Source organism: Amycolatopsis tolypomycina (genome assembly GCF_900105945.1).
GTDB lineage: Bacteria > Actinomycetota > Actinomycetes > Mycobacteriales > Pseudonocardiaceae > Amycolatopsis > Amycolatopsis tolypomycina.
Map to the genome: position 1 here is coordinate 1,986,102 of NZ_FNSO01000004.1, position 57,671 is coordinate 2,043,772.

A 57,671-nucleotide genomic window follows, 5' to 3' on the forward strand; every position below is an offset into this window, starting at 1 on the left:
TCGATACGCTCACCGTGCGTGACGACTTGGGAATGGGGCGTCGCCGAAGGCGGTGAAGAGACGGAACAGGGTGGGGATCGCATGACTGTGCTTGACGACCGGACGCAGCCGCAGGACGGCTTCCACGTCGACGGTGTCGCGGTGCCGTCGGCCGACCTGCTCGACGGCGTCACGCCGCCCGCCGCCCGGTCCGTGGCGACCGCGCTGCTGGACGACGTGGCCGCGGTCTACCGCCGGGTCGTCGAGGACGACGCCGCGGTCACGCCCGCGCAGCGCGCCCGCGTCCGGATCGCCGGCGAAGCGTTCGCCGAGGCGGGCGGGGCGCCGGGCACGGCCGCCGACCTGCTCGGCCGGTTCGCGGCCCAGGTGACCGACGCCGTCGCCCGGCACCGGCCGCACCGGGTGGTCGCCGTCGTGCAGGTCGCGCACCTGCTGGTCCAGGACCTGCTCGCCGGGGTCGGCCGCCCGGCGCCCGCCGCGCCGGCGCGGGAGGCGCGGTGCGCGCTCGTCCAGCGCCTCCTCCGGCAGGAGCAGCTCACGCCGGCGCAGCTGGCCGGCCTGGAGGACGCCTACGTCGTGGTCGCGGCCCGGTTCCCGCGGGCGGTGCCGCACGACCGGCTGGCCGCGGTGCTCGACGAGCACCACGAAGACGGCCTGCTGAGCGCGCCGGGCGGCGACGGGGTCATCGTGCTCGTCCCGGACCGGCTCGAGCGGCGGATCTCCCCGCTGCTCGAGGCGCTGGCCGGCCGGTTCGACCAGTTGCCGTGGACGACGACCGTGCCCGCCACCCGGGCCGCGCTCGCCGCCGGCTGCAAGGAGGCGGTGGACGTCCTGGCACTGGCCGCGGCGACCGGCCGCCCGGCCGGGGCGTACCGCCTCGACGACGTCCTGCTGGAGTACGCGGTGCTGCGCGACCCGGTGACGTCGGCGCGGTTGCGGGGCCTGATCTCCCCGCTGGCGGGCAACGAGGTGCTCTTCGGCACCCTCGAAGCCCTGATCCGCGCCGACTTCAACCGGACGGTCGCCGCACGCGAGCTGTTCATCCACCGGTCCACTTTGGACTACCGGATCCGCCGCATCGAAGAGGTCACCGGGCAGAACCCGCTGACCGGCCGCGGCGCGTACGTCCTGGCGGCGGCGGTGGTCGTGCACGCCGTCTCCGGCTAGCCGCGGCTGCGCGCCGGCACGTCGGCGGGGTGGAAGTCGCGGGTGGCCGGGTCGTGCAGGTGGACCTGGGCGTGGCCGACGTCGAAGTACATCCCGGTCAGCCGGAGGCGGCCGGCCTGCTCGGCTTCGGCGACGAGCCGGTACTCGCGCAGGTGGTCCAGCTGCTGCAGCACGTTCTGCAGCGCCAGCCGATCGCCCTCGCGCTCGGGGATTCCGCCGGCCACCGTGACCGGAGCCGACCGGCGGGCGCTGGGCGCCGCGTGCGTCAGCCACTCGGTCAGCGGTCCGGGTGGTGGCCCGCTCGCCAGCGCGGCCATGGCCCCGCACGAGGAATGCCCGCAGACGACGATCTCGCTCACCTCCAGGACGCCCACCGCGTACTCGATCGACGCGTTCATCGACGCGTCCGCCTGCCCCGGCGGGACCAGGTTGCCGATGTTGCGGATCGTGAACAGGTCGCCCGGGCCGCTCGTCGTGATCAGGTTGGGCACGATCCGCGAATCACCGCAGGTGATGAACAGGGTGCGCGGCCGCTGGCCGTCGGCGAGGCCCGACAGCGTGTCGCGCACCAGCGGGGCGGTGCGGCGCTGGAACTCCGCCGCGCCGCGGTGGGTGGGCTGCGCGGGGAGCTCGGCGGCCTGCCAGGCCGACCACGGGGCCAGCCAGCGGGGCACGAACCCGGTGCCGGCGCGACGGCTGCGCGTCGGACGGCCTTCCTTGCCGTTGGCGAACCAGGGGTGGCCGATCTCGTCGACCGCCACCGTGCCGCCGGCGGCCTCGTGGGCGTGCTGCCAGGTCTGCAGGCTTTCGAACGCCGCGTGGTCGAGGTAGTCGACGACCAGGTCGAGCCGCACGCGCGCGCCGGCCGGGACGGTCGCCAGCACGCGGCTCAGCCGGGGCACGGACAGGAACGTGAGCACCCCTTCGACGACGACGTGCCAGACCTCACCGTCCGGCTCGGCGTGCATGCCGGACCAGAGCGTGCGGCGCAGCATCAGCACCAGCGACAGCGCGATGCCCGCCAGCACCCCGGTGAGCAGGTCGAACACCACGACCCCGGCGAGGGTGAGCAGGTACACCGGCAGGTCGCCGTGGGCCAGCACGGTCTTCAGGTGCCCGGGGTTCACCAGCTTGACCCCGACGTGGACGAGGAGACCGGCCAGCGCGGCGAGCGGGATGTCCTGGATCACCCCGGCGAGGGCCACGACGAACACCAGCACCCACACCCCGTGCAGCACGGCCGACGCCCGGCTCTTCGCGCCGGCGGCGACGTTGGTGGAGCTGCGGACGATGACCCCGGTGACCGGCAGGCCGCCGAGCGCGCCGGACACCATGTTCGCCGCGCCCTGCCCGATGAGCTCCCGGTTCAGGTCGGCGCGCGGCCCGGTGTGCAGCCGGTCCACCGCGACCGCCGACAGCAGGCTTTCCACCGACGCGATCACCGCGATGGTGAGGACCGCGACGGCGAACGCGCCCCAGCCGCCGCCGGGCAGCTGCGGGGCGAAGCGGATGTTCAGCAGGTCCGCGGGCAGTTCCACCCGCGGCAGGGTCAGCCCGGCGAGCACGGACACCCCGGTGGCGACCGTGATCGCGGCCAGCGGGCCGGGCACCCGCCGCAGCGCCTGCGGGAGTCGCGGCCACACCAGCAGGATCGCGATGACGAGCAGCCCGATCGCGGTTGCGGCGTCGTGCCGGGCGACGATCTGGGCCGGCAGCTCGGCGAGGTTCGCCGGTGCCGAGGACTGCGGCTTGCCGCCGAGGACGACGTGGACCTGCCCGAGCACGATCGTCACGCCGATCCCGGCGAGCATGCCGTGCACGATGGCGGGCGAGATGGCCAGCGCGGCGCGCGCGACCCGGGAGGCGCCGAGCAGGATCTGCACCGCGCCGGCGGCCACGGTGATCGCGCAGGTGACGGCCCAGCCGAACGTCTGGATGGTTTCGGCCATCACCACCGTCAGGCCCGCGGCGGGCCCGCTCACCTGGAGTGCGGAGCCCCCGAGGGCGCCGGCGACGATCCCGCCGACGACGGCGGCGATCAGCCCGGCGACCACCGGGGCGCCCGAAGCGAGCGCGATGCCCAGCGAAAGGGGTACGGCGACGAGGAAAACGACCAACGAGGCTGGCAGGTCGTGGCGGAGCACGGCGAGTCGTCTCATGATCACCATGCAACCGGACGAACGATTGATTTGTCTGGTTACCGCCGGGAAATCCGCATTATTCTCAACGGATTGCGCCGAAGTTTCAGCCGTGTCGGGACACGTCGGCGAAGAAACCGGGAACCGGCGTCAGCGCGTCGGCGGCGGCGAGCCGGTCGTACACGTGCTTGCCCACGGCCAGGTCCAGGACGCCCAGCCCGAACGGCGAGAACACCACCGGCCGGTCGGTGGGCGGCTCGACCGCGCCCGTCATGACGTCGAACAGCGTGCCGTGCAGGAAGTCGCGGTGCCCGGTCCGCTGCTCGGCCAGGTGGACGGAGGTGTCCGCCTTCAGGCAGTGTTCGACGTCGTCGACGATGTTGGCCGACGCGAGCACGATCTCCGGCGAGAGATCGCGCAGGGAGACGTGCAGCACGACGGGGTTGTGCGCGAACCACGCCGGGTCCGTCACGTGCGGAACACCCGCCACGGTGGCGAACACGACCAGGTCCGAAGCCCTGACCAGCGCCTCGGCGCGCTCGTGCCGGACCACCTTCGCCGCCGTGCCGGTGCGGGCGAGGTAGCCCGCGAATCCGTCCACAGAGGACGCCGAGAGGTCGTGCAGCCCGATCTCACCGAACTCCCAGCCGTTCGCGGCGAGGTAGGTGTGGATGTACCGCGCGATCAGGCCGGTGCCGAAGAAGCCGATCCGCGCGGGCCGGCCGCGGCCGCGGGTCAGCCGGTCGGCGGCCAGCGCGGCCGACGCCGCCGTCCGGGACGCGCTGACGATCGAAGCCTCCATGACCGCGAAGGGGTAGCCCGTGTCCCGGTCGTTGAGGACCAGCACGGCGGAGGCGCGCGGGATGCCCGCCCCGACGTTGCCGGGGAAACTGCCGATCCACTTGAGACCGTCCACAGCGGACTCGCCGCCGAGCGAGGCGGGCAGCGCGATGATGCGGTCGGCGGGCCGGTCGGGGAACCGGAGGAAGTACGACGGCGGGTTCACCGTGTCGCCGGCGCCGTGCGTGCGGTAGGCCCGTTCGACGACGGCGGTGACCGTCCGCTCGTCGCCGTCGAGCACCCGGCGCACCTCGGTGCCGGTGACGACGGTGAACGGCGGGATCGCAGGCGTTTCTGGCAAGGCCGGTCCCTTCTACGCGGCGGAGCGGCGGAGCTCGGCCAGGCGGTGCATGGCCGACGCGGTGGCCAGCAGGCGCAGCCCGCGGACCGTGCACGGCGAGTGTCCGGTGAGCTGGCCGATGCGCTGCAGCCGGTAGTCCACGGTGCTGCGGTGCACGATCAGCCGTTCCGCGGCCTTGCCCCGGTTGCCGTCCTCGGCCAGCAGGACCTGCAGCGTCTCCCACAGCACCGGCTGGGCCAGCAGCGGCTGGATCACCTTCAGCAGGGCGTTGGACACCACCGGTTCGTGCGCGGCGGCGAACTCGAGCAGCACGTCGTCGAGGACGTGCACCGCGGGCGCGAACTCCAGCGACGTCGCCTCGGCGAGGATGTCGTCCGCCACCGACCGGCACGCGGACACGCTGCGGTTCCCGGGCCACACCAGTGCGGCACGGGCGGTGCCGCCCAGCGCGTCCAGCACCTTGCCGGTGCGGTGGACCGCGTCCGCCTTGTCTGGCGCGGGAACCAGGACGTGCCCGCCGCCGTCGGCCAGCAGGGTCAGGGTGTCCTCGCCGGCGTGGGCGCGGAACGCCTCGTCCACCACGGCCGGGTCGAGCTCGGCGGTGGCCACCGCGACGACGGCGTAGGTCCGGTCCGCCGCCGGGGTCGCCGCGCCGCTCAGCAGCAGCTCCGCCTGCTTGCGCCGGGTCGGTTCCTCGTGGTCCGGCGCGGTCGTGCCTGCCTCGGCGAACCCGCGGGTCAGCTCGACCAGGATCCGGTTGCCGAGTTCGCTGATCCGCTGGGCCGCGAGGCAGCGGGTGCCGCTGTCGCGCAGGTCCGGCCGGTTCAGCGCCTTGTCCACCAGGTCGGCGGTGAGCTTCTGCACCGCCTCCAGCAGCCGTTCGAGGCCGCGGCCGGACTCCGCCCACGTGTGGCCGACCCGGCGGGCCGCCAGCACGTCGAGGACGAAACCGTCCGAAAGCACGTCCGAAAACAGCGGGAGCACGTGCCGCACCACGGTTTTGCGGGGCGTCTGCACGTCCGCCGCGTGGTTCGACGGCCCGGCGGCCACCGGCGAAATCGTCTTGTTCACACTCATCCGGCCTCACCCTTGTTCTCTCAGCCTGATCCCGTGACATCTTCACCAGATCGGGTGGGTACGTAGCTCAAAGTTTCCTCAGATTCGGGTTTTCCCTCGTCAGGGGGGCGGGAACGCGCGGCGCGCGGAATCCGGTTCCGCGTTGTGCGGATTCCGGGGCCGGAACCCGCGTGCCAAACTCGGCTCAGGCGCGAAAACGCTCGGATTGGACGGTGCCGTGATCTGCCTCGGAACCATGAACTTCGGGACGGCGACCGACCGCGCCGCGGCGTTCCGGCTCCTGGACGTCTTCACCGAGCGGGGCGGGCGGGCCGTCGACACGGCGAACTGCTACGCCAGCTGGGACGGCACCGGCGACGAAAGCGAGCTGACGATCGGCGCCTGGCTCCGCGCGCGGGGTGCCCGCGACCGGATCCGGCTCGCCACCAAGGTCGGGGGCCGCCCGGTCCCCGGCGGGGCGTTGATGGACTTCGAAGGGCTGGCGCCGGCGGCGGTCCGGTCCGCGGTCGAGGACAGCCTGCGCCGCCTGGGCACCGACCACGTCGACGTCTGCTTCGCCCACCTCATGGACCCGGCCGTGCCGATCGAGGACACGCTGGGCGCGTTCGAGGAGCTCGTCGAAGCGGGCAAAGTCCGGGAAATCGGGCTGAGCAACCAGGATCTCGGTTCCCTGCGGCGCGCGGGCACCCGGATCACCTGGCTCCAGCAGCGGCACAGCTACCTGCAGCCGTTCCCGGGCGCGCCGTTCGGCCCGCAGCAGCTGCTGACCCCGGAAATGGCCGCGTACGCGCGCGAAACCGGGTTGGCCGTCCAGGGGTATTCGCCGCTGTTGTCGGGGGCCTACACCCGGGCCGACCGCGCGTTCTGGCCGCACTACGACCACCCGGGCACCGAGCCGCGGCTCGCCGCGCTGCGGAAGGTGGCAGGCGACCTCGGGGTGTCGGCGAACCAGGTGGTGCTGGCCTGGATGCTCGCCGGCCGCCCCGCCGTCGAACCGGTGATCGGCGTCAGCTCCGAGGAGCAGCTCGCCGACTGCCTCGGTGCCACCGGGCTGGTCCTGGGCGATGAGCACCTGCGCTGTCTCGAAACCGCCTGAGCGAAAGGCCGGGGGACGATGACGCGGCCGGACGTGGTCCTGGGGGTCGAGATCGGGGCGGCGGTGATCACCGTCGCCGTCCTCGGCGAGGACCTGGACCTGCGGGAGACCGTCGCGTGGCCGCTGCCGCGCACGACGCACCACCCGGTCGACCCGGCGCAGGACCCGTGGCTGGTGCTGGACACGCTCGCCTCGGCGGTCCGGGAGGCGGCCGGGGTCTGCGAGGTCTTCGGCAACCGCGTGCGCGGGCTGTCGCTGACGTCCCGCCTGCCCAGCCTGCTGGCCCTGGACGCCGGGTACCTGCCGCTCACGCCGGCGCTCACCGCCACCGACGGCCGTTCGGTCGGCACCATCCGCCGGCTCGTCGCCGAACAGGGGAGTGCCCTGCACCGCCTGACCGGGGTGCCGCTGACCCCGGCGTCCCCGGTGGCCAAGCTGGCCTGGTTCGCCGGGCACGACCCCGGGCTGTTCGGGCACGCGGCGCACTGGACCGGGCTGAAGGGCTTTCTGCTGTCCCGCCTCACCGGACGGCTGGTGACCGACGTTTCGACGTCGTCGGCCGCCGGGTGGGTCGAGTCGGCCACCCTGGACTGGGCGCAGCCGGCGCTCGACGTCGCGGGCGTGCACCGCGAGCAGCTGCCGGACCTGGTGGAGGCCACCACGGTGCTGCGGCTGACGGCCGCGGCGGGCGAGCTGCTCGGCCTGCCGCCCGGCACACCGGTGGTCGTCGGCGCGTCCGGGGCGGCGACCACCCAGTTCGGCGTCGGGGCGATGGACCGCGGGTGCGCCGCGCTGTCGATGGGCGCGACGGCGGACCTGTGCGTGCTCGAGGACGGCCCGGTGGTGCCGGAGTCGGACCTGGTGTCGTGCCACGCGTTCGCCGACGGGCTGTGGATTTCGCGGGGCACGTTCAGCAACGGGGACGCGGTCGCGCGCTGGGCGGCGGAGTCCTTCGGCGGCGTTGACATCGATGTCCTGCTGGCCGAAGCCGAGCAGGTGCCGATCGGCGCGGAGGGCCTGATCGGCATCCCCCAGCCGGCCGCCGACGCGACGTCGTGGGGCAACCCGGACTTCCAGGCGGCCCTGGTCGGCCTGCGGGTCGAGCACGGCAGGGCGGCGATGACCCGCGCGATGGCGGAGGGGGTCGCCCGCGAGCTGGCCACGGTGCGCGCCGCGTTCGGGGCCATCACCCGGGTGCGCGCGGCCGGCTCGGCCCTGCGGTCACCGTTGTGGGCCTCCCTGCTGGCGGCCGCGCTCGACGTGCCATTGGAGGTCGTCGGGACGGACGAGGCCCCGGCGGTGGGCGCGGCCCTCATGGCCTGGCGCGGGCTGGGGCTCCTGGGGTGCCTGTGCGACCGCCCGGGCGTCCGCCTGCCGGCCCGCGAAGTGCTGCCGGACCCCCTCGCCGCCGCGCACTTCGCCGCCACGCGCCGGCTGGGCGAGCAGCTGACCCGCCTGCTGACCCAGCTCCGGACGGCTTCCTGACCCGCAACGGCCGGCCCGGTTACCTGGTCTGCCGCGACCAGCGGCCACGGCAGAAGGTGACCTAGCCTGCGGGATCGGCGCCGCCGCCGGGCGCGCCGGCGGCGGCGGGGAGCTCGGTCATCGTCATGGCCGGGAGGCTGACCCGGATCCAGCAGCCCGTGTCGGTGGGCAGCACGCGGATCGTGCCGTCGTGGTGGTGCACCAGCTCGGCCACGATGCTCAGGCCGAGGCCGCTGCCCGGCGTGCGCTGGGGACCCGCGCGGAAGAACGGCTCGAAGACCCGCTCGTGCAGGGCGGGGTCGATGCCGGGGCCGTCGTCGAGGATGTCGATCACGTGCTCCGTGCCCGTGGTCGACAGCCACACCTGCGCCTTGGTGCCCTTGGGCGTGTGGGCCCTGATGTTGGCGAGCAGGTTGGTCACCGTCTGGCGCAGGCGGAACGCGTCGCCGACGACCGGGTACTCGCGGCGGGGGTCGATGTCGTGCCGCAGCTCCCACTCCGGGGCGGCCGCCTGGGCGTCGTGCACCGCGTCGATGCACAGCGGGCCGAGGTCGACCGGCTCCGCTTCGGACGGGCGGCCGCGGTCGAGTTCGGCGAGCAGCAGCAGCTCGTCGATGAGCGCCGTCATCCGCTTCGTTTCGCCGCCCACGCGGCGCATCGCGGCGTGGAACTCCGCCGGCTCGTCGAGCGCGCCGAGCTGGGCCAGCTGCGCGTAGCCGGAAATCGCCGACAACGGCGTGCGCAGCTCGTGCCCGGCCGCCGCGACGAACCGGCGCAGCCGCAGCTCGGCGTCCCGGCGCCGGTCGAACGAGTCCTGCAGCCGGGACACCATCGTGTTGAACGACCGGGTGAGGCTGTGGGTCTCGTACGTCGAGCCCGCGACCTCGACGCGTTGCGACAGGTCTCCGTCGGCGATCGACCGGGCCGTGCCGACGACGGACTCCAGTGGCCGCAGCCACCTCTTGCTCAACTGGAGCAGGACGAGGGCGAGCACGGTCAGCACGAGCAGCGCGACCAGGCAGCCGGCGAACACGATCCGGCGCGCGATCTGGTCGTAGTCCTCAGTGGACACCGCGCCGACCACGTAGCTGCCGTCCGGCAGCTGCCGGGCCACCCCGAGGTACGTCGAGCCGGGCAGGGCGACGATGGCGTGGTCGGCGGCCATGGACCGCAGGAGGTCGACCGGCGGGGCGGGTACCTTGGCCGGGTGGGCGCCCCAGTACTGGTCGAGCTGCCCGGACGACGAAATGATCATGGCCGCGCACACGCCGCGCTGGGCCGGGCGCGGGGCCAGCCGGCGGGCTTCGGGCGGGATCGCGAGGTAGTCGGAGAGCCCGGTCAGGTAGTCGGTCACCTGCCGCTCCAGGCGCGACCGCATGAACGAGTGCACGCCGACGATCGTGATCACCAGCGCGGCGGCCAGCCCGATCGAAGTCGCGGCCAGTACCGTCACCAGCAGCTTGGTGCGCAGTGACCGCGGTGGCCGCTCGGCAGTCGTCACGGCGGGCCTTTCCGTCCAGGACAAGTGTGTCCAGTGTAGACGTTCGCCCGTCCGGGTGAACCACTCCGCGATGTGCGGATGTTCTTCCGCGGAACACCGAAATCGGCGCCTCGATTCATGCTTTTCGGCAAATCGGTTGCCGGTTGTTCGGAATGTCGAAAGGCGTGAATAGGCATTCCGGTGGATGTGACCTATCCCTCCGGCGGGATAGTGTCGGAGTTGTCGGGCAGGCGAGGAGCTCGCTGCTTTCCCGAACAATGGCCCCCTTCGGCAGAACGTAAGGTGAATCGAATGTCCCAGATCGAGTCCTTCGCCAACTCCGGCGGCTCGCCCGAGCCGCTGGAGGTGCTGACCCCGACGATGGCGGTCGTCTGCACGCCCGCCGTCTTCGCCGGCGCCTTCGTCGGCATCGGCGTGAACTACGCCTTCGACAAGGCGGTCGACTGGTACGTCGCGCGCCACGGCGGCGGCCACTTCGAGGCCGTCGGTGACGGTCATGTCCCGGCCGGCGAAATGTCGGGCGACGAGCTGCTGGGACTTCTCGCCGCGCGGTTCTGACCGTTCCCGGGCGGGAACGAGACGCGGGGTGAGCCCCCGTGATTTCGAGCTGATTGTCAATCATCGAACAATGTGGAGAACGCAATGAATTCGGTCGAGTCCTTCGTCAACGTCGGTGCCTCCCTCCAGCCGCTGGAGATGGTGGTCGGCGCCGCGCCGGTGTCCTGCTTCTGGGCCGCCTTCAACGGCGCGGGTGCCGCCTTCATCGCCAACTGGGCCGTGCAGAAGGGGGTCGACTACTACCGGGCCCACCACAACGGCGGCTCGTTCGCCGAGGGCGACGCCCCGGCCGCCCCGGGGCAGGCGTCCGTGCTGTCGGGCGACCAGCTCGTGGCCCTGCGCGACGGCCGGTTCTGACCGGTACCGGCACGAACCGACGGGCCCGGTGTGTGACGCCGGGCCCGTCTTCGTTCCCGGGGTTCAGGTGCTGATCAGGTAGCCGAAGTTGCGTACCGTGCGGATCAGCTCCTGGCCGAGCTTGCGCCGCAGGTAGTACACGTAGGTTTCGACGACCCCGAAGTCGCCGTGCGCGCCGTGGCCCCACACCGCGGCCAGCATGTCCGCTTTGGACACCGGCTTGCCGGGGTTCGCCATGAGGTGGCACAGCACGTCGAACTCCGTGGCCGACAGCTGGACCGGCACGCCGTCCTTCCACACCTCGCGCGTGGCGCGGTCGAGCTCGAGCCGGCCGACCTGCAGCCGCGCGCAGGACGGCGCCGGGTGCGTGCCGCGGCGCAGCAGGACCTCCACCCGGGCGACCAGTTCCTTGATGTCGAACGGCTTGGCGACGTAGTCGTCGCCGCCGAGGGTGAGCCCGTGCACCTTGTCGTCGGTGGACTGGCGGGCGCTGAGGAACATGACCGGCGCTGTGACGTCGGCGGCGCGCAGCCGCCGGTAGACCTCGAACCCGTCGAAGTCGGGCAGCATCACGTCGAGCAGCACGACGTCCGGCGCGGCGGCGGCCGCGGCCCGGAGCGCCTCCCGGCCGGTGCAGGCCGTGACGACGTCGTAGCCGAGGAACTGGAACGTGGTGAACAGGATCGCGGCGATGCTCACCTCGTCGTCGGCCACCAGCAACCGGCCGCGCGGTGCGGCGGGCATCGCCGGTTCCGGGGACCATCCGGGCATCGGGGTCACCTCTTTCGGCCGTGCTCGCGGAAACCCGCGCCGAATCGGGAGTTCATCTCCGGCCGCGGGGGTCGCACGAAACGTGAGAAGTGTTCGGGAAATTGCGCGGCGGGCAGGCCGGAAGGGCAAGCCGAATGTTGCTCATGAATTGCCGCCGGCCCGGGGTTTCGGGGCGCCCGGCCGGTCGGTCTGGGCCGCGACCGCCTGCGCGGTCAGTGCCGCGCTGAGGACGTTGATCCCGCGGACACTGCCGGGGTGCAGGCCGGTCAGCTGCTCGATGCGCTGGATGCGGTAGTCGAGCGTGCTGCGGTGGATGATGAGCCGTTCCGCGGCCTGGCTGCGGTTGCCGTCGGTCGCCACCAGCACCTTGAGCGTCTCGAGCAGGGCGGGGTGCTGCAGCAGCGGCTCGATGATCCGCACCAGGTTGTCGCTGACCGTCGGTTCGCGGGCCACCGCGAACTCGACGAGCAGGTCCGCCAGCAGGTAGACCCCGGGCTGGTGGTCGGCGGCCCTGGCGAGGGACAGCACCTTGCCCGCTTCCTGGCGGCCCCAGACGACTTCGCCGCGCGGGCGCCACGACACCGCCATCCACACCCGGCCGGGCAGCGCGGCGTGCGCGCGCCGGGCCAGCTGCGCCGCGCGGGCCTCGTCGCCGGCCGGCAGCAGCACGAAGCCGCCCGCCGGGCCGAGCGCGGTCAGCGCGCCGTCCGGGGCGACCTGGTCGAACGTGCCGGTCAGCACGGCCGTGTCGAGCGGCTCGCCGCAGTGCACGGCGACCACCGCGTAGGCCGGGGCGAGGTCGTAGTCGTCGCCGGCTTCGGTCCGGATGCCGCGGAGCAGCTCCTGCGCGCGCTGCGACCGGCCCTTGGCGAGGGTGCCGCGGTGCTTGCGCGCGGTGGTGTGGTGGGCGCCGGCGAGCAGCTCGGCGACGAGCCTGCTGCCGGCGGCCGACACCGTCCGCGGCGACGCGGCCGGGCGCGTGCCGGTCCCGGACATCACGACGTGGAGCACCCGGGAGGTCAGTTCGCTGACCATCCCGACGATCGGGGTGACGTCGGTGGTGGCGTCGGCGATCTTCGCCACGTGCGCGCGGATCCGGGTGGCCGTTTCCTCCGACCACCGGTCGTCCCCGTCCGCGGCCGAAGCCATGAGCGGGATGACGGACCGCAGCAGCGAGTGCAGGGCCGCGTCGAGCGGTTCCGGCACGTCGCGCAGGATCGGCGCGACATCCGCCCAGAGGGTGGCGGCGAGATCGGTCGTGGCAACGGGGCCCGGCTCGGGGCGCAGCGTTGTGGTCATGGCATGACCCCCGGTTCTGACCTGTGGATTCGCGGATGGGTGTGCCGAATCTAGCGGGGGCCGAACGGCGGGGTAATCAGAGCCATCGGGAAAGGTTTCAGCGATTTGCGTAAGCGCCCCGCTGCTGCAGGAAATGGATGGGCTTACGGGCAAGAAGTGTGCCCTGATTCACCGGTGTACGGGCGGTTGGTCAATTGAACCATTTCGAAGTGGGCGTGGTACAGGGGATCTGTCGGCGAACGCCGGGGCGACGGCCGCGCGGCCGTCGCCCGGCAACCGCGCGTACCGGACATTTCGTTCGGCAGTACGCGGACAGCCGTCCGGCGAACGCGGCTCCGGCGGATTCCGGCTGTTCGATTTCGTCGAAGAATGTTCCGGTGTCCGCGCAATGAACAGGCGGTGTCGAACCGATAACGTGGAGTGGATTTCGGCTCGTGAAGAAAGGCAGCAGCATGACCAGCACGTCGATCCGCGCCGAGGCGGCCGTCCGGCCCGAAGGCACCTCCGGGGCGCGGACGGCCTTCCCGGCGGTCGCGGGGCTCCCGGCCGAGCTGCGGGCGGAGGTCGTGGCCGTGCTCGAGGAACAGCCCCGGGAGACGCGGGCCGTCGTGCGCCGGCTGCTGGGTGCCACGGTCGCCGCCCTCGTTTCGGGTGACCGGCGCGCGTGGACGTCGGCCCGCGAGGCCGAGGAGACGATCCGGGCCGGCAGCGCGCTGGCCGCGGCGGGCGTGCGGCCGGACCCGCTGCTCGTGCTCGTCGGCCGGCTGACCGCATGGGCCGTCGAACGCGCGGCCGGGGCGGAGCCGGCGTCCGCCGGCCGGCTCAAGGACGTCGTGCGGGTCGGGCACGCGGTGACCCGCGGCCTGGCCGGCGGGTTCCACCGGCACGCCCGGTCGCGGGCGGCGGCTCCGCTCGACGGCGAACGGCTCGCCGCGGCCCTGCTGTCCGGGCAGCGGGTGCCGGGCGCGGCGGCCTCCTACCAGGTGCTCGCCGTGCGCTGCGGCCACGGTGTCCTCGACCGGCTGCCCGCACTGGGCGGGGTGGCGCTGACGCGGGGGTGCGCGGGCTTCCTGCTCGTGCCGGAGGCCGGCCCGGGCCGGGGCCCCGAACTCGCGGCCGGGCTGCGGGCCGCGCTCCCGGCGGCGTGGGTGGCGCCGTACTGGGCGCGGACGGCCGAGGTCCCGGCGGCCGCGGCCACCGCCGCCGACGTCGTGGCGCTGGCGGCGGGTTCGGGCGCCCCCGCCGGGGTCCACCGGCTGGAGGACTTCGCGGTCGAGTACGCGGCTCTCCGCCATCCGGCGATCGAGGCGGAGCTGCGCCGGCTGATCGAGCCGGTGCTCGCGGGGCCCGGGCTCGCCGGCACCCTGCGGGCGTTCGTCCGGGCCGACGGCAACCGCACCCGCGCGGCCGCGGAGCTGATCGTGCACCGCAGCACCCTCGACTACCGGCTGAAGCGGATCGCGCAGCTGACCGGGTACGACCCGGTGAAGCCGGCGGGCCTGCAGGTGCTGGCGATCGCGATGACGACGGCGCACGCGAGGACGGTCCGGGCGCAGTTCGCGGCCGTGCCGGACCCGCGGTGACCGGCCCGGCATGACCGGACGCCGCCGCCTGGTGGGCATCGCGGGACTGGTCGCGCTCGGCACGGTGCTCGCGGTGAACATCCTCGTCGCCGGCACGCTCGTGGCCTACCAGCAGATCCGCAACCGCGAGCTGATCGACGCGAGCCGGATGTACCAGGTCGCCCGGCTCGGGGGCGGCGAAGCGGCCCCGGACCCGGCCGGCGGCGACGACGAGGCTGTCGTCCTCCTCGTGCGGCCCGACGGGGCGGTGGCCGAGCGGCTCGGTGTCCGCGCCGCCGGGTTCCCGGTGCCCGGCCCGGCGGCGTTGCGGGTGGCCGCCGCCGACGGCGAGCACCGGTTCTTCGGCCGCTTCTACGGTGTCGTCGACCGGGTCGGCGGCGGCGCGTTCGTGATCACGGCCCGGGCGCTGGGCGGGCAGATCGCCGTCGCGGCGCGGCTGGCGGGCGTGCTGCTCGCCGTCGACGCGGCGGTGTGCGTGCTGGCCGCCGGGTTCGCGGCCGTGCTGTTCCGGCGGGCGTCGCCGCCGCCCGGACCCGGCGCGCGACCGTCCGAACCGGACGATCGGCAGCGGCGGTTCGTCTCCGACGCCGGCCACGAGCTCCGGACGCCGCTGACGGTGATCATCGGCTACGCCCAGCTGCTGCGGCTGGGGGTGCTGGCCGACCGCGCCGCCCGCGAGCACGCGCTGGGGGAGGTCGAGCGGGAGGCGCGGCGGCTGACTGCGCTGGCCGACCACCTGCTGCTGCTCGCGCGGATCGACGAAGGCCGACCCGAGCACCCCGGCCCGGTCGAGCTGGACGCGCTGTGCCGCGAGGTGGTCGAGGCGAGCCGGGCGGCCCACCCCGGGCACCCGGTGCGCTACCGCTGCGAGGGCGAGCCGCCCGTGGTGGCGGGCGCCGAGCCGTGGCTGCGGGAGGCGGTGTCGTGCCTGCTGGCCAACGTCGGCGGGCACACGCCGGCCGGGACGCGCGCGGAGGTCGTGCTGCGCACCGAGGGGACGGACGCCGTGCTCGACGTCGTCGACGACGGGCCGGGGATCGCCGAGGCGGACCGGCTGCGGGTCTTCGAGCGGTTCTTCCGCTGCGACGAGGCGCGGCAGCGGCGGCCGGGGGACCGCGGCGCCGGCCTGGGGCTCAGCATCGTGCACTCGGTGGTCACCGCCTGCGCCGGGACGGTCGTGGTCCGGCCGGGCGAGCGCGGCACGTGGATCCGCGTCCGGCTCCCCGCCGAACGCCGGGAGACTTCCGCGGACCGTACATTGAAATGAAAATCATTATCATCTAGGGTGACCGGGTGATCTCGGGAAGCGGGCACGCGGCGGGCGAACGCGCCGTCGCAGGTGCCGATCTGGACGGCCTGGCGGCCCTGGTGGACCGGCTCGACGCGGTGGCGCTGCTGGCGATCGTGTTCACGCTGGGCCGCCACGGCCTGACCGGCGCCCACGACCTCGACGAGGTCTACGCGGCCACGAAGGTCGCCCCGCGGCACCGGCGGATCGTCCGGCGCTGGCTGCGGGCACTGCTGGCCCAGGACCTCGCGACGGTCGAGGACGGCCGGTACCGGCTGCGGCGCCCGGTCACCGCCGCCGAGGTCGAGCGGGCCCGCGCCGAGCTGGACACCGCCGCGCGCGGGCTCGAGCACGGGGCGGGCCTCGCCCGGTTCTTCCAGCTCAGCGTGTCCTACCTGCCGGAGCTGCTGCGCGACGAGGTCTCCCTGCAGGCCCTGCTGTTCGCCGACGCCGACCTCGACGTCGCCGACGACGTCTACCAGCGCAACGTGGCCAGCCGGTACGCCAACGCGGCGGCCGCCGACGTCGTCGCGTCGCTGGCGCGGCCGGGGCTGCGCGTGCTGGAGATCGGCGCCGGTGTCGGGGGCACGAGCGCGGTGGTGCTGCCCGCGCTCGCGGCCCATCGGCCGGACTACCTGTTCACCGACGTCTCGCGGTTCTTCCTGTCCTCGGCGAAGGAACGCTTCGCCGCCTACGACTGGGTCCGCTACGGCCTCTTCGACGTCAACGGCGACTTCGCCGCCCAGGGCCACGCCCCGGAGTCCTTCGACGTCGTGCTCGCGGCGAACGTGCTGCACAACGCCAGGCACGCGACCGAAGCACTGGCCGGGCTGCGGAAGCTGATCGCGCCCGGCGGCGCGCTGGTCTTCGTCGACACCACCGTCGAGCACCACCAGCTGATGACGTCCATGCAGTTCCTCATGTCGCCGCCGGCCACCGACCCGGACGCGGACTTCGCCGACTTCCGCCGGGGCACCGACCGCATCTTCCCCAGCCGCGAGGAGTGGCTGGACTCCTTGCAGGCGGCGGGTTTCCGTGCCGGCTGCCTGCCGCCGCCCGGCCACCCGCTCGGCCGGATCGGGCAGTACCTGTTCGTCGGCCGTGTCTGACGGTTCCCCTTCGTTGCCAAGGAATGGTTGATGAGTGATCCCCTCGCCGTCGTCGGATTCGCCTGCCGGTACCCCGGTGCTCCCGACGCGGACGGTTTCTGGCGGCTGCTCGCCGAGGGCCGCGCGGCGCTGACCCGGTTCGGCGACGCGGACCTCGCCGCGCGCGGGGTGCCGGAGGCGTTGCGGCGCAACCCGGCCTACGTGCCGGTCGGCGGCCTGATCGACGACCAGGACCGGTTCGACCCGGCGCCGTTCGGCCTGTCCGGCGCCGAAGCCGAGCTGCTCGACCCGCAGCAGCGCGTCTTCCTGGAAACGGCGTGGCACGCGCTGGAACACGCCGGGCACGCCGGCGGCCGGGACGCCGGTGTCGTCGGCACCTTCGCCGGCGCCGCGCTCTCGGCCTACCTGGCGACGAACCTCGCGCACCGGTTCGACCCGCTCGGCGGCGCCGACCCGGCGGGCAGCCTGCAGCTGCACACCGGCAACGTCGCGGACTACCTGCCGCTGCGCACCGCGCACCGGTTCGGGTTCACCGGCCCGGCGATCGCGGTCGGCGCCACGTGCGCGACCTCGCTGGTCGCCGTGCACGTCGCCGCGCAGTCGCTGCTGGCCGGGGAGTGCGACACCGCGCTGGCCGGCGGGGTTTCGCTGCGCGTGCCGCAGGGCCGCGGCTACCTGCACGTGCCGGACGGGCCGTTCTCCGCCGACGGCGTCACGCGGCCGTACTCCGCGGCCGCCCGGGGCACCGTGTTCACCCAGGGCGCCGGCGTCGTCGTGCTGCGGCGGCTCGCGGACGCGCTGGCCTCGGGCGACCACGTGCACGCCGTGCTCCTGGGCTCCGCCGTGGCGAACGACGGCGCCCGGCGGGCCGGGTTCACCGCGCCGTCGGCGGAAGGGCAGGCCCGCGCGATCGCCGAAGCCCTTGCCGTGGCGGGTGTCGACCCCACCGAAGTGTCCTATGTGGAGGGACATGGCACGGGGACCGTGCTCGGCGACCCGATCGAGGTGCAGGCGCTGCGGCGGGTGTTCGGGCGGGCGGAAAACCCGTGGTGCGGGCTCGGCTCGGTGAAGGGCAGCATCGGGCACGCCGACTCCGCGGCCGGCGTCGCCGGGCTGATCAAGACCGTCCTGGCACTGGCCCACCGCACGCTCCCGGCGTCGCTGCACGCCACGCCGGTCAACCCCGAGCTGGGGCTCGACGGCTCGCCGTTCCGGATCGTCACCGAGACCGAGCCGTGGACCTCCGGCGGCCCGCGCCGGGCCGGGGTCAGCTCCTTCGGCATCGGCGGGACCAACTGCCACGTCGTCCTCGGCGAGGCGCCGGCACCCGTGGAGTCCACCCAGGACGAGCGCGCGCAGCTGGTCGTCGTCTCGGCGGCGACCGCCGACGCCTGCCGGGCGACCGCGTCGGCGTTGGCCGACGGGCTTTCCGGCGACCTCGCCGACGTCGCCCACACCCTCGCCGTGGGACGCAAGGAGTTCCCGGTCCGGGCCGCGGTCGCGGTCGCGCCGGGCGAGGACGTCGCGGCGGCACTGCGGGCCGCGCCGGTGACCACGCCGGGCTCGCGCGCGCCGCGGACCGTGTTCGGCTTCCCCGGCGGCGGCGCGCAATACGCGGGCATGGCCGCCGGGCTCCACCGCGACGAACCGGTGTTCGCCGAGGCGGTCGACGAGCTGGCCGCGTTCTTCCCCGCCGAGGTCCGGGCCGTGCTGCTCGACCCGGCCTGCGGCGCCGCCCGCGACCCGGGTGTCGGGCTGCCCGCGCTGTTCACCGCGTCCGTCGCGATGGCGCGGCTGCTGGACAGCTGGGGCGTGCGGCCGGACGCCGTGCTGGGCCACAGCGTCGGCGAGTACGCCGCGGCGGTCGTCGCCGGGGTGCTGACGGCCGCGGACGCCGCCCGGCTGGTCGCCGCCCGCTCCCGGCTGATGACCGGGCTCGACGGCGGCGGCATGCTGGCCGTCCCGCTCGGCGAGGCCGAGGTGCTCGCCCTGCTCGCCCGGCACCCGGGGCTGGATCTCGCCGCGGTCAACGCCGCGGACGCCTGCGCGGTGTCCGGGGCCCGCGCCGACGTCGAGCGGCTGCACGCCGAGCTGGCGGCCGACGGCGTGCGCGCGCGGTGGGTCGGCGTCGACGTCGCCGCCCACTCCCGGCTCGTCGAACCCGCCATGCCCGCGTTGCGCGCGGTGGCGGCCCGGCTTTCCCCGCGGCCCGCGGAGCTTCCGCTGATCACGACGTTGCCCGGCAGCGACCCCACCGACCCGGAGCACTGGGTGCGCCACCTGCGCGGGACCGTCCGGTTCGCCGACGCGCTCGAGACCGCGCTGGGCGAGGACGCCGTCCTCGTGCAGGTTGGGCCGGGCGGGATGCTCGCGTCGCTGGCCGCGCGCCGCGGGCCGTCGGTCACGACGTTTCCGCGTCCGGACGAAGACGGCGACGGCCGCGCCGCGGCCCTCGACGCGCTCGGCCGCCTGTGGGCCCTCGGCGCCGACGTCTCGCCGGCCGCCCCGCACCGGCCGGGCCGCCGTCGCGTGCCGCTACCGGGTTACGCGTTCCAGCGCGAGCGGTACTGGGTCGACCCGGCGCCGCGCGTGACCGACTTCGCGAGCCCCGGCGAGCCGCTGCAGCTGCCGGTCTGGCGGCAGCTGGCGCCGCTGCCCGCGGCGACGCCGAGCGTGCGGGTGGTCGGCGACGGACCGTGGGCCGACGCGGTGCGCGCCGCTTCGGGTGACGGTGAGCCGGTCGCCGTGGTGGTGGCGCCTTGGGGTGACGCCGGTGCCTCCGGCGACGAGATGCGGCGGCTCGCCGGCGTCGTCGTCGCCTACCGGGAGCTCGGTGACCTGCCGGTGCTGCAGCTGACCGTGCACGGCGAGGCCGTCACCGGCACCGAGGCCGTCGACCCGGTCGCGGCCGGGGTGCGCGGCCTGCCGCGGGTGCTCGGCCAGGAAACCGGCGTCCGGTGGCGCACCCTGGACGTCACGCCGGAGCCCGACGCGCGGGCCGTGCTCGCCGAGGTCGCGGACCTCCTCGCCGGGGAGAGCGCGCAGGAGCTGGCGCTGCGGGGCGGCCGGCGGTGGCTGCGGCAGTGGGAGCCCTGGCGGCCCGGTCCGGCGGGGTCCCTGCCGGCCGAACCCGTCGTCGTGGTGACGGGCGGGCTCGGCAACGTCGGCCGCGCGCTGGCCCGGCGGCTCCTGGACGCCGGCCCGGCGCACGTCGTGCTGGCGTCACGCACCCCGCGTCCGGTACCCGGGGTGCAGGTCGAGGCGGTCGACGTCACCGACGCGGCCGCCGTGGCCACGCTGGTGGACCGGGTGATCGAGGAGCACGGCCGGATCGACCTGCTCGTGCACGCCCCGGTCGTCGTCGAGCTGGCCACTCTGTCCGAAGTGGACGAAGAGACGGCACTGCGGTCACTGGCGCCCAAGGTCGCGGGCGTGCTGGCCCTGCGGTCGGCGGTCGAGGGCAAGCCGGTGCGGACGGTGCTGCTGATGTCTTCGGCGGCGGGCACGATCGGCGGCTTCGGCCTGGGCGCGTACGTGGCGGCGAGCCGGTTCGTGGACGGGTTCGCCCACGCGATGCACGGCTCGGCGACGAGGTGGCTCGCGGTGGACTGGGACCGCTGGCGCTTCGGCACCGAGGCCGAACGCGAATCGGCGGCGGAGCTGACGATGCGCCACGCGCTGGACAGCGCGGACGCGCTCGAGGCTCTGCTGCGCCTGGCGGCGGTGGACTCCCCGGCGCAGGTCGCGGTGTCACCGGCGGAGCTCAACAGCCGGTCGCGGGCGCTGGCCGGCCGGACGATCCGCGCGTCGGCAGGCGGGGCGGCGGTGGCGAACGCGGCCGAGCGCCTGGTGGCCCAGGTGTGGAGCGAGGCGCTCGGGCAGGAGGTGACCGGCCGCGAGGACGACTTCTTCGCACTGGGCGGCCATTCGCTGCTGGCGACGCGGGTGCTCGCCCGGTTGCGCGACGACCACGGAGTCTCGCTGCGGCTGCGTGACCTGCTGGCCCGGCCGACGGTCGCGGGACTGGCGGAACTGGTGGCCGCGGCCGGGGGCGGGGATGCGGTCGCCGAGCGGCGGGGCGAGGTCGTGCCGGTCGACGGCGGGCCGTTCCCGCTCACCCGCGTCCAGCACGCCTACTGGGTCGGCCGCTCGGCGGAATACGGGCTCGGCGAGGTCGCCTGCCACTTCTACCTCGAACACCAGGCGCCCGGCCTCGACGTCGAGCGCTACGAACGCGCCTGGAACCGCGTCATCGCCCGGCACGAGATGCTGCGCTCGGTCGTCACCGCCGACGGGGAGAACCTGGTGCTGCCGGAGGTACCGGTTTACCGCGTGCCGGTCCACGACGTCACCGAAGCCGGCCTGGCCGAGCTGCGCGAGCGGCTCTCGCGGCGAGTGGCCGACCCCGGTCGCTGGCCGCTGGTCGAGGCGCACGTCGCGCGGCTGCCCGGCGGGGACCAGCGCGTGCTGCTGTCGGTCGACGTGCTGGTGTGCGACTCCGCGAGCTACCTGATCGTCGACCGCGAACTGCGGGCGCTCTACGCCGACCCGGACGCCGAGCTGCCCACGCCGGCCACGACGTTCGCCGAGTGCGTGGCCGCCCTCGAACAGCGGCGCGGCAGTGCCGAGCACCGCCGGGCCGCGGAGTACTGGCGGGCCCGCGACCTTCCGCCGGCGCCGCCGTTGCCGGTCCGGGACACGGGCGAGCGGCCGCGGTTCGGCCGCCGCCGCGCGATCCTCGCGGCGGACCGCTGGGCGGGCCTCCGAGACCGTGCGGCGGCCGCGGGCGTCACGCCGACGGCCGTCCTGCTGGCGGCGTACTCCGACGTCCTCGCCGGGTGGGCCGGCAGCGACCACTTCTGCCTGACGCTCACCGTGTTCGACCGCCCGGCCGCCCTCGACGGGGTCGTCGGCGAGTTTTCGTCGCTGCTGCTGTTCGAAGCCGACCGGCGCGGGCTGTCCGGGTTCGCCGCCCGCGCCGCCGCCGCGCAGGCCCGGCTGTTCGACGACCTCGACCACAGCGCGTTTTCGGGCCTGGAGGTGCTGGCCGAGCAGGCCCGCCGCACCGGGCGGCAGCGGAACGTCCCGGTGGTGTTCACCGGCATGCTCGGCCTGGACCGGATGGGCGGCGAGCCGCACGACACCGAGTGGCTCGGCCCGGTGGTGCACGGCGTCAGCCAGACACCGCAGGTGTGGCTCGACCACCAGGCCTACGAGCGGCACGGCGAGCTGATCCTGCAGTGGGACGTGGCGGAGACGTCTCTGGACGCGGCCGAGGCGGACCGCGCGTTCGCCTCGTACGTGGCGTGGCTGGAGAAGCTGGCCGAGACCGACTGGGCCACGGCCGAACCGGGACCGCTACCGGCCGCCGCCCCCAGCGCCCCAATGTGGCGTTCGGTGCGTTCAACGCAACCAACGCCACATTGGGGCGCTTCGGCGGCCGAGACCGAGGCCGATCCGGTGCTGCAGGCCCTCGCCGGGATCTGGGGCGAGCTGCTCGATCTCGACCCCGCCACCATCGACCCGGAGACCTCCTTCCTCGCCGCGGGCGGCGACTCGCTGCTCGCCGTGCGGATGGCGTCCTTCATCCGGCAGCGGCTCACCGTCGTCCTCGCGCCCGCCGAGATCCGGGCCGAAGCCACGCTCGCCGAACTCGCCGCCGTCGTGCGGGTCCGCGCGGCCGACGGTCCGGCGCCCCGCGCGCTCGCCACCCGCGTCCAACGCCGTCGGGACGCGGCCGAACCGTTCGGGCTCCTCCCGCTCCAGCAGGCCTACTTCGTCGGCCAGCAGGGCGGCTGGGAGCTGTCCTACGACTCCGCGCACGTCTGCACCGACGTCGCTCTGTCCGAAGTGGACGCCGAACGCGCGCCCGCCGCGCTCGCCGACGCCCTGCGGCGCGTCACCGCCCACCAGCCGATGCTGCGGGCGCGGATCCTGCCCGACGGCACCCAGCGCCTCCAGCCGGACGCCGAGATCCGCCTCGACGTCGTCGACCTCCGCGACGGTCCCGAAGGCGAACTGCTCGCCGTCCGCGACCGGATGGGCACCCACGGGCCGGACCCGCTGACCGGGCCGGGCCTGCAGATGTGCCTCGTCCTGCTGCCCGGCCGCCGGGGACGGCTGTTCACCTCGTTCAGCCTGCTCGTCATGGACGGCTGGTCGGCCGCGGTCTTCGAACGCGAGCTGCTGACCTACGTCGCCGAGCCCAACACCGTCCTGCCGCCGCTGCTCGTCGACTTCGGCGACTACGCGACGGCGCTCGCCGAGATCCGCGCGGGCGACGAATGGGCCGCCGACCGCGACTGGTGGTGGCAGCGCCTCCACACCCTGCCCGCCGCTCCAGACGTGCCGCTGCGCACCGAACCGCGGGCCGTCTCGGCGCACCTGATGGCCGCCCGCGAAGCGCGATTGCCCGAGTGGGAAGCATTGCGCGCCGAGTGCGCCCGGCGCGAGCTGACGCCGACGGCGGTGCTGCTCGCGGCCTACGCCGTCGCGCTGGCGCAGGCCGCCGGGCAGAGCCGGTTCCTGCTCAACAGCCTGCAGGCCAACCGGCTGCCGCTGCACCCGGACGTCGACCGCACGATCGGCGCGTTCTCCTCGACCGCGCTGCTCGGCATCGACCTCGGCGACGGCGGCGCGTTCACCGGCCTGGCCCGTGGCGTGCACGGCGAGCTCGCGCGGTCGCTGGCGCACAACCTGGTCAGCGGCGTGGAGGTGGCCCGCGAACTCGCCCGGCGGCGCGGCAGCACGCGGCCGGTGGCGCCGTTCGTCTTCCAGAGCACCCTCGGCATGGCCGCCGCCGTCGGCGGGGAGCGCCCGGAGACCGCCGGGCCGCTGGGCCGCATCGACGTCTCCGACTACGTCCAGCACATCCGGACCCCGCAGGTGTACTTCGAGCTGCGGGTGTTCGAGCTGGCCGGCGAACTGGTGCTCAACGTCGCCGTGGTGGAGGACCTCTTCGGCGCCGACCTGGTGGACCGGGTGTTCCACGACGTCGTGACGCGGGTGCGCGACCTGGCCGCGGGCCGGGGCTGGGACGAGCACGTCGGCCTGTCCGGCGCTGCCGCGGTGGCCGCCGTCGAGACCCGCGGCGGCCGCGAGGGCGGCACGCCGTCGGGGGAGACCGAGCAGGCGATCGCCCGGCTCTGGACCGACCTCCTCGGACTGTCCTCAGTGGATCGATCCGACGACTTCTTCGCCCTGGGCGGGGACTCGCTGCTGGCGGTCCGGATGCTCGGCCGGCTGCCCGGCCCGGCAGTGCCGCCGCGGGAGTTCCTCACCGACCCGACCGTCGCCGGGCTGGCCCGCGTGCTGCGCGCCGACGACGCCGTCGCCGTCCCGCTCAAGCCGGGCACCGGCACGCCGCTGTTCCTGCTGCACCCTTCCGGCGGCGACGTCCTCTGCTACACCGAACTGGCGCGGCGGCTCGAGGCGCCGAACCCGGTCGTGGCGCTCACCGACCCCGGCCTGGTGGACGGCGTGGGCCCGGCGGACATCCCGGAAATGGTGCGGCGTTACCGGCGGGTCGTCCGGCGCCACCAGCCGCACGGTCCATACCTGATCGGCGGGTGGTCGATGGGCGGGACGGTGAGCCACGAGCTCGCCCGCGCGCTGCGGGCCGACGGCGAGGAAGTCGCGCTGCTGCTCATGATCGACGCCAACAGCCCGGAACGCATCGTCGCGCTCGAAGGCCTCGACGCGGAGGAAAGCGACGAGGAGACCCGGCGGCGCTACCTGCGTTCGGTCGAGTCGTTCCTCGGCTTCGACTATGGCGACGGGCTCGACGCGGACACGCTGCGGCGGCGGCTCGAGGCCGACGGGCTGACCGTCGGCGAACGGCGGTTCGCGGTGTTCGCCCGGCACCTGCGGGCCCTCGCCGGCCACCACGCCGGCCCGCTGGACGAGACCGTGCCCGTGCTGCTCCTGCGCGCGGGCGTGGTGTCCCCGCGCAACAGCCGGATCGGCATGGGCGTCGACGACTCCTTCGACGAGCCGGCGCTCGGCTGGCGGCCGTACGTCGAAGGCGAGCTGACCGTCGAGGAGGTCGGCGCCCACCACTACACGATCCTGCACGACCCCGCCGTGGCGACCGTCGCGGCCCGGATTTCCGCCGCGCTCGAGAAGACAGGACTCTGACTTGCTGCCCAACTGGCTCTACACCCAGAACCTCCTCCCGGCCGGGATTGTCGCGGACGCGGCCGACCCCGCCGTGCCGCGGGAGGAGGTGTTCGACCGCCTGCTCGGCAGCCCGCTCAACGGCGCTCCGCGGCGCGGCGGGAACTGGGAGCAGACCGGCCGCGCGCTGGCGGCGCTCGGCACCGTGTGCCCGCAGACGGCCGTCGCGTTCGCCGGCCACCTCGCCGAGCAGCACGGCGAGGCCCGCTCGGCCCCGGAGCCCTACCTCGTGCAGGCCGCGCTGCTCGCGTCGGCAGGCGTCGGGATCGCCACGACGGCGGTGCGCGCGCGGCCCGACGGCGCCGCGGCCACCGCCGTGCTCACCGCGCAGGCGGGCATCCTGCGGGTGCTGAGCATGCTCGATGCGCTCGGCCTGTCCGGAAAGGACACCGGCGGCACGATATCGGCGAGTTTCCACACGGTGGTGAGGGGTTCCGCGCGGCTGCTCGAAACGAGCGTCCCGGACACCCGCGTCGCGACCGACCACCCGGTGCTGCGCGACGAGCCGTGGCAGGAACGGGTCACCGCGTCGCTGGCCGGCGACTGGTCCGGGTTCGGGGGTGCCGCGTGAGCCGGGAGTTTTCGCGCCGGGCCGCGCTGGCGCTGACCGGCGCGTTCGCGCTGGCGGCGTGCGGGAAGCAGGCCGGGGCGCCGGCGGGCGGTGGCACCCTGCGGTACGGCACGGTCGCCGCGGGCGGCGCCACCGCGGTCACCGATCCGCACGGCACGCTGTTCAACGAGTCCGACTGGGTACGGATGGCCGCGCTCTACGACGTGCTGTGCGTGCCGGGGGAGAACGGCGCGGTGGCGCCGCGGCTGGCGACGGCGTGGAGCTCGTCGCCGGACGCCACCCGCTGGCGGTTCGAGCTGCGCACCGACGCGGTGTTCACCGACGGCCGCCCGGTCCGCGCCCGCGACGTGCTGTACTCGCTGCGCCGCATCGCGAGCAAGGCGGCGGCGAACGGCGCGCGGCTCGGCACCGTCGACATCGGACGGTCCACAGCGGACGGCAACGTGCTCGAACTCGTGACGAGCCTGCCGGACGCCGAGCTGCCGCGGACGCTGGCCGGGGTGACGTTCGTCGTCCCCGAGGGCACCGAGACGTTCGACAACCCGGTGGGGTCCGGGCCGTTCAAGCTCGCGCGGGCCGACGCCCAGGGCATCGCGCTGGTCCGCAACGACGGCTGGTGGGGGCCGCGGCCGCCGCTCGACGGGCTGGAGATCCGCGGGTTCGCCGACCCGCAAGCGCTCTCGGTGGCGGTGGTGTCGGGCGTGATCGACGTCGCCGCGAACGTCAGCCCGGCCACGGCGAAGGCGGCCGAGCGCACCGGGCGGCTCGCCGTGACGTCCCGGCCGGCCGCGCTCACGTACCCGCTGCTGATGCGGCTCGACAAGGCGCCGTTCGACCAGCCGCGGGTGCGGCAGGCGGTGAAGCTGGCGGTCGACCGGCAGGCGCTGGTCGACACGGTCCTGCTCGGCTACGGCGCGGTCGGCAACGACGCGCCGGGCCCGGCCGACCCGTCGTACCCGCGTGACCTCGCCGCTCCGGCGCGGGACGTCGCGAAGGCGCGAGCGCTCGCGGGTGGCGTCTCGGTCGTGCTGCACACCACGACCGCGTACCCGGGGATGGTGTCGACGGCCACCGCCGTGGCCGGCCAGCTGCGGGAGGCGGGGATCACGGTCGAGGTGCGCCAGCACCCGCCCGAGACGTACTGGACGCAGGTGTACACGGTGGAGCCGTTCTGCGTCGGCTACACGACGGACCTGCCGTTCCCGGTGTGGGCTCGCCAGACGGCGCTGAGCACCGCCGGCTACAACGAAACGGGCTGGAAGGACCCCGCGACGGACCGCGACTTCGCCACGGCGATGGCGACGACGGACCCGGCGCGGCGGGCGGGACTGCTGCGCGGCATCCAGCAGCGCATGGCGGCCGAGGGCGGCTGGGTGGTGTGGGGCAGCGGCGCGTCGCTGACGGTGGCGGCGCCGCCGGTGCGGAACCTGCCGTCCGGGACGGGCTTCGCCCGCATCTTCCTGGACGGCGTGTGGCTGCAGGGCTGACCCGGGCCGCGGCCACCCTGGCCGCGGTGCTGACCGGCGTCTTCCTGCTCACGGCGTTGCTGCCCCAGGACGCGGCGCAGGTACTGGCGGGCCACCAGGCGGACCCGGCCCGGGTCGCACAGCTGCGCGCGGACCTCGGCCTGGACCGGCCGCTGTGGGAGCGCTTCGGATCCTGGCTGGCCGGGCTGGCGCACGGCGACTTCGGACGGTCCCTTGTGGACGGTCGCCCGGTCGGCCCGCTGCTGGCGGAGCGCCTCGGGGCGAGCGCGCTGATCGTGGTCCCGGCCTGGCTGCTGGCGGTGACGTGCGGAGTGCTGGGCGCGGTACTGGTGGCCCGCCGCGCGACGGCGTCGGCGGCGGTGGCGGCGTTCGGGTCGGTACCGGAGGTGGTGCTGGTGAGCGGGCTGGTCCTGGTGTTCGCCACGGGTCTGGGCTGGTTGCCGGCGGTGTCGCTGCTCCCGGTGGGCGGTTCGGCGTGGGAGGCGCCTGCGGTACTGGTGCTGCCGATCCTGGCGCTGGCCCTGCCGTCGGCGGCCTGGCTGGCCAGGTCGGTCCGCGGCCCGGCGGCGGACGTGCTGGGCCGCCCGTTCGTGGTGGACGCCCGGCTGCGCGGAGTACCGCCGGTTCGGGTGGTGGTCCGGCACGTGCTGCCGCATTTGGCGGGCCCGGCAGCCCAAGGAGCGGCAATCCTGGCGGGCGCGCTGCTGGCGGGCACGACGGTGGTGGAGTCCCTGCTGGCGTACCCGGGTTTCGGCCAGCTGCTGGCCACGGCGGTGGCGACCCGGGACGTGCCGGTGGTGCAGGGAGTGGCATTGGTGGACGCGGCGGTGGTGTGGGTGGCGTTGCTGGTGGCGGACCGCATCGCGGCGGCGGGAGCCCGGTGAGGGCCCCCGAGGCGGCACTTTCACGTGAAAGTGCCCAGCCGGGGGCGGGTGGCCGATGAAACGCCGCTGGCCCCTCGTCGCCCTGCTCATCCTCCTCGCCGCCGTGTTCGCCAGTGGCCTGCTTCCGGACACCACCGCCACCGTCGGGTCTCCGTGGAGCCCGGCGGGACCTCCGCTCGGCACCGATGTCCTCGGCCGGGACGTTCTCGCCAGGACCCTCGCCGGCGGGGCCACCCTCCTCGCCCTCTCGCTGCCTGCCGGGGTGCTGACCACCGCCCTCGGCACGCTCGCCGGCCTGGCCGCCGCCTCCAGCTCCGCCGGGGAACGGCTTCTTGCGCGGCTCAGTGGCGCCGTTCTCATGGTTCCCTCGCTTCTGCTCGTCCTCGTCGGGGCCGTCGTGCTTCCCTACTGGGCCGCCGTGCCCGTTGTCGTGTTATTGCTCGGTGTGCCGATGTCCGCTCGTGTCGTCCACGCCACCGCTCGGCCCTTGCGGCGGGCCGGGTTCGTCGAGGCCGCCGTTGCGCACGGGGAAAGCCCGCTGCGGGAACTGCTGCCCGCCGTCGCCGGGACCGTGCTCGGCGATCTCGGGCTGCGGATCGGCACCGCGCTGCAGCTCGCCGTCGCCGTCACCGTGCTCGGGTTCGGGCCGCCGCCGCCCGCTGCCGACTGGGCCTCGATGCTGCGGGAAAACCTGCCCGGTGCCGACCTCAACCCGTGGTCCGTGCTCGCCCCGGCGGCCGCCCTCGCCGTGCTGGCCGTCGCCGTGACCCTCACCCTCGACCTCGCCGGCCGCCGCCGCACCCGAAAACCCGTCTTGATCCATAAAGGACAGTCGAACAAGGACAAGATAGCGCTGCAAGGTCACTGGCGTGGCGGAGATCGGGAGCTGCACCTGGACGTCCGCGTCGGAACGGGCACCGTGCTCGGCGTGACCGGTGCCTCGGGCGCCGGCAAGACCAGCCTGCTGCGGCTGCTGCTCGGCGACCTGCCGCCGGCCACGACGTCCTGGCACGGCTCGCTCGCCCACCACGGCACCGTCATCCGCCCGGGGACCGCCCAGGCTCGGCGGTGGCGCCGCGAGCACGTCGGCTTCCTCGGCCAGGACCCCGCGCTCGACCCGTTGCGGCGCATCGGGTCCAGCGTCGCCGACGGGCTGCGACGCCGTGACTCCCGCGCCGTGCGGGAGCTGCTGGACCGGGTGGGCCTGCCCGGCGACATCGCCCGCCGGTACCCGCACCAGATCTCCGGCGGCGAGGCGCAGCGGGTCGCGCTCGCCCGGGCGCTGGCGGGGGACCCGGAGCTCCTCGTGCTCGACGAGCCGACCAGCGCATTGGACGGCGACACCCTCGAACGCGTCACCGCCGCGCTCGCCGGGCGCACCGCGGTCGTGGTCAGCCACGACCGGGCCTGGCTCGCCCGGGTCGCCGACGAGGTGCTCGATCTCGGGCAGCAGCCGGCACCCGTCGAGCGCCTGGTCGTCCCCGTGGGCGAGCCGGTGTTCCGCGGCGGTGGGCTGGAACTGCGCGAGGGCGAACTCGTCGTCCTGCTCGGCAGGTCGGGCGCGGGCAAGACCACCCTGCTGCGCACCCTGGCCCGCACCGGCCTCATCAAGGGAGACCGGCCGCGGCCCGGCGAAGTGGAACTCCTCGCCCAAGACGCCTACGGCGCGCTGAACCCGGCCCGCACGCTGGCCGACGCCGTGGGCCGCCCGCTGCGGGTGCTGCACGGGATCAGACGGCCGCGCGCGGAAGCCGTCCGGTTGCTCGCCGAAACCGGGCTCGGCCCGGAGTTCGCCGGGCGGCGGCCGGACGAATGCTCGGGTGGGCAGCGCCAGCGCGCCGGGCTGGCCAGGGCGCTCGCCGCGCGACCGCGGGTCCTCCTGGCCGACGAGCCGACGTCGGCCCTGGACGCGGCCACCGCCGGTGCCGTCCTGGACGCGCTGGACCGCCGCAGGGCCCGCGGCCTGGCTGTCCTGCTGGTGACGCACGACGAACGGCTCGCCGAGCGGGCCGACCGGGTACTGAGAATCGAAGAAGGGCAGCTGCGGTGAAGTTCGACGACGTCTGGATCCAGGGCACCGGCCGGTACGCGGGGGAACCGCGGCCGGCCCCGGCCCACGTGACGGCGCACGCCGGGATCCGGTCCGTGGCGTGGTCCGGGCTCTCCGGTCCCGAGCTGGCCGTGCGCGCCGGGCAGCAGGCGCTGGCCGTGGCCGGCCCCGGCGCCGTCGGGCCGCACCTGCACGGCGCGATGGCCTACCCCGGACTGGACATCTGGTCGGCCTCCTGCTGGGTCGCCGACCGGCTGCTGGCCGAGGCACCCGCGATGTCGATGCAGTTTTCGGCGCTGTGCAACACTTCCGCGGCCGGCATCGAAACGGCGGCAAGCCTGCTGACCGGACGTCCCGACTTCGCGCGCGTCCTGCTCACCGTGGGCGACCGTTTCCCCGAGAGCGCCGTCGACCGCTTCGAAGTCGACCCCGAGATCGCGCTCGGCGACGCCGGTGCGGCGGCGGTCCTCGGCCGCGGGGGCGGGCAGGCGCGGGTGCTGTCCTGCGTGTCGCGGACCGACCCCGCCCTGGAAGGCCTCCAGCGCGGCGACGAGCCCTTCCGGGACCGGCCGGCCGAGGGCCCGGCGGTACTGCGCAAGCGGACCCGCCAGTTCTTCGCCGCGGGCACGCGGACGCCGGCGTCGGTGGTGCAGGCGCACGTGGCCGGGGTGCGGGCCGTGGTGGAGACGGCGGTGGCCGAAGCCGGCACGAGCGTCGCCGAGGCGCGGTGGGTCGTCCCGCCGTTCGTCGGGGTCAACGCGTTCGAGCACGGGTACGAGCGCCCGCTCGGCCTGGACCGCGAGCGCACGCTGGTCGAGCTGGGCCTGCGGCTGGGCCACCTGGGCGGGAGCGATCACCTGTACGCCCTCGATCACCTGCTGCGCACCGGACTGGTGGCGCCCGGCGACAAGGTCGTGCTGGTCGGGGTGGGCGGCGGCTTCACGTTCACCTGCGTGGTGCTGGAAATCAGTGTCCGTTGATTTCGCGGAAACCTTCCCGGAATCGCGCCCTTAGATTGATGGATTCGCGACGGCTCCGCGGCCGCTAGTTTCTGTTCCTGTCGAACTCCCGACAATCACGAAGGAACACACCCATGAATCTTGTTGAGACTGCCGCGGCCAAGCTGTTCGCCGAGGACCCGGCGGTGCGGACGCTCCAGGTCATCGAGGCCGAGAAGCCGGTGAGCTGCTTCATCGGCGACATCGCCCGGGTCGGCTGGGCCGCGCTCCGCGCCGCGGAAGCGGCGACGAACCACGCCGAGGCCAACCGCGCGGCCGCGGCGCTGATGCGCGCCCACGGCTTCGGCGGCTACGACGACGCCGCCGGCCTGCCCGCCCAGGGTGCCGTGTCGTTCGGTGAGCTGTCGACCACGGACCTGATCGCGCTGCGCACGTCGTTCGCCTGATCTCGGCTCGGCTGCCGGGCATCTCGCACCACGTCTCGTCGAGCGTGGCGCGGGATGCCCGGCTTTTTGTTCTCCAGGCAACGAAAAGGGCCGCCCGGCGCGAACCCGGGCGGCCCTGGCGGCGCGAGTCAGCAGTGCGCCGTGCGCGCCGCGATCAGGTCGGTGACCGCCACGCTGCCCGACGGGGCGCAGGCCACGCCGCTGTCGGCGACCGCGTTGCCGCCGAAGCCGCGGACCAGGTCGACCGCACGCTCGGCCCAGTGGGCCGCGGCGCGGTGGGCACCCGCCATGCGGGCGAGCTGGGCGGTCAGCTCCGCACCCTCGACGGTGGTGGCGCAGCTGGTCGGCGAGACGCTGCGGAACAGGTCCAGCGGCGCCAGCACGCCACCGTCGGCGGGCACCTGCTGGACGGCGGCGGTTTCGATGACACTCATCACGGGAAACGTCCTTTGCGGTAAGGGATGATGCGTCTCGACGGTAACCAGCGCAAACGCCGTCCGAGCCGGTCGGCGGAGCCCTTTCCCCGGGCCGCGGAAGGCACGTTCGGCCACCGAGGAACGGGCTCCACCAGAAGGCTCAGCCCGGGATCGGCACGTCCACGCCGGCCCGGAAGAGCTCCTGCTCCAGCCAGATCGCCGCCTTCGCACCGTCCGCGGCCCCGGTGATCACGAACGGCGTCGGGCCCGGCAGGTCGGCCTGGCGCGCCGTGTCGCCGGCCGCGTACACGCCCGGGACCGTCGTCCGCTGCGCCGGGTCGACCCGCACGCAGCCGTCCGGCAGCAGCTCGCAGCCCAGCCCGGCGGCCAGGTCCGTGTGCTGCCGCTGGGCGGGCCGGTGGAACACCGCCGAGCGCCACAGCGGCTCGCCCGCGGCGAAGTGGACCGTGACGTCGCCGTCGTCGCCCGCCAGCCGGGTGACCGGCTCCTCCCGCACCGGGATTCCCGCGCGCCGCACCGCCTCCTCGAGCTCCGGGCTCACCTGCAGCGGCCCGTTCGCGCACAGGACGAGGTCCTTGGCGAACCGGTCCGCGAGGTAGAGCGCCAGCATCGCCTGCGAGAAGTCCCCGCCCAGCACGGCCAGTGGCCGGTCCGCGGCCTCGAAACCGTGGCAGAACGGGCAGTGGTAGAGCCCCCGGCCGAACAGCTCGGTGACGCCGTCGATCTCCGGCAGCGCGTCCACCTGCCCGGTCGCCAGGATCACCCGGCGCGCCCGCGCGGTGGTGCCGTCGGCGAACTCCGCCGTGAAGTCGTCGATCGTGCCGCTCAGCGCCGTGATCAGCCCGTCGCGGACCTCCACGGTCGCGTACTCGGCGAGCTCGGCACGGCCGATCCGGCGCAGGGCCGCGGGCGAAAAGCCGTCACGGGACAGGAACATGTGCATTTCGGACGCGGGGGCGTTGCGCGGCCGTCCGCTGTCGACCAGCAGCGTCCGGCGCCGCTGGCGGCCCAGCGTCTGCGCCGCGTTGAGGCCGGCGGGACCGCCGCCGACGACCAGGACCTCGAACATTCAGTCTCCTTCGGTGTTCCGGCCGGCGGGGATCCGCCAGCCGCGGGCGTTCTCGCGCCGGGCGTGGAAAGCGGCGTAGCGGCCGCCGAGCCGCAGCAGCTCGTCGTGCTCGCCGGACTCGGTGATCCGGCCGCCGTCGAGCACCAGGATCCGGTCGGCGGCGCGGGCGGTGGCCGGCCGGTGCGTGACGACCAGCAGCGTGCGCTCGCCGCGCAGCTCGTCGAGGGCCCGGGTGACGGCGCGCTCGGCGGCGGCGTCCAGTGCCGCGGTCGGCTCGTCGAGCAGGACGATCGGCGCGTCCTTCAGCAGGGCGCGGGCGATCGAGACCCGTTGCCGTTCCCCGCCGGACAGCCGCGTGCCGCCCTCGCCGACGCACGTCCGCGCGATCAGCTCGCCGAGGCCCGCGCGGTCGGCGGCCGAACGCACTTCCTCGTCGGTGGCGTCCGGCCTGCCGAACCGGATGTTGTCGGCCACCGTCCCGGCGAAGAGGTAGGTGTCCTGGGAGACCAGGGAAATCCGCCGGAGCAGGTCCGCGCCGCGCAAGTCGCGGACGTCGGCCCCGCCGACCCGGACCGCGCCGCCGTCGACGTCGAAGAACCGCGGCACCAGCCGCAGGATCGTGCTCTTGCCCGCCCCCGACGTGCCGACCAGCGCCGTCATCGTGCCCGCCGTCACCGTGAAGCTGACGTCCTCCAGCACCGGCGTCCCGGCGTAGCCGAACCGCACGGCCTCGAATTCGATCGACGGCGTCCCGAACGCCTGGGACACCTCGGGTTCCGGCAGCCGCGGTTCGGCCAGCACCCGCTCGATGCGGTCCAGCGCGCCGCCGGCCAGCCGGACCGCCGCGCCGAGCTCGGCGGCCACGAGCATCGGCTCGGTGAACCGGACGGCCAGGACGAGCGCGGCCACCGTGGTCGGTATGTCGACTTGCCCGCCCAGCGCGGCGAACACCGCCACGAGCACGAGCGCGGTGAAGGCGGCCTGCACCGTCACCACGAACACGGCCAGCCCCGGCAGCGCCGTCGTCAGCATCCGGCGGGCCGCGTTGCGGTGCGCGACGAGGGCGTCGTCGAGCAGGCGCAGCCCGGGCCCGCCGAGGCCGAACGCCCGCAGCAGCGGCTGGTTGCGCGCGAACTCGACGACCCGGGCCGCGGCCTCGCCCGCGGCGGCGTCGGCGGCTTCGTCGGTGCGGCGCACCAGCCGTCCCGACCACCGGCAGGCCGCCACGGCGAGCGGTGCCGCGGCCAGCGCGGCGAGCCCCATCCGCCAGTCGACGGCGCACAGCGCGACCACCGCGGCCGCGGGCGTCACCACCGCGCCGACCAGCGGGTCGAGCAGGTGCGCGGGCACTCCCATGACGCTCATGACGTGCTGCGTCGCCAGGCGCCCCAGCGCGCCGGACCGGGCCGGGGTGAACCAGCCGAGCGGCAGCGTGACGACGTGGTCGCCGATCCGGCGGTGCAGGTGGGCCGAGAGCGTGTACCCCGCCTCCCGGGCGGTGACGACGCCGCGGTGGTAGGCGAGGCCGCACACCGCGGTCGCCACGACCACGGCCGTCAGCCACGGCCCCGCGTCCTCCGGCGCGCGCAGGATCGGCAGCAGGAACGCGAACACGGCACCCTGGAGGGCGGCGGCGACGGCCAGCAGGGCCGCGGCACGCTTGAGCGGCCGCGAGCGCTCCGGGCCGAGGAGGGCGATCAGCCTGCGGATCATGCCGCGCACGCCCACATCCGGGCGTACCCGCCGCCGGCCGCGACGAGCTCGCCGTGCGTGCCGCACTCGGTGATCCGGCCCCGGTCCAGTACCACGATCCGGTCGACCTCGGTCACCGTGGCGAGGCGGTGCGCGATCACGAGCGTCGTCCGGCCCGCGACGAGCGCGGACAACGCCTCCTGGATCGCGGCTTCGGACTCCGGGTCGACCGACGCCGTCGCCTCGTCGAGGATCAGGACCGGCGTGTCGGCGAGCAGCGCCCGCGCGATCGACAGCCGCTGCGCTTCACCGGTCGAGAGCGTGGCTTCCTCGCCGAGCACCGTGTCGTAGCCGCGGGGGAGCGCGAGGAACCGTTCGTGGATCCGGGCCGCGCGGGCGGCGGCGTGGACGTCGGCCAGCGGCGCGCCGGGACGGCCGAGCCGGAGGTTGTCGGCCACGCTGGTCCGCAGCACCCGCACGTCCTGCAGCACGAAGCCGACGTGCCGGTAGAGCTGTGCCACCGGCAGGTCGCGCAGGTCGGTGCCGCCCAGCCGGACCGCGCCGCCGGTGACGTCGTGGAAGCGCGCGGCGAGGGCGGCGATCGTGGACTTGCCGGACCCGGACGGACCGACGAGCGCGGTCACCGTGCCGGGTTCCAGTGTCAGGTCGATGCCGTGAAGCACCTCGGTTTCGCCGTCGTAGGAGAAGCGCACCGACGCGAATTCCAGCCGGGCGCCGTCGACGGTGGCTTCGCCGGAATCGGGCAGTTCCGGGGTGGCGAGGAGTTCGGCGATGTCCCCGGCGGCGGCCTGCCCCGCGCGGGTGTCCTGGATGCTGTAGCCCACCGCGAGCAGCGGCGCGGACAACCCGGCGCCGACGATGACGAACGGGATCGTGGCGGCGGGGGAGAGCAGCACCCCGGCCAGCAGCAGGACGCCCAGGACGGCCACCGGGGACAGCGCGAACTGGCTCCAGGCCATGGCGGGCGTCACCGAGCGGGCCCAGCCGGCGACGAACGCGCCGTAGCGTTCGGCCGCCTCGGTGAACCGCCGGTGCGCGCGGCCGGCCTGGCCGAAAGCCTTCACCTCGGCGATGCCGTCGAAGAACTCGACGACGGCCGAACCGAGTGCGGCCGTGGCTGCCTGGTACTCCCGCATCCGGGCGTGGACGTCCCGCATCGCCCTGCGGTGCAGGGCCAGGCCCACGCCGAGCGGCACGACGGTGACGAGCGAGAGCACCGGGTCGAGCGTGGCCAGGTAGGCCGCGGTGGCCAGCGGCGCGACCACCGCCGTGGTCAGGTCGAGCAGGGCGTGCGCGACCAGGTGGTGCAGCGCGCCGACGTCGTCGGAGACGGCGCGCTTGACGCGGCCGGAGTCGTGCGCGGCGAACCAGCCCAGCGGCAGCCGGGTCAGGTGCCGGGCCAGCCGCCGCCGCAGCGACAGCTGCAGGTCGTTGTCGGCGAAGTGGGTCAGCGTCGAGGCCGCCACCAGCAGTGCGGCGCGGAGGGGCAGGGCCACGAGCGCGACGGCGACCAGCGGCCACAACGCGCTCATCGGGGTGCCGTCGAGCAGCCGGCGGCACAGCTCGGCGACGGCGACGAACGGGGCCGTCCCGGCGATCGCGGCGCCGGCCTGGCAGCCGAGGCCGGCGAGGAGCCGGACACGGACCGGAGCGAGCAGGGCGCGCAGAGGTGTCACTTCCGGGTGTCCCGTCCTTCCGATGGGCTTGGTCACTCTCGCGCAGCGTAGTTGACAATGGTTATCGTTGTCGACAAGGGTGGAGCGGCCGCTCGCGTGAGTGGTGTCCGTGAATGCGAGGAGCGCGTCAGTGTCTTTTGAGGAGCGGTCTTTTGAGGAGCCCGGGAAACACGATCCCACGGCCGGGGCCGCGTGGTTGCGTGAATGTGTTGCCGACCTCATCGGAGTGGCTCCCGGGGAAGTCGACCTCTCGCTGAGGTTCGCCGAACTCGGCGTGGAATCCCTCGGAGCGCTGAAACTGCGCCGTTCGTTGACGGAAAAATGCGGAACCGAGGTGCCGCTGACCGCGTTCCTCGGAGAAAACCCCGCGATTCGCGTGCTCGACTTCCTCGACGCGCCCGACGTCGCGGCGCTGCCGGAGGCCGCGCCCGTGGTCGCGGTGCGACCGGGTGAACCCGTTGCCCTGACGCCGGTCCAAGGCGCGTACTGGGCCGGGCGCGGGGACGACTTCGCCCTGGGCGGCGTCGCCACGTTCTGGTACCACGAATACGACCGGCCGTCGGCGGACATCGACGTGCTGGAATCCGCGTTCGCCCGCCTGGTCGCCCACCACCCGATGCTGCGGACGACGATCGGCCGCGACGGTTTCCAGCGCGAAAACGCCGAAGTGCCGCCGTTCCGCATCGAATGCACGGATTTGCGCGGAATGCGCACCGAAGAAGCCGAAGGGGCGCTGGCGGAACTGCGCGAGCGGCTGTCCCACCAGGTGCGCGCGCCGCACGAATGGCCGCTGTTCGACGTCCGGGCCGCGCTCCTGCCCGGCGGCGGCGCGCGCGTGTTCGTCGGCTTCGACGTGCTGATCCTCGACTTCGCCAGCTGGCGGCTGCTGATGACGCAGTGGGGGCGGCTGGTCGCCGACCCGGACCACGCGCTCCCGGCGTCGCCGGTGGCGTTCCTCGACATCGTCCGCCACCGCGAAACCGACCCCGCCCACCAAGCGCGCCGCGACCGCGACCGCGCCTGGTGGGCAGGCCGCGCGCTGCCCTCCGGGCCGCGGCTGCCGGTGGCCGACGGCGTCGAGCCGCGGTTCCGCCGCCGTCAGTGCCGCCTCGACGCCGAGCGCTGGGCGAAGCTGCGCGAGCGGGCCGCCGCGCGCGGCCTGAGCCCGACGGCGGTGCTCCTTTCCGCGTTCGGGCTGGTGCTGCACCGGTGGGGCGCGACCGAGCCCTTCGCGCTCAACGCGACCCTGTACGACCGCCCCGAGGACGCGCGTGACCTGGTCGGCGACTTCACCACGACCGCACTGGTCGCGCTGCCCGCCCCGGCGTCCTTTGTGGACTACGCGCGGCAGGCCAACGAAACGCTGTGGGAGGCGATCGACCACCGCTCGTACACCGGCGTCGAGGTGCGCCGCGAGCGTGGCCACGCCTACCCGGTCGTGTTCACCTCCGGGATCGGCATCGGCGACGGCACCGCGCCGGCCGGCTGGCTCGGCGAGGAGGTGTTCGGCGTTTCGCAGACGCCGCAGGTGCTGCTCGACCACCTCGTCTGGGAGGAGGACGGCGCGGTCCGGCTCGTCTGGGACGCCGTCGAGGCCGCGTTTCCCGACGGCTACCTCGACGGACTGGCCGACGCCGAGCACACGCTGCTGACCCGGCTCGCCGAGGAGGACGCGGCCTGGACCGCCGCCGACCTGGGCTGGGACCCGACGTTCGCGGCCCGCGAGCCCCTCGCCGCCACGCCGTTCGGGGACTGCGGACCGCTGCTGGACGCGCCGCTGCGCCGCGCCGCGGACCGGACCCCGGACGCGCCGGCGGTGCTCGCGGGCGGGACGGCGCTGTCGCACGGCGACCTGGCGGCCCGGGCGTCGGCACTGGCCGGGGCCTTGGCGGCGGCCGGGGTGGCGGCGGGCGACCTCGTGCTGGTCGCGCTGCCGAAGTCGGCGGAGCAGATCGTCGCGGTGCTGGCCGTGCTGCGGTGCGGCGCCGGGTACGTCCCGGTCGACCCGGCGTGGCCCGCGGCCCGGATCGCCGCGGTCTGCGAGCGGGCCGGGATCGCCCACGCCGTCGCCGCGCCGGACGTCCCGCTGCCCGCGGCGGTGACCACTGTGGACGGTGCTGCCCCCGGTGTTTCGGCGGCCGCTCGGCCGGACGACCTGGCGTACGTCATCTTCACCTCGGGTTCGACGGGCGTGCCCAAGGGCGTGGCGATCGAACACCGGCAGGCGCGGACCACGATCGACGACATCACCGACCGGTTCGGGATCACCGCGGCGGACCGCGTGCTGGCGCTGTCGGCGTTGAGCTTCGACCTGTCGGTGTACGACATCTTCGGCGTCCTCGGCGCGGGCGGTGCGATGGTGCTGCCCGACCACGCGCGGCAGCGCGACCCGCAGCACTGGTGCGAGCTGATCGCCGCGCACGGCGTGACGGTGTGGAACACGGCACCGGCGTTGCTGGAGATGGTCGTCGAGTACGCGGAGTCCGACCCGGCGGCGGATCTCCGGTCACTGCGGCTGGTGATGCTGTCGGGCGACTGGATCCCGGTGAGCCTGCCGGACCGGCTGCGCGCGCTGGTGCCGGGCGCGCGGGTGATGAGTCTCGGCGGGGCGACGGAGGCGTCGATCTGGTCGATCACGTACCCGATCGGCGAGGTCGACCCGGCGTGGCCGAGCATCCCGTACGGCCGCCCGCTGCGTGACCAGGGCTTCTACATTCTGGACGACGGCCGGCCGTGTCCGGTCGGGGAGCCGGGGGAGCTGTACATCGCGGGGGCCGGGGTGGCGCGGGGGTACATCGGCGACCCGGCGCAGACGGCCGAGCGGTTCGCGACGCACCCGGCGCTGGGCGAGCGGCTGTACCGGACGGGTGACCTCGGCCGCTGGCGCCCGGACGGGACGATCCAGTTCCTCGGCCGCACGGACCGCCAGGTGAAGATCCGCGGCCACCGCATCGAGCTGGGCGAGATCGAGTCGGCCCTGGACCGGCTGCCGTCGGTCCGCCAGGCGGTGGCGGGATCGGTCCCGGGCCCGGACGGCCGGCCGCGGCTGGTGGGGTATGTGGTGCCGGCGGAGGAGTGCACGGAGCGCGAGCTGGCGGCGCGGCTGGGCGAGGTGGTCCCGGAGTACATGGTCCCGATGCGGTTCGTGCTGCTCGAGGAGATGCCGGTGACGGACAACGGGAAGGTGGATCACAAGGCACTGCCGAACCCGTTCCGCCGCGCACCGGCGGTGGGTGCCGCTTCTGCCGCGGCGGGACTTGGGCAGGGTGCCGCGGGCGGGTTCGCGGGTGCTGCGGGTTCGGCGGGATCGCTGGAGCCGGGCCGGCTCGCAGCGGCCGAGCCCCCGGCCGCGCTCGGCGATGCCGCCGCCCCGACCGGCGGCTTGGTGATTCCCGCGCCCGCGGCCACCCCGGCACCCGCCGGTTCGCTTGCCGATCTCCTCCGGGCCATCCTCGGCGATGTCGACTTCACCCTCGACCTCATCGCCGCCGGGGCCAGCTCGCTCGATGTCGTGCGGCTGGCCAATGCCATCGAAGACCGCACCGGCGTCCGGCCCTCCTTCACCGAACTCGTCGCCCATCCCTCCCTCGAGCACCTCCTCCGCACCCACGCCGCCCCGCAAGAGCCCCCGGCCGCCGGCCTGCCCGATCCCGGCGGGCTCGTCCTGGCCATGCGGCTCGAACGGCCCGAAGACCGCCCGCTCGCCGACGCGCTGCTCGACGCCGGGCGGTGGCTGCGTGACCTGCACGACTGGGCCGGGCACACCGGCTACCGGGTCGAAGAAGCCGTCCCCGGCGGACGCGACCTCGTCGAGGTGCGGTTGCGCACCGGTGACTCCGCCGATCCGTTCCCGCTCACCGAAATGCAGCTCGCCTACCTCGTCGGCCGGGTCGACACCTGGCTCGGGGATGCCGTCGCCCCGCACTACTACACCGAAGTCGACGTCCTCGACCTGGATCCGGCGCGGCTCGCAACAGCCCTGCGGACCGTCGTCGCGCGGCACCCCATGCTGCGCGCGACGATCACGCCGGACACCCTCCAGACCGTCTCCGCCACCCCGCCGCCGTGCGAGGTCGAGGTGTTCGACCTGCGGGGCCGGCCGGACGAGGCCCGGCGGATCCGGGACGAACGCTCGCACCGGGTGCTCGATCCCGCGACCGGCCCGATGCTGCACCTGGCCGCGAGCCGGCTCGACGACCGGACCTGGCGGGTCCACTTCGGACTCGACCTGCTGTTCTGCGACGCGCAGAGCGCCGTCGTCCTCGCCGGTGAGCTCGTCGCCGCCTACCACGACCCGGCCCGGCTGCCCGCGCCGCCGCGCGTCACCTTCGGCCAGTGGGTCACCGGGCGCCCGGCCGTCCCGGACCGGTCGCGCGCATACTGGCGGCGCGCCGCGGCCGCGATGGCCGACGGGCCTGCCCTGCCCGTCCGGGCGCCGGGTGCGGGGAAGGTCCGCTTCACCCGGCGGCACGCGGAGATCCCGGCCGATCGCTGGACAGCTTTGTGCGCCAACGCCCGCCGCCACGGCGTCACCCCGACCGGGCTCGTGCTCGCGGCGCTCGCCGACACCCTGCGGGCCGGCGGCGGCGGGGACCGGTTCACCCTCGTCGTCACGTCGTTCGACCGGCCCGCCGGGCACGAAGGCGTGATCGGCGACTACACCTCGACCGTGCTGCTGGACGTCGAGCGCGTCGCGGGCAGCCACGCCGACCGGGCCCGTGCCGTGCAGCGGCGGCTGCTCGCCGACCTCGAACACGCCCAGGTGCACGGCAACGAGGTACTGCGCGAGCTCACGGCCCGGCACGGCCGCCAGGTGCTGCTGCCCGTCGTGTTCTCCAGCGGCCTCGGCAGCACGCGCACCGCGGACGGCGCGCCCGCCGACGCGTCGCGGCTGCTGTCCCGCTTCGGCCGCACGGAATACGCGATCAGCCAGACCCCGCACGTCGTGCTGGACTGCCAGGTGTTCGAGGCCGGGGGCGCACTGCGGATCAACTGGGACGCCGTCGACGCCGCCTTCCCGGACGGCTACCTCGACGCCCTGTTCGCCGCGTTCGTCGCGGCGGCCGAGGCGACGGCGTGGGACGAGCCCGATCCGAGCGGGCTGGCCGCGCTCGGCCTGGCGCGCGAGCCGGTTGTGGCGGACCGCGGGCTCCCGCGGCCGCGGACCGGCAGCGCCGACCCGGCGGTGGAGCAGCGGATCGCGCGGGTGCTCGGCGGCCTGCTCGGCGTCCCGCCAGGCGAACTGGACCCGCTGCGGACGTTCTTCGAGCTGGGGGCGACGTCGCTGACACTGGTGCGCGCCCACCGCGAGCTGTCCGCCGCGCTGGACCGGCCGATCACCGTGCTGGACCTGTTCGCCCGGCCGAGCATCCGCGAGCTCGCCGCCCACCTCGCGCCGGGACCCGCGGAGCCCGAGGACGACGACGTGCTCGCGTCGGCGCGGTCCCGGGGCCGGGCGCGGCGGGTGGCGCGCCGCTGACCACCGGTTGGCGGACGCGGATCGTGAAGGGCAACGTCACCGTTTTCGGAGTCCGGCAGGGTGAAACCGCGATTAGCCTTCCGCCGGTATGCGTTCCTTGCGCAGAACAGGAGAATTCCTTGAACCGCATCGAAGAAACGGTCCGGACGCTCGGTGCCGACCTGGGTCTCGAACCGCTCGACGCGACCGTGGTGCACACCCCGGTGCTGTGCGCCACGCTGGTCGACGCCGCCGTCGGCGCCGGTGCCTTCGCCGCGCGGGCGACCCGGCACGCGATCGTCGAGACCCCGGGCCGGCGGGCTTTCGCCACGTTCGACCAGGGTGTGCTGCACAACCCGCGGCACGAGGTCAACACCGCGTCGCTGCACGGCCTGACCGACGCGCTGCCCTGCGGGTCGCTGCTCGGCATCGCCAACGGCTGAGCGGCCCGGCGAAAGCTCCCCCGGACATCCCCGGGGGAGCTTTTCGCGCGGTTCCGGCCGGAACCCACGATTCCCGAAACCCACCTCGCCGTCCTGCGGATTACGCGCACCGTGAGCGGCGTGACACGTTACCGGGGTGACCGTCATCATCGGTTCCCCCCACGAGTTCAACAGCGACGACCTCTACGTCGACCTGCGTGCGAGCGCGGGTGTCCCGCTGTTCCTCAAGTGCGAAGGGTTCAACTTCGCGCGCTCGATCAAGCTGAAGGCGGCGACCGAAATGGTCGAGGGCGCCGAACGTCGTGGCGTGCTGCGGCCGGGGATGACGATCGTGGAGTCCTCGTCGGGCAACCTCGGCGTGGCGCTGAGCATGCTCGCGGCCAGCCGCGGCTACCGGTTCGTGTGCGTCACCGACAGGCACTGCACGCCGTCCAGCCGCCGCATGATGCAGGCGCTGGGCGCGCAGGTGCACGTGGTGACCGAACCCAAGGCGGACGGCGGTTTCCTCGCCGCGCGCATCGAGCACGTCCGCGCGTTGTGCGCGGCCGAGCCCGGCACGGTGTGGCTCAACCAGTACAGCAGCCCGGACAACTGGGGCGCGCACTACCGCCGGACCGGCCCGGAGCTCCTGGCCGCCTTCCCCGGCCTCGAAATCCTCTTCGTGGGCGCCGGGACCACCGGCACCCTGATGGGCTGCGCGCGCTACCTCCGCGACCGGCGGCACCCCGCCGTGGTGGTCGCGGTCGACGTCGTGGGGTCGGTGACGTTCGGCGGGCCGCCCGGGGTGCGCAAGATCCCCGGCCTGGGCACCGGGATCCGGCCCGCGCAGCTGGACGAGTCCTATGTGGACGACGTGGTCGTCGTCGAGGAGCGCGAGACCGTCGCGACGTGCCGCGAGCTCGCCGGGCACGGGTTCGTCTTCGGCGGCTCGACCGGGACGGTCGTCAGCGGCGCCCGCCGGTGGCTGGCCCGGCACCGGCCGGGGGCCGACGTGGTCGCCGTGGCGATCGCGCCGGACCTCGGGGACGGCTACCTGGACTCGGTCTACAACGACGACTGGGCGCTCTGATACGCGCGCCGCTCGTCGCACAGCAGGACGGTGATCGCGCGGTCCGGCGCCAGGTACGTGCGCGCCGCCGCCGTCACCTCGTCCGGGGTCACCGCGGCGAGCCGGGCGTCCTGGCCGCCGAGCCAGGACACCGGCAGCCCGTGCAGGTCGAGCTCGCCCAGCGTCGCGGCCAGCCCGGTCAGCGTGGCCAGCCGCAGCCGCAGCGTGCCGACGGAGTAGCGGCGGGCGCGGTCCAGCTCCTCGGTGGTCACCGGCCGGTCGGCCAGCCCGGCCAGCTCGGCGACGACCTCGTCGACGGCCGCGGCCGTGTTCGCCGTGACGACGTCCAGGGACACCGTGGCGAGGTGCGCTTCGTCGACGTGGAGCAGGGAACTGCGCGGCGAGTAGGAGAACCCCTTGTCCTCGCGGATGTTCTGCACGAGCCGGGAGGAGAAGTAGCCGCCGAAGACCATGGCGGCGAGCGCCAGCGCGGGGTAGTCCGGCGCGTCGTAGCGGGGGACGGGCATGGCCATCCGCAGCAGCGACTGCGACACGCCCGGCTCGTCGACGACCGACCGGCCGGGCACCCACGGACCGGGCGGGCGCATGGGGGTGGCCGGCCCCGGCGGCCAGCTGCCGAGCGCGCGTTCGACGTCGTCGAGGGCCGCCACGGGCTCGAAGTCGCCGACCAGCACGAGGCAGGCACCGGTGGGGACGACCCGTTCGGCGTGCAGCGCCCGGACGGCGTCCCGGCCGACCCGGGTGAACTCGCCGGGGCGCGGGGCGGGCCTGCCGTAGGGGTGGTCGCCGAACATCCGGGTGTTGAGCGCTTCGGCGACGTGCTGGGCGGGGCTCGCCAGGACGGCGATCGTGCCCTGCACCGCGTTGTCGACGGTGAGCGCGAACTCGCCGGCCGGGTAGCCGGGGTCGGTGACGACTGCGCCGAGCAGGGCGAGGAACTTGGGGAGCTGGTCGGCGAGCACGCTGCCGGCGATGCGGAGCCGATCGGCGTCGACGGCCGCGGACAGCCCACCGCCCATGGCCCGCACGCGGTCCTGGGTGCGGGTCTCGTCGGCGAGCGCGGCCGCGAGCAGGACGGCGGCCGGGGCGTCGGCGTGCGCGAAGGGGATGCTGAGGCAGAGTTCCGCGAGCGGGGTGCTCGCCCGCCGGGAGGCGAGCACGCGAAGGCCGTTCGCCAGGGTCCGCTCGTGGACGGCGGGCACCCGCAGCGGGCCGGGGGCGGGGACATCGAGCAGATCGAACGCGGTCATCGCGCGGCTCCCGGGGTGAGGTGGGTCGGAGTACGGCTGCGGCTCGGGTGAGCGGGCGCGGCTCGTCGGTGGCGCCGGTCCGTGCCGATGCGCCCCAATGTGGCGTTCGGTGCGTTGAGTGCACCCAATGTGGCGTTCGGTGCGTTGGGCGCACCCAATGTGGCGTTCGGTGCGTTGAGTGCACCCAATGTGGCGTTCGGTGCGTTGGGCGCACCCAATGTGGCGTTCGGTGCGTTGAGTGCACCCAATGTGGCGTTCGGTGCGTTGGGCGCACCCAATGTGGCGTTCGGTGCGTTGAGTGCACCCAATGTGGCGTTCGGTGCGTTGAGTGCACCCAATGTGGCGTTCGGTGCGTCGAGCGCACCCAATGTGGCGTTCGGTGCGTCGAGCGCACCCAATGTGGCGTTCGGTGCGTTGAGTGCACCCAATGTGGCGTTCGGTGCGTTGAGCGCAACCAACGCCACATTGGGGCGCTTGGGGCGGGCCGGTGAACCGGGGGCCGGTGAACCGGGGGCCGGTGAACCGGGGGCCGGCGGCCGCTCGCTCGGTTGTGCCCGGCCGAGCGGGCGCACGCGAGTCACCGCGCCGCTCCCGGGTGCAACTCGACCGTTGCCCGGCGCTGCGGGCGCAACGTGGCCGCCGCGGCCTGGACGTCCGCCGACGTCACCGCTCGCGCCAGGGGGCCCAGCTCGTTGATCAGCTCCGCTCCGCCGTGCTGCAGCTCGAACACCGCCAGGTGCCGGGCCCGGCCCGCCAGGCCGTCGAGCGTGCGGACCAGCTGCGCGCTGATCGTCCGGGTCGCCGCCGTCAGCTCGGCCGGCTCCGGACCTTCCGCGGCGAGCCGGGCCGTCTCCTCGTCGATCGCGTGCAGGATCGCGTCGGTGCCCGGGCCGCCCGGGGCCGGGCTCGCCGTCAGCACCAGGCACGTCGGGTCGCGGACGCCGAACACCTCGCCCGTCAGGCCCAGCGAACAGTCCACTGAGGACACCCAGCGGTCGCGGCGCACCAGCCGGCGCGTCAGGCGGCCCAGCGCCGTGTCCGTCAGCAGCAGGCACAGCACCAGGTAGGCGAGGTACCCGCGCAGGTCGGCCGCCGGATCGGGGACCCGCCACGCCGACGCGAACACCGGCAACGGCGCCAGCGGGTCCACGAAAGAGCTCCGCCGCTCGGCCGTCAGGTCCGGCTCGGCGATGACCGGCCGCGAAGGCACCGGGCGGCCCGGGATGTCCGCGAAGTACCGCTCGGCGAGCTCGATCCCGCGTTCGGCGGACACGTCGCCCGCCAGGCACAGGACCGCGTTGCCGGGCGCGTAGTACCGCGAAAAGAACGCCTGCGCCTGGTCCGTCGTCGCCGTGCGGAGCTCGTCGATCGCGCCGTAGCCGTTGTGCGCGTTCTCGAACGTGTCGAACACCAGCGGCGCCAGCTGCAGCCACGGGAAACCGCCGTAGGGGCGGGAAATGATCGCCCCGGTGATCTCCTCGGCCACCACGTCGATCTGGTTCGCCAGGCTCGCCGCCGTCAACGCCGGCGCGCGCATGCGGTCGGCCTCGAGGAACACCGCGTGCTCCAGCCCGGACGACGGCAGCACCTGGTAGTACTCCGTGTAGTCCAGGTGGGTCGTGCCGTTGAAGACACCGCCGCAGCTCTGCACGTAGTGCGCGTGCGCCCCGCGCGGCAGGTTCACCGACCCCTGGAACATCAGGTGCTCGAAGAGGTGCGCGAACCCGCTGAAGCCCCGCGGCTCGGAGCGGCTGCCGACGTCGTAGGCCACCGTGACGGCGACGACCTCGGCGTCGTGCGCGGGCGCGACCAGGACCCGCAGCCCGTTCGGGAGGACGTGCGGGGTGAGCGGGTAGCGCCGATCGGCGCGCAGCGTCGTGTCCATGACGTCGCCACGCTAGCCGTTTCGGCCGGTCCCCGGCGCAAGGTCATCACTTCGGCGGATGCCGTTTCCGTTTTTCACGGAACAGCGGATCCACCGCATTGACGAGGCTGTTTCCGCCGTGTGAAAACGGTTTCGCCGCCGGTGATGGTCATCGAGCGGGGCGTACGAACGACAACGGAGCGACGCATGGCACAGGCGGAAGTCATCCCGGGCGGGATGCTCGGCGTCGACAAGGCGCTGCGCGAGACCGAACTGCTCATTTCGGCGGGCATCATCCTCAGTTCGCTGGAATCCCTGGTGCGGCCGCAGGACGTCGAGGACGACGGCCTCATCAGCTGGCGGATCGGGCGGACCCGGTCGAAGCGGATGGCACGGGGCAAGACCGGCGAGATCTTCGACAAGGTGTTCACCAGCCCGGGCATCCAGGTGCTGACTTCGTTGCGGCTCACCGCTTCGACGCTGGTCGCCCTGCCCGGTACCAATCGGCAGACCAAGGCCGCGGCGATGACGTTCCTCGCCGTCTCCAACGTCCTCATGCAACTGCGGAGCAACTACGGCGCGGACGGTTCCGACCACGTGAACCTCGTTGTCTGCGCCGCGCTGGCGGCCAGCAAGTTCTTCCCGAACGACGAAAAAGCGCGCAAGGCCTGCACCGCGTTCATCGCCGGGCAGTCGGTCGTCTCCTACTTCGCCGCCGGGCTCGCCAAGGCGGTTTCGCCGTACTGGCGCGACGGCAGCGCGATGCAGGGCATCTTCCGCACCAAGACCTACGGCCAGAAGCAGGTCGGCGAGATCCTGAAGAAGTACCCGTGGCTGGCCCGCGTCGGCGGCTGGGGCGTGTGGGTCGGCGAAATGCTCTTCCCGCTCGCGCTGGTCGCCCCGAAGCCGATCGCCGCCGGGCTGCTCGGCACCGGTGTCTCCTTCCACGCCGGCAACGCCGCCTTCATGGGCCTCAACCGGTTCCTGTGGGCGTTCAGCGCCACCTACCCGAGCGTCGTCCACCACTCCAAGCACCTCTCCAAGCGCATCACGGCGGGGCGGTAACGTGCCCACCGAAGAGAAGAGGTCCGGCACCCGGACCGTCCTGCGCCTGCTCGCCCCCTACCGGGGCCGGCTCGGCGCCGCCGGCATCGTCGGGCTGGCCAGCGCCATCGTGTCGCTGATCCAGCCGATGGTCGTCGGCGACGTCGTCGGAGCGCTCACCAGCCGCACGCTCGCGGCCGGGACGCTCGTCCTGCTCGTCTCGCTGTTCCTCGGCGACATCGTGCTGCGCGTGATCGAGATGTACCTGCTCGGCCGCTGCGGCGCGCTGCTGGTCCTCGACAGCCGCCGCTCCGTGGTGCACCGGCTGCTGCGCGCGCCGATCAAGGCGCACCGGGAACGCCAGCGCGGTGACCTGTTCGTCGGTGCGGTCGCCGACACCGACCTGCTGCACGGGTCGCTGATGATGGGCATGATGAACATCGCCGCGAGCCTCGTGCTCGTCGTCGGCGGGGTCGCCTTCATGGTCTTCATCGACCCGCTGCTCACCCTGGTGACGGTCGCCTGCCTCACGGTCGCCGCGGTCGGCAGCGTCTTCGTCGCCCGCCAGGTGCGCAAGGCGATGGCGCAGAACCGCGAGGCGGTCGGCCGCTTCGGCGCCGCCCTGCAGCGGGCGCTGATCGCGATCGGCACGGTGAAGGTCAGCCGCGCCGAGGACCGCGAAGCCGAGCTGGTGCTGACCCACGCCGCGGACGCCACCGCGGCCGACATGAAGGCGGTGCGGCTGCAGGCCGCGATGACGCCGCTGGTCAACCTCGGCATCCACGGCTCGTTCGCCGTCGTCTTCACCTTCGGCGCGGCCCGGATCGCCAGCGGCGCGCTCGACACCGCCGGGTTCGCCTCCTACCTGCTCTACCTGTTCTACATGCTGACGCCGCTCATCACGCTGTTCACCAGCTTCGCGCAGATCCAGCTGGGCGTGGCCGCCGGACAGCGCGTGGAGGGCCTGCTCGACCTGCCGGACGAGCGCGTGACGCCCACCCCGGACGCCGTGGCCGAACCGGTCTTCGCCTCGTCCGTGCTGGAGTACGACTCCGTGTCGTTCGGCTACGCCGAGGGCAAGCCCGTGCTCAAGGACGTCTCGTTCGCCGCGCTCGAACGCGGGCTGACGGCGGTCGTCGGCCCGTCGGGCACCGGCAAGACGACGTTGTTCTCGCTCGCCGCGGGCCTGTGGCGGCCGGGCCAGGGGCAGATCCGGCTCGGCGGCGTCGACGTGGCGTCGGTGGACCTGGAAACCCTGCGCGGCCGGATCGGCTACGTCGAACAGGACGCCCCGGTGCTCGACGGCACGATCCGCGAGAACCTGTTGTACGCCAACCCGGACGCCACCGACGCGCAGATCCGGCACGCCGTCGAGCTGGCCCACCTCGCCGACTGGGTCGACGGCCTCGAAGACGGGCTGGAGACGAAGGTCGGCGAGTCGGGTGCGGCGATCTCCGGCGGCCAGCGGCAGCGGATCGCGATCGCGCGGATGCTGCTGCTGGAACCCGACGTGCTGCTGCTGGACGAAGCCACGTCGCAGCTGGACGCCGAAGCCGAGCTCGCGCTGCGCAAGGCCGTGGCCGAGGTGGCGCGGGACCGCGCGGTCGTCGCGGTCGCGCACCGGCTGTCCACTGTGGTCGAAGCCGACCGGATCGTCGTGCTCGACGCCGGGCGCGTCCGGGCGATCGGCGACCACCAGTCGCTGCTGGCCGGCGACGACCTGTACCGGCGTCTGGTGGCGACGCAGCTGCTGCCCGAAGCCACCGTGCTCACCGCAGGGAGGAACTCATGAACCGGCTCGCGCTCAAGTGCGGCCTGTCCGCGGCCGCGGGGGTGCTGACCGCCGTGCCGTTCGCGGCCGGCGCCGTCTACCAGCGGGTGCGGACCCGCCAGGACGACCGGGAGCTGCCCGGGCTCGGCGAGCTCGTCGACGTCGACGGCCGGAAGGTGCACGTGCGCCGCATGGGCACGCCGTCGCCCGGGCTCACCGTGGTCTTCGAGAGCGGCCTGTCCTCGCCGCTGGAGATGTGGAGCTGGATCCAGGCGGCGGTCGCGGAGTCCGTCCCGACGATCTCCTACGACCGCGCCGGCATCGGCTGGAGCGAGGCCGGCGAGCGGCCGCGGACGGCCGAGCGGATCACCGGCGAGTTCGAGCGGCTCCTCGAGGTGCTCGACGTCCGCGGCCCGCTCGTCCTGGTCGGCCACTCCTACGGCGGCATGCTGCTGCGGGCCTTCGCCCAGCGCCACCCGGACCGCGTCGCGGGCGTGGTGCTGGTCGACGCGGCGCACCCCGAGCAGCTCGAACGCTCGGCCCGGCAGCGCCTCGGCCTGCCGCTGATGCGGGCGAGCGTGCGCAGCAGCCTGTTCTGGTCCCGCTTCGGCCGCAACCGGCTCCGCAAGGTCGACGACGGCAGCCAGCTCGCGGGCCTCGCCGAGCGGGAGAAGAACACGACCGTCGCGCGGATGATGACCACCCGCAACTGGAGTGCCTCCGACGCGGAGATCGACGGGTGGCTCGAGCACGTCGTCGACGAGATCCGCGCGACCACCTTCCCCGCCGACACGCCGTTGTTCGTGGTGACCGCGGAGGAAACCGAGAAGGCCGACCCGGTGCACGGCGAGCTGCAGCGCGAGCTCGCGGCGATGTCCGCGGTGTCGGTGCAGCAGACCCTGCCCGGGGCCACCCACCTCGGGATGTTGTGCTCGGCCGGGTCCGCCAGGGGCGTGACCGCGGCCGTCCTCGAAGTCGTCGACGCGGCCCGCACGGGCCGGGCCGTGAAACCCGTCGAAGCCACCGAAGCCACCGAAGCCACCCAAGCCACCCAAGCCACCGAAGCCGAACCCCCGGGAGAACAGCCGTGAGCACCTCGACTCGCACCCTCGCCGCGACCGGCGCCCGATTCGCCCTCTACGGCGTCCTCGGCAGCTGGCTCGTCGCCACCACCCTCAGCCAGGACCCCACCCGCAAGTTCGACAAGATCCGCAAGTGGGACCCGACCGGCTCGCTCATCCCGGACTGGCGGTTCTTCGCGCCGCGGCCCGGCATGCACGACTACCACCTGCTGATCCGGGACGAGCTGCCCGAAGGCGAGGTGACGCCGTGGAAGGAGTACTGCCAGGTCGAGGAACGCAAGTGGCAGCACTTCTTCTGGTACCCGGGCCGCCGGGCGGAGAAGGTCGTCACCGACGCGGTGTCGGGGCTGATCCAGATGCAGCCGGACCTCAAGGACCGCAAGGAGGACGTCCAGGTCTCCGTGCCGTACCTGACCCTGCTGAACTACGCGACCCACCAGGTGCCCCACCACCCGGAGGCCAAGCGCGTGCAGTTCCTGATCGCGACGTCCGCGGGCTACGACGAGTCGGAGGAGCCGATGATGCTCTTCCTGTCGAACCCGCACCCGCTGGCCTGACATGACGGGCGGCGACGGCGTCACGGTGCTCGTGACGGGTTCGTTCAGCGTCCCGGCGGACAACATCCGCTGGCTGCGGGCCAACGCGCCGGAGATCGCCGCGGTGGAGCTGGTGGTGGACCGCGACCAGCTGTGCACCCGGGCGAGCGCCGCCGGCCGGGCGGTGGGGATCGTCGACGCGGCGACCCCGGAGCTGCCGGTGCTCGCCGAGCGGTTCGGCTCGGTCGCGGTCGGCGGGATCCTCGCGGTCACGGCGAATCCGGCCGAGGACCACGTCGTCGGGCTCTTCGCGCGGGGCGTGACGGGCGTGGTCCTCACGTCCAGCCCCGCCGAAGAGCTCGTCACCGCGATCCGCGGGGTGGCTTCGGGGCACTGGTTCGCGCCGCCGCGGTACCTGGCGGCGCTGGCCGAGACGGTGGTCCGCAACCCGCGCGGGCCGCGGGCCCGGCACCTGCGGGAGCTGCTGACCGAGCGGGAGCTGGAAGTGTTGCTGCTGCTGGCTTCGGGGAGCGCGAACCAGGAGATCGCCGACGTGCTGGGGATCTCGGTGACGACGGTGCGCAGCCACGTGCTGAGCATCCTGCGGAAGCTGAACGTCCCCAACCGCACGGTGGCGGCGATCTGCGCCTACCGGTCGGGGCTGGCCGGGGTCTGAACCGAGCCGGGGTGCCTTCCCGAAGGCGCCCCGGCTTCGGGCATGCCGAAAACCGGGGTGCGGCGAACGCACCCCGGTCTTCGGCGGGTCGTGTGCTGGATGCCGGGCCCGCGCGTCCGTCCTGGGGGTGTACGGACGCGCGGGCCCGGCGGTGGGGCCGGCCGCCCGGGTGTCCCCACCGGGCGCGGCCATGGGACAAGCGTATGGCGCGCCCCGGCCCGCGGGCCATCAGCGATCGGCGGAAACCTGATCGGGGGAAGTGCGGACGCGGTCACGCCCGCCGGGTGCGGCGGAGGTGGCGCAGGGCCCGGGCGGCCGCGTTGGCGCCGCACATGCCGTGCGCGCCCGCGCCGGGCGGGGTCGCCGCCGAGCACAGGTACATGCCCGGAACGCCGACGTCGTACGGCGAGAGCGTGATCCGCGGCCCGAACACGAGCTGGCGGACGGTCGTGGCCCCGGTGATGACGTCGCCGCCGACGTAGTTGGGGTTGTACACCGCCATCTCCGTGGCCGAGCGGACCGCCGTGCCGACGATCCGGTCGCGGAAGCCGGGGGCGAACCGTTCGATCTGGGCGATGATGGCTTCGGTGGCGTCGCCCGGGTAGCCGTGCGGCACGTGCGCGTACGTCCACAGTGGATGGACATTGCCCGCCGAACGGCCGGGGTCGGCCAGGTACTGCTGCCCGGCCAGGACGAACGGCCGCGCGGGCAGCCGCCCGGCGTGTATTTCGCGCTCACCCGCGGCGAGCTCGGCGTACGTCCCGCCCAAGTGGACGGTGCCGGCCCGGCGGACGTCCGCGTTGGCCCACGGCACGCCGCCCTCGACCGCGAAGTCGACCTTGAACGCGCCCGGCCCGTGCCGGTACCGGCGGTAGGCGCGGGCGATCCGCGGCGGCAGGCGGTCGCCGAGGATGTCCGCGACCGCGCCGGGGGCGAGGTCGAACAGCGTCACGTCGGCGGGCGGGAGCTGCGTCGCCGACGTGACGCGCACGCCGGTTTCGATCCGGCCGCCGAGGTCGGCCAGCAGCTTCGCCAGCGCGGTGGTGATCGAGCCGGACCCGCCGGTGGCGACCGGCCAGCCGTGCCGGTGCCCGGCCGCGATGATGCCGAGGCCGATGGCCGACGTCATCGGGTGGTGCAGCGGCCGGAAGGCGTGCGCGGCGATGCCGCCGAAGAGCGCCCGCGCCCGCTCGGTGGCGAACAGCCGCGCGAAGACGGCGCCGGGCAGGGCCGCGGGCAGGCCGAACCGCGCGAGCGTCAAGGGATGCTTCGGGAACCGCAGCAGCGGGCCCATGATGTCCTCGGCCAGCGCGTCGAACCGCGCCGCCGGACGGCCGAAGGCCCGCCGCCAGCGGGCGCCGTCGGCACCGAGGGCGGCTTCGGTGGCCGCGACGGACCGGTGCAGCAGGGCCGCGTCGCCGCCGTCGAGCGGGTGCGCGCAGTCGATGTCCGGCCACGCCCAGGACAGGCCGTACCGGTCCAGGCCCAGCTGCGCGAGGAAGGCCGAGCCGACGGCCATCGGGTGGAATGCCGAGCAGTCGTCGTGCAGCAGCCCCGGCCGGATGGCTTCGGTGGACCGGGCGCCACCGCCGATCCGCCCGGCGGCCTCGAGCACGGTGACTTCGACGCCCTCACGGGCCAGTGCCACGGCGGCGGCGAGCCCGTTGGGGCCGCTGCCGACGACGACGGCGGTGCTCATGGTCTGCTCCCGATCGGCCGGGGATCACGGACGTCCAGTTTCGGCCGCAGGCGGGGTGCCGAGGGCGGAAAGACGCCGAATCGGGGAGAAGGTTCCTCGAACGGCGGACGGGCCGGCCGCGGTCGTGAGGGATTTCCCCACCCGGGTCCGCCGGGCCGGTCGCGCGGGGCCCCGGGTGGTGTCATGAGGGGAACAGGCGCAAGCCGGGAAGGAGCGGCCGGATGGGCACCGGAGCACAGGTGGTCGTGGCGGCGGTGGCGGTCCTGGTGGTGGGGACCCGGCTCGCGGTGGCGCTGTGCCAGGCCCGCACGGACGCCCGCATCGCGGCCCGCCGCGCCCGCGAAGACCGCCGGCTCCCGGCGAGATAGCCGCACCCGCCCGCGCGCCCCTCGTGAATGGTTGACTGGTGCCATGTCGGTCGGTGTGCACGAGGTCGAGGTGTTCGAGAGCGCCAGGGCGAGGCTGGAAGCCATCGCCTACCGGCTGCTGGGTTCGGCGACCGACGCCGAAGACGCCGTGCAGGACACCTTCCTGCGCTGGCAGTCCGCCGACCGCGACCACATCGAGACCCCCGAGGCGTGGCTGACGAAGGTGCTCACCAACCTCTGCCTCAACCGGCTCACCTCGGCGCGGGCGCGGCGGGAGACCTACGTCGGCCAGTGGCTGCCGGAGCCGGTCTTCGCCGGCGACCGGATGCTGGGCCCGTCCGACACGGTCGAACAGCGGGAATCGGTCTCGATGGCGATGCTCACGCTGATGGAGCGGCTTTCGGCCAGGGAACGCGTCGTGTACGTGCTGCGCGAGGCGTTCGGGTACTCGCACGGCGAGATCGCCGAGGTCCTCGACCTCACCGAGGCGAACTGCCAGCAGATCCACCGGCGGGCCAAGCAGCACCTGGCCGCCGACCGGCGCCGGGTCGAGGTCGACGCGGCCGCCGCCCGCAAGATCGTCGAGGAGTTCCTCGCCGCGGCCCTCAGCGGGCGGACCGACTCCCTCGTCAAGCTGCTCGCCGACGACGCCGTCAGCATCGGCGACGGCGGCGGCGTTGTCCTCTCGGTGCGGCGGCCGATCACCGGTGCCCTGCGGGTGGCGCGGTTCCTGCGCACGCTCTTCACGCCCACCGAGGCCAAGTGGGAGCTGGTCGGCGGCCGTCCCGACCTCTACGCGGCGGTCGCCAACGGGATGCCCGCGCTGGTCATGGTGGCCGGCGAGCGGATCGCCGGCGTCTTCACGCTGGACGTCACCGAAGACGGCATCGCGGCCGTCCACGCCCAGGCGAACCCCGCCAAGCTCGAACGCGCGATGCGCGGGTGGGCCGGCGCCGACCACGGGGAGCCGCTCGCCGGTAACTGGTGACTCAGGTCACACCGAGCTGCTGTCAGGTTTCGCGCCGCTGTCCGGTTCAGGGAGCACAGACCGACCGGACAGGAGCAAAACCATGAAGCACCGCATCGTCGTTCTCGGGGCCGGATACGCCGGAGCCAACGCGGCCGGGCGCCTCGCCAAGCGGCTGCACCCCGCCGACACCGAGATCACGCTCGTCAACGCCGACCCCGAGTTCGTCGAGCGCGTCCGCCTGCACCAGCTGGCGACCGGCCAGGACCTCAAGCCCCGCCTGCTGACCGACGTCTTCGCGGGCACCGGGGTGCAGGTGCGGATCGCGCAGGTCGCCGCCGTCGACGCCGACCGGAAGACCGTCGCCCTCGCTGACGGCGACGCGATCGCCTACGACACGCTCGTCTACGCCCTCGGCAGCACCGTCGGCGACAGCGGCGTGCCGGGCGTCGCCGAGCACGCCCACCACATCGCCGGCAAGCAGGCCGCGCTGCGGCTGCGGGCGCGCCTGGCCGAGCTCGCCGCGGGCGGGACCGTGCTGGTCGTCGGCGGCGGCCTCACCGGCATCGAAGCCGTCACCGAGATCGCCGAAGCCCGCCCGGACCTCGACGTCGCCCTCGCCGCCCGCGCCGGCCTCGGTGACTGGCTGAGCGAGAAGGGGCAGCGCCACCTGCGCAGGACGTTCGACCGGCTCGGCATCACCGTGCACGAGAACACCGGCATCACCGGCGTCGAGCCGGGCGCCGCGGTGACCATCGACGGCCGCACGATCCCGGCCGACGTGACCGTCTGGACGGCCGGGTTCGCCGTGCACCCGATCGCCGCGGCCACGACGCTGGAGGTCGCCGAGACCGGGCAGATCGTCGTCGACGACACGATGCGGTCGGTCTCGCACGCCGACGTCTACGCCGTCGGCGACGCCGCGTTCGCCCGCGGCGGGAGCGGTGCGCCGCTGCGGATGTCCTGCGCCTCGGGCGTGCCCACGGCGTACCAGGCGGCCGACGCCATCGCCGCCCGGCTGACCGGGCGCCCGCTCCCGGAGAACAAGATCGGCTACAGCGGCCAGTGCATCAGCCTCGGCCGCCGCGACGCCCTCGTGCAGTGGGTGACCCCGGACGACCGGCCGAAGCCGTCCGCCCTCACCGGCAAGACCGCCGCGCGCGTCAAGGAGCTCGTCTGCAAGTCCGCGGCGTGGAGCATCTCGCACCCGACCTCGTTGGCCCCGGTGCGGCGCCACCGCGTGGTCGTGGCCCAAGACTCGCTCCCGACCGCTGCCTGACCTCGTCCCCGGAAAGGAACGATCACCATGATCCTGCTCACCGGAGCCAACGGCGTCGTCGGACGCCGGGTGCTGGAACTGCTGCCGGACGAAGGTGTCGCGGTCACCCGCGGCACGCCGGTCCCCGGCGCCGCGAAAACCGTCCGGGGCGACCTGTGCCACCCGGAGTGGATCGAGCCGGCCCTCGACGGGGTCGAAGCGGTCCAGATCAGCCCGCGCGCGACCGGGCCCGGCCTCGACGAACTGCTGAAGCTGGCCGTCAAGCACGGGGTGCGGCGGGTGGTGCTCCTGTCGGCGACCACCGTGGCGTACCCGGCCGGCGAGCCGCGGTTCGCCGCCCGGTTCAAGGCGGCCGAGGACCTCGTCACCCAGTCCGGTCTGGAGTGGACGGTGCTGCGCCTGGCCGACTTCGCCGCCAACGCGCTGGCCTGGGCGCCCCAGCTCAAGGCGGGCGACGTGGTGCGCGGCGCGTACGGCCGGGCGGCCAGCTCGCCGATCCACGAGGCCGACATCGCCGCGGTCGCCGTCCAAGCCCTCCGCGGCAAGCTCCCGGGAGGAACCGCGTACACGCTGACCGGGCCGCAATCGCTGGACCAGCACGAGAAAGTGCGGCTCATCGGCGCCGCGCTCGGGCGGGCACTGTCCTTCCAGGAGCTCCCGCCCGAGCAGGTCCGGCAGGGCATGCTCGCGCAGGGGCTGCCCGAAGAGGTCCCCGCCCGCCTGCTCGGCTCCCTGGCCGACTACAGCGAGCGTCCCGGCCCGACCACCGGCACCGTCGAGGACCTCCTGGGCCGTCCCGCGCTCACCTTCGCCGACTGGGCCCGCGACAACGTCGCCGCCTTCGGCCGCTGAACGCCGCGAACACGGGCCGTCGTTCAGGACAGGCCCGCCAGCAGGTCGATGAGCTGGTGCGCCGGCAGACCGGCGCCGTGCGCACCGGCTCCGCCCGCGGCGGGCGCGGACGAGCCGGGGTGGAACCCGATGTCGCGGGTGGCGGTGGCGACCGCGCGGCCGGCCGCGTGCGCCCGCTGCGCCGCACGGGCGATCCAGACGAAGCCGAGCGCGGCGCCTTCGGCGACGTCGACGGTGCACCCCACCACCGGAGCAGCCTGGACCACCGTCAGCGGCTCCGGGCCGGCCGGGTGCGCCGCGGCGAGAAAAGCTTCCACCTTGTTCATGCAGACCTCCGGAATACCGTTCCTTCCCGGCGATGCCGGGTGTTCCGGAACAGCAGAGCATCCGGTTTCCGGGTGGCACATCGACCGGATGAACGAGATCGGCGGCCGTCAATCGGATTCTTCGAGCGGCAACGGCGGGGGCGGGGTGGTGGTCGCCTCGTGTGCCGTGAGGGCCGTGCTGAGGATGTGCAGCTGGCGCAGCGACGTCGGGTCGTAGCCCGTCAGCTGTTCGATGCGCTGCAGCCGGTAGTCCAGGGTGCTGCGGTGGATGATCAGCGCGGTCGCGGCCTTGGACCGGTTGCCGTCGGCGGCCAGGAGCGCGCGCAGGGTTTCGAGCAGGACCTCGTTGCGCGTGATCGGCTCGATCTTGGCGACGAGCAGGTCGGCCACCGGCCGCTGGGTCAGCACGGCGTACTCCACCAGCACGTCGCCGAGCAGGTAGCACCCCGGCGGCCGCCGGGCCGCCAGCGCCGCCGTCACCACGTCCAACGCCTCGGCCCGCCCCGCCGGCAGCCGCCCGGTCTTCTGCCACGAGACGCCCGCCCAGGTCTTCTCCGGGAGGGCCGCGTGCAGGCCGGCGCACCGGGCGAAGCCGGTTTCCTCGTCGCCGGCCGGCACCAGCACGTAACCGCCGTGTTCGCACAACGCGGTGAGCACACCGGTGCCCGGTTCGCCGAACACGGACTCGTCCACTGTGGACGCCGAGACGGTCCGGAACGCCAGCACGGCGTAGGCCGGCGCGAACCGGCCCTGGTCGGTCGCCGCGTCGCCGCGGAGGAGCGCCACCGCGTCGTCGTGCGCCGCGGACCGCGGGGACGCCACGGCGAGCGTCGTTTCCTGGTAGCCGCGCAGCAGTTCCCGCAGGAAGCGGTTGCACGTCTCGGCCAGCGCCTTGAGCCGGCCGGCGGCGGTCCCTGGCGTGGCCGCCAGCACGGCCACCGTCTCCTCGC

43 protein-coding genes (1 of these 43 only partly in view) are annotated in these 57,671 nt (G+C 74.2%); 27 read left to right on the forward strand and 16 right to left on the reverse strand.

The window, feature by feature from the left end:
- The first annotated feature begins 81 nt into the window (after window positions 1–81).
- A complete protein-coding gene (locus BLW76_RS19690) occupies window positions 82–1,167 on the forward strand; it encodes a PucR family transcriptional regulator (RefSeq protein WP_091309495.1) in 1,086 nt (361 codons plus the stop codon).
- Here BLW76_RS19690 and BLW76_RS19695 read toward each other — a convergent pair.
- From BLW76_RS19695 to BLW76_RS19705, 3 genes are all read right to left on the reverse strand, one after another.
- Window positions 1,164–3,335, reverse strand: a complete 2,172-nt coding sequence (locus BLW76_RS19695) for a SulP family inorganic anion transporter (RefSeq protein ID WP_091309497.1) — start codon at window positions 3,333–3,335, stop codon at window positions 1,164–1,166. The two genes, BLW76_RS19690 and BLW76_RS19695, sit on opposite strands and share 4 nt — an antisense overlap.
- Before the next feature lie 76 nt (window positions 3,336–3,411).
- Window positions 3,412–4,446: a 2,3-diaminopropionate biosynthesis protein SbnB gene (sbnB, locus tag BLW76_RS19700; RefSeq protein ID WP_091309499.1), complete on the reverse strand. Its 1,035-nt coding sequence runs from the start codon at window positions 4,444–4,446 to the stop codon at window positions 3,412–3,414.
- 12 nt (window positions 4,447–4,458) lie between these two features.
- Complete coding sequence (locus BLW76_RS19705; protein WP_143060647.1) at window positions 4,459–5,523, reverse strand: helix-turn-helix domain-containing protein; 1,065 nt, start codon at window positions 5,521–5,523, stop codon at window positions 4,459–4,461.
- A gap of 217 nt (window positions 5,524–5,740) precedes the next feature.
- Here BLW76_RS19705 and BLW76_RS19710 point away from each other — a divergent pair, with 217 nt between their 5' ends.
- On the forward strand, window positions 5,741–6,619 hold the full coding sequence (locus BLW76_RS19710) for an aldo/keto reductase (RefSeq protein ID WP_279627687.1): 879 nt from the start codon (window positions 5,741–5,743) through the stop codon (window positions 6,617–6,619).
- A gap of 18 nt (window positions 6,620–6,637) precedes the next feature.
- Entirely contained in the window at window positions 6,638–8,104 is a 1,467-nt protein-coding gene (locus BLW76_RS19715) for an FGGY family carbohydrate kinase (protein WP_091309503.1), read from the forward strand.
- A gap of 61 nt (window positions 8,105–8,165) precedes the next feature.
- Here the strand turns inward: BLW76_RS19715 and BLW76_RS19720 are convergent, their stop codons facing one another.
- The gene (locus tag BLW76_RS19720) at window positions 8,166–9,605 is read right to left on the reverse strand and encodes a sensor histidine kinase (RefSeq protein ID WP_091309506.1); all 1,440 of its coding nucleotides are present in this window, start codon (window positions 9,603–9,605) and stop codon (window positions 8,166–8,168) included.
- A gap of 291 nt (window positions 9,606–9,896) precedes the next feature.
- Here BLW76_RS19720 and BLW76_RS19725 point away from each other — a divergent pair, with 291 nt between their 5' ends.
- Both BLW76_RS19725 and BLW76_RS19730 read left to right on the forward strand, forming a co-directional pair.
- Window positions 9,897–10,163 carry a hypothetical protein gene (locus tag BLW76_RS19725; RefSeq protein ID WP_091309507.1) on the forward strand — a complete coding sequence of 89 codons (267 nt, stop codon included), beginning with the start codon at window positions 9,897–9,899 and terminating at the stop codon, window positions 10,161–10,163.
- Between the two features lie 84 nt (window positions 10,164–10,247).
- Complete coding sequence (locus BLW76_RS19730; RefSeq protein WP_091309510.1) at window positions 10,248–10,520, forward strand: hypothetical protein; 273 nt, start codon at window positions 10,248–10,250, stop codon at window positions 10,518–10,520.
- Between the two features lie 63 nt (window positions 10,521–10,583).
- Here BLW76_RS19730 and BLW76_RS19735 read toward each other — a convergent pair whose 3' ends face one another.
- Both BLW76_RS19735 and BLW76_RS19740 read right to left on the reverse strand, forming a co-directional pair.
- Window positions 10,584–11,291: a response regulator transcription factor gene (locus BLW76_RS19735; RefSeq protein WP_244170217.1), complete on the reverse strand. Its 708-nt coding sequence runs from the start codon at window positions 11,289–11,291 to the stop codon at window positions 10,584–10,586.
- Window positions 11,292–11,432: 141 nt separating this feature from the next.
- Window positions 11,433–12,590, reverse strand: coding sequence for a PucR family transcriptional regulator (locus tag BLW76_RS19740; RefSeq protein WP_091309516.1), 1,158 nt, complete (start codon window positions 12,588–12,590; stop codon window positions 11,433–11,435).
- A gap of 452 nt (window positions 12,591–13,042) precedes the next feature.
- Here BLW76_RS19740 and BLW76_RS19745 point away from each other — a divergent pair, with 452 nt between their 5' ends.
- From BLW76_RS19745 to BLW76_RS19790, 10 genes are all read left to right on the forward strand, one after another.
- Window positions 13,043–14,173: a helix-turn-helix domain-containing protein gene (locus BLW76_RS19745; RefSeq protein WP_143060648.1), complete on the forward strand. Its 1,131-nt coding sequence runs from the start codon at window positions 13,043–13,045 to the stop codon at window positions 14,171–14,173.
- Between the two features lie 10 nt (window positions 14,174–14,183).
- On the forward strand, window positions 14,184–15,440 hold the full coding sequence (locus BLW76_RS19750) for a sensor histidine kinase (protein ID WP_091309520.1): 1,257 nt from the start codon (window positions 14,184–14,186) through the stop codon (window positions 15,438–15,440).
- A gap of 26 nt (window positions 15,441–15,466) precedes the next feature.
- Entirely contained in the window at window positions 15,467–16,570 is a 1,104-nt protein-coding gene (locus BLW76_RS19755) for a class I SAM-dependent methyltransferase (protein WP_091309522.1), read from the forward strand.
- A 30-nt stretch (window positions 16,571–16,600) separates the two neighbouring features.
- Window positions 16,601–24,706 (forward strand): type I polyketide synthase, encoded by an 8,106-nt coding sequence (locus BLW76_RS19760; protein WP_091309524.1) that lies wholly within the window; start codon window positions 16,601–16,603, stop codon window positions 24,704–24,706.
- 1 nt (window position 24,707) lies between these two features.
- A complete protein-coding gene (locus BLW76_RS19765) occupies window positions 24,708–25,316 on the forward strand; it encodes a hypothetical protein (protein WP_091309527.1) in 609 nt (202 codons plus the stop codon).
- Entirely contained in the window at window positions 25,313–26,803 is a 1,491-nt protein-coding gene (locus BLW76_RS19770) for an ABC transporter substrate-binding protein (protein WP_091309528.1), read from the forward strand. Before BLW76_RS19765 ends, BLW76_RS19770 begins: the two co-directional genes overlap by 4 nt.
- Entirely contained in the window at window positions 26,788–27,687 is a 900-nt protein-coding gene (locus tag BLW76_RS50440; protein ID WP_167384658.1) for an ABC transporter permease, read from the forward strand. The genes BLW76_RS19770 and BLW76_RS50440 overlap by 16 nt, the downstream gene beginning before the upstream one ends.
- 55 nt (window positions 27,688–27,742) lie before the next feature.
- A complete protein-coding gene (locus tag BLW76_RS50445) occupies window positions 27,743–29,737 on the forward strand; it encodes an ATP-binding cassette domain-containing protein (protein ID WP_091309532.1) in 1,995 nt (664 codons plus the stop codon).
- Window positions 29,734–30,717, forward strand: coding sequence for a 3-oxoacyl-[acyl-carrier-protein] synthase III C-terminal domain-containing protein (locus BLW76_RS19785; RefSeq protein WP_143060650.1), 984 nt, complete (start codon window positions 29,734–29,736; stop codon window positions 30,715–30,717). Before BLW76_RS50445 ends, BLW76_RS19785 begins: the two co-directional genes overlap by 4 nt.
- Window positions 30,718–30,830: 113 nt before the next feature.
- Window positions 30,831–31,142 (forward strand): hypothetical protein, encoded by a 312-nt coding sequence (locus tag BLW76_RS19790; RefSeq protein ID WP_091309536.1) that lies wholly within the window; start codon window positions 30,831–30,833, stop codon window positions 31,140–31,142.
- A gap of 128 nt (window positions 31,143–31,270) precedes the next feature.
- Here the strand turns inward: BLW76_RS19790 and BLW76_RS19795 are convergent, their stop codons facing one another.
- From BLW76_RS19795 to BLW76_RS49205, 4 genes are all read right to left on the reverse strand, one after another.
- Window positions 31,271–31,576 carry a hypothetical protein gene (locus BLW76_RS19795; protein ID WP_091309538.1) on the reverse strand — a complete coding sequence of 102 codons (306 nt, stop codon included), beginning with the start codon at window positions 31,574–31,576 and terminating at the stop codon, window positions 31,271–31,273.
- Between the two features lie 142 nt (window positions 31,577–31,718).
- Window positions 31,719–32,648 carry an NAD(P)/FAD-dependent oxidoreductase gene (locus tag BLW76_RS19800; protein WP_091309540.1) on the reverse strand — a complete coding sequence of 310 codons (930 nt, stop codon included), beginning with the start codon at window positions 32,646–32,648 and terminating at the stop codon, window positions 31,719–31,721.
- Window positions 32,649–34,361, reverse strand: a complete 1,713-nt coding sequence (locus BLW76_RS19805) for an ABC transporter ATP-binding protein (RefSeq protein WP_091319591.1) — start codon at window positions 34,359–34,361, stop codon at window positions 32,649–32,651. It abuts the gene before it with no gap.
- A complete protein-coding gene (locus tag BLW76_RS49205) occupies window positions 34,358–36,037 on the reverse strand; it encodes an ABC transporter ATP-binding protein (protein ID WP_244170218.1) in 1,680 nt (559 codons plus the stop codon). Before BLW76_RS49205 ends, BLW76_RS19805 begins: the two co-directional genes overlap by 4 nt.
- Window positions 36,038–36,167: 130 nt before the next feature.
- Between BLW76_RS49205 and BLW76_RS19815 the strand changes: the two genes are divergently transcribed.
- From BLW76_RS19815 to sbnA, 3 genes are all read left to right on the forward strand, one after another.
- Entirely contained in the window at window positions 36,168–41,516 is a 5,349-nt protein-coding gene (locus BLW76_RS19815) for a non-ribosomal peptide synthetase (RefSeq protein ID WP_279627688.1), read from the forward strand.
- A gap of 119 nt (window positions 41,517–41,635) precedes the next feature.
- A complete protein-coding gene (locus BLW76_RS19820) occupies window positions 41,636–41,938 on the forward strand; it encodes a hypothetical protein (protein ID WP_091309547.1) in 303 nt (100 codons plus the stop codon).
- 136 nt (window positions 41,939–42,074) lie between these two features.
- On the forward strand, window positions 42,075–43,007 hold the full coding sequence (sbnA, locus tag BLW76_RS19825; protein WP_208613338.1) for a 2,3-diaminopropionate biosynthesis protein SbnA: 933 nt from the start codon (window positions 42,075–42,077) through the stop codon (window positions 43,005–43,007).
- Here sbnA and BLW76_RS19830 read toward each other — a convergent pair.
- The 3 genes from BLW76_RS19830 to BLW76_RS19840 all read right to left on the reverse strand — a co-directional run bounded on the left by BLW76_RS19830 (window position 42,983) and on the right by BLW76_RS19840 (window position 46,142).
- Window positions 42,983–44,257 (reverse strand): M16 family metallopeptidase, encoded by a 1,275-nt coding sequence (locus BLW76_RS19830; protein WP_091309549.1) that lies wholly within the window; start codon window positions 44,255–44,257, stop codon window positions 42,983–42,985. The genes sbnA and BLW76_RS19830 overlap by 25 nt on opposite strands.
- On the reverse strand, window positions 44,254–44,715 hold the full coding sequence (locus BLW76_RS19835) for a hypothetical protein (RefSeq protein ID WP_167384659.1): 462 nt from the start codon (window positions 44,713–44,715) through the stop codon (window positions 44,254–44,256). The genes BLW76_RS19830 and BLW76_RS19835 overlap by 4 nt, the downstream gene beginning before the upstream one ends.
- A 119-nt stretch (window positions 44,716–44,834) precedes the next feature.
- The gene (locus BLW76_RS19840) at window positions 44,835–46,142 is read right to left on the reverse strand and encodes a M16 family metallopeptidase (protein WP_091309551.1); all 1,308 of its coding nucleotides are present in this window, start codon (window positions 46,140–46,142) and stop codon (window positions 44,835–44,837) included.
- 186 nt (window positions 46,143–46,328) lie between these two features.
- On the opposite strand from BLW76_RS19840, the gene BLW76_RS48580 reads away from it, so the two are divergent.
- The 5 genes from BLW76_RS48580 to BLW76_RS19860 are packed head-to-tail and all read left to right on the forward strand — an operon-like array spanning window position 46,329 to window position 51,230.
- A complete protein-coding gene (locus tag BLW76_RS48580) occupies window positions 46,329–47,186 on the forward strand; it encodes a hypothetical protein (RefSeq protein WP_167384660.1) in 858 nt (285 codons plus the stop codon).
- A 1-nt stretch (window position 47,187) separates the two neighbouring features.
- Window positions 47,188–48,957 carry an ABC transporter ATP-binding protein gene (locus tag BLW76_RS19845; protein WP_167384661.1) on the forward strand — a complete coding sequence of 590 codons (1,770 nt, stop codon included), beginning with the start codon at window positions 47,188–47,190 and terminating at the stop codon, window positions 48,955–48,957.
- A complete protein-coding gene (locus tag BLW76_RS19850) occupies window positions 48,954–50,027 on the forward strand; it encodes an alpha/beta fold hydrolase (protein ID WP_091309555.1) in 1,074 nt (357 codons plus the stop codon). The genes BLW76_RS19845 and BLW76_RS19850 overlap by 4 nt, the downstream gene beginning before the upstream one ends.
- The gene (locus BLW76_RS19855) at window positions 50,024–50,575 is read left to right on the forward strand and encodes a hypothetical protein (protein WP_091309557.1); all 552 of its coding nucleotides are present in this window, start codon (window positions 50,024–50,026) and stop codon (window positions 50,573–50,575) included. The genes BLW76_RS19850 and BLW76_RS19855 overlap by 4 nt, the downstream gene beginning before the upstream one ends.
- A 1-nt stretch (window position 50,576) precedes the next feature.
- On the forward strand, window positions 50,577–51,230 hold the full coding sequence (locus BLW76_RS19860) for a response regulator transcription factor (protein ID WP_091309559.1): 654 nt from the start codon (window positions 50,577–50,579) through the stop codon (window positions 51,228–51,230).
- A gap of 271 nt (window positions 51,231–51,501) precedes the next feature.
- Here BLW76_RS19860 and BLW76_RS19865 read toward each other — a convergent pair whose 3' ends face one another.
- Window positions 51,502–52,929, reverse strand: a complete 1,428-nt coding sequence (locus tag BLW76_RS19865) for a phytoene desaturase family protein (protein WP_091309561.1) — start codon at window positions 52,927–52,929, stop codon at window positions 51,502–51,504.
- Window positions 52,930–53,150: 221 nt separating this feature from the next.
- On the opposite strand from BLW76_RS19865, the gene BLW76_RS48585 reads away from it, so the two are divergent.
- From BLW76_RS48585 to BLW76_RS19880, 4 genes are all read left to right on the forward strand, one after another.
- Entirely contained in the window at window positions 53,151–53,297 is a 147-nt protein-coding gene (locus BLW76_RS48585) for a hypothetical protein (RefSeq protein WP_167384565.1), read from the forward strand.
- 43 nt (window positions 53,298–53,340) lie between these two features.
- Window positions 53,341–54,285 (forward strand): RNA polymerase sigma-70 factor, encoded by a 945-nt coding sequence (locus tag BLW76_RS19870; RefSeq protein ID WP_091309563.1) that lies wholly within the window; start codon window positions 53,341–53,343, stop codon window positions 54,283–54,285.
- An 82-nt stretch (window positions 54,286–54,367) separates the two neighbouring features.
- Complete coding sequence (locus tag BLW76_RS19875) at window positions 54,368–55,543, forward strand: NAD(P)/FAD-dependent oxidoreductase (RefSeq protein WP_091309565.1); 1,176 nt, start codon at window positions 54,368–54,370, stop codon at window positions 55,541–55,543.
- 27 nt (window positions 55,544–55,570) lie between these two features.
- Window positions 55,571–56,395 carry an NAD(P)H-binding protein gene (locus BLW76_RS19880; protein WP_091309568.1) on the forward strand — a complete coding sequence of 275 codons (825 nt, stop codon included), beginning with the start codon at window positions 55,571–55,573 and terminating at the stop codon, window positions 56,393–56,395.
- A gap of 23 nt (window positions 56,396–56,418) precedes the next feature.
- On the opposite strand, the gene BLW76_RS19885 is transcribed toward BLW76_RS19880, so the two are convergent.
- Window positions 56,419–56,721, reverse strand: a complete 303-nt coding sequence (locus BLW76_RS19885; protein ID WP_091309571.1) for a hypothetical protein — start codon at window positions 56,719–56,721, stop codon at window positions 56,419–56,421.
- Between the two features lie 108 nt (window positions 56,722–56,829).
- Window positions 56,830–57,671 carry the 3' portion of a PucR family transcriptional regulator gene (locus tag BLW76_RS19890; RefSeq protein WP_091309572.1) on the reverse strand. The gene runs 247 nt beyond the window's last position, so only the last 842 of its 1,089 coding nucleotides appear in the window; its start codon lies off the right edge, out of view; the stop codon is at window positions 56,830–56,832.

Bases quoted from the DNA above. Each gene is read 5' to 3' on its own strand.
- BLW76_RS19860 (WP_091309559.1), top strand. From the start codon at position 50,577: ATGACGGGCGGCGACGGCGTCACGGTGCTCGTGACGGGTTCGTTCAGC.
- BLW76_RS19690 (WP_091309495.1), top strand. From the start codon at position 82: ATGACTGTGCTTGACGACCGGACGCAGCCGCAGGACGGCTTCCACGTC.
- BLW76_RS50445 (WP_091309532.1), top strand. From the start codon at position 27,743: ATGAAACGCCGCTGGCCCCTCGTCGCCCTGCTCATCCTCCTCGCCGCC.
- BLW76_RS19730 (WP_091309510.1), top strand. From the start codon at position 10,248: ATGAATTCGGTCGAGTCCTTCGTCAACGTCGGTGCCTCCCTCCAGCCG.
- BLW76_RS19750 (WP_091309520.1), top strand. From the start codon at position 14,184: ATGACCGGACGCCGCCGCCTGGTGGGCATCGCGGGACTGGTCGCGCTC.
- BLW76_RS19715 (WP_091309503.1), top strand. From the start codon at position 6,638: ATGACGCGGCCGGACGTGGTCCTGGGGGTCGAGATCGGGGCGGCGGTG.
- BLW76_RS19865 (WP_091309561.1), bottom strand. From the start codon at position 52,929: ATGAGCACCGCCGTCGTCGTCGGCAGCGGCCCCAACGGGCTCGCCGCC.
- BLW76_RS19795 (WP_091309538.1), bottom strand. From the start codon at position 31,576: ATGAGTGTCATCGAAACCGCCGCCGTCCAGCAGGTGCCCGCCGACGGT.
- BLW76_RS19830 (WP_091309549.1), bottom strand. From the start codon at position 44,257: ATGACCGCGTTCGATCTGCTCGATGTCCCCGCCCCCGGCCCGCTGCGG.
- BLW76_RS19745 (WP_143060648.1), top strand. From the start codon at position 13,043: ATGACCAGCACGTCGATCCGCGCCGAGGCGGCCGTCCGGCCCGAAGGC.
- BLW76_RS19760 (WP_091309524.1), top strand. From the start codon at position 16,601: ATGAGTGATCCCCTCGCCGTCGTCGGATTCGCCTGCCGGTACCCCGGT.
- BLW76_RS19880 (WP_091309568.1), top strand. From the start codon at position 55,571: ATGATCCTGCTCACCGGAGCCAACGGCGTCGTCGGACGCCGGGTGCTG.
- BLW76_RS19885 (WP_091309571.1), bottom strand. From the start codon at position 56,721: ATGAACAAGGTGGAAGCTTTTCTCGCCGCGGCGCACCCGGCCGGCCCG.
- BLW76_RS19695 (WP_091309497.1), bottom strand. From the start codon at position 3,335: ATGGTGATCATGAGACGACTCGCCGTGCTCCGCCACGACCTGCCAGCC.
- BLW76_RS19790 (WP_091309536.1), top strand. From the start codon at position 30,831: ATGAATCTTGTTGAGACTGCCGCGGCCAAGCTGTTCGCCGAGGACCCG.
- BLW76_RS19725 (WP_091309507.1), top strand. From the start codon at position 9,897: ATGTCCCAGATCGAGTCCTTCGCCAACTCCGGCGGCTCGCCCGAGCCG.
- BLW76_RS19800 (WP_091309540.1), bottom strand. From the start codon at position 32,648: ATGTTCGAGGTCCTGGTCGTCGGCGGCGGTCCCGCCGGCCTCAACGCG.
- BLW76_RS19805 (WP_091319591.1), bottom strand. From the start codon at position 34,361: ATGATCCGCAGGCTGATCGCCCTCCTCGGCCCGGAGCGCTCGCGGCCG.
- BLW76_RS19840 (WP_091309551.1), bottom strand. From the start codon at position 46,142: ATGGACACGACGCTGCGCGCCGATCGGCGCTACCCGCTCACCCCGCAC.
- BLW76_RS19850 (WP_091309555.1), top strand. From the start codon at position 48,954: ATGAACCGGCTCGCGCTCAAGTGCGGCCTGTCCGCGGCCGCGGGGGTG.
- BLW76_RS19875 (WP_091309565.1), top strand. From the start codon at position 54,368: ATGAAGCACCGCATCGTCGTTCTCGGGGCCGGATACGCCGGAGCCAAC.
- BLW76_RS48580 (WP_167384660.1), top strand. From the start codon at position 46,329: ATGGCACAGGCGGAAGTCATCCCGGGCGGGATGCTCGGCGTCGACAAG.
- BLW76_RS19870 (WP_091309563.1), top strand. From the start codon at position 53,341: ATGTCGGTCGGTGTGCACGAGGTCGAGGTGTTCGAGAGCGCCAGGGCG.
- BLW76_RS19705 (WP_143060647.1), bottom strand. From the start codon at position 5,523: ATGAGTGTGAACAAGACGATTTCGCCGGTGGCCGCCGGGCCGTCGAAC.
- BLW76_RS48585 (WP_167384565.1), top strand. From the start codon at position 53,151: ATGGGCACCGGAGCACAGGTGGTCGTGGCGGCGGTGGCGGTCCTGGTG.
- BLW76_RS19735 (WP_244170217.1), bottom strand. From the start codon at position 11,291: ATGCCCGGATGGTCCCCGGAACCGGCGATGCCCGCCGCACCGCGCGGC.
- BLW76_RS19740 (WP_091309516.1), bottom strand. From the start codon at position 12,590: ATGACCACAACGCTGCGCCCCGAGCCGGGCCCCGTTGCCACGACCGAT.